This window comes from Desulfosoma sp., from assembly GCF_052743555.1.
Genome location: NZ_JBRAHS010000006.1, coordinates 74207 through 131877 on the forward strand (window position 1 = coordinate 74207; position 57671 = coordinate 131877).

The window sequence follows — 57671 nt, forward strand, 5'->3', positions numbered from 1 at the left end:
GGAGGTGAAGGATGAAAGGAAAGGCTAAGGATGAACGAGGTTTTACACTGGTAGAACTGGCCATCGTTTTGGTGATCATTGGCATCCTTTTGGGTGCTGTGCTCAAAGGCCAGGAACTCATCAACAATGCCAAAATCAAAAGGGCTTACAATCAGTATCGGGAAGTGCTGGCGGCCGTCTACGCCTATTACGACCGCTACGGCAAGTATCCGGGAGACGACCCCAATGCGGCGACCCGGTGGGCCGGCGCGAACCCTGTGCCGCAGTCCGGAAATAATGACGGCTTGATCAACGGGTTTACCTTCGGATGCACCACCCAGACGACGGAAACGTGTCAGGCCTGGTACCATATGCGATTGGCGAATCTCCTTGTCGGTTCGGGAGCCCAAGCGCCGTCCAACGCTTACGGAGGATCCATCGGTATCGGGTATGTGGCGGTTCAAGGTTTGACGACCCACTGGATTGGTTTTGACAATATGCCGGGGGATGTCTGCGCAAGTCTGGATCAGCAGTACGACGACGGGGTGTACAATACGGGAAGTATTCGCGGGTCAGGTGACTATGTGGCAAGTCCGAACGTCATCTACGATCTGTATTTCCGGCTGTAAGGCCCTATAGGAGGAACGGGTTTCTTTGCACCGGTTCCCTTTCCAATAGTCCGGGTCTTTTGCTTCGCTGAACCTTTGACCCCAGCTCACAATTCTCTCTGAAGGGGCGGAAGGGGGGGGACCCTTCCGCCCCAGCCACTTTCAAAAGAAAACTTAGGAAGAAGTCGAAAGGCCGAGTTCGAACAATCCCCAATGAGCGTTCGAATGTGGCGAAGAGCCCGGGGGTAACGGGTTTCATCAAAGGCTTGTTTCAAGAAGACGGCTTACACAAAAAGCCGACCAGGCTTTTGACCACTTGAGCCATGAACGGAAAGTCCAGTGTTTCCATGGTGTCCAGGACGGTATGGTAATACGGATTGCGATAAAAGGCGGAATCCGTGATCATGACGGCCTGGTAACCGGCGTCCCAAAACGGCGCGTGGTCGCTGAGGCGCACGGAGGGAATGGGCCAGCCGTTCAAGGGGACGGTCAAGGTAACCACGGGAAGCTGGGGATTGCGCCGAAACGATCTTTTCATGGCGCCAACCAGGTTACGAGAAGAAAAGTTGCCCACAATACCGATAAAATCCCCTGTGGACGGATAGTTCATGAAACCTAAGGGGAAAGGATAACTCTGACAGCCCGGTTGTCCACAGGTGTAGCCCACCATCTCTAAGCAGATCATCCCGTCAATACGCTCGTGAGCCTTTTTGGCATTTCGGGCACGGACGCGGCTTCCCATGTAACGCGTTCCATAAGCGGGAGGTTCTTCCAGCGCAAAGGCCGCGAACTGAATGGTGACCTGAGACATTGGTGCGCAGTGAAGGGCCTGCACCCATCGAGCCGTCTCCAAAAGAACGGCGACGCCACTGGCATTGTCGTCGGCTCCCACTGTTCCCGTCAAAGAATCGTAATGGGCTCCCACCACGTAACGGCGAAGAGGTTTTTCAACGGTGGTTTCCGCCAAGATGTTCGCCACTGTGTTTTTTTCGTAACGATAAGGCTCTTTCCACACGCGAAGCCCTGCCGACTGCAAGGTTTTCGCAATGTAGCGCGCAGCGCGTGCATGCCCCGAGAGTTTGTCCACGCTGCGTTCCCCGATCCCCACTGTGAGCACTTGCACATGGCACCGCAGAGCGTTTTCCACCGCGGCCAAGTCCAAATCATTTGAGCTCGTGAGCGGACCTGTCATGGCAGCACCTACAAAACGGATCATAACTCCTATTCCTGGACAATCTGCTGCAACGCCTTGCACCGTCAGTGTTCCGGGCAGGGGTGCCATGGCCCTTTACTCCTTGTCCTGAACGCGTTACACCAACGGCGCACCTTTCTGGCACGGGATGTGCTTTAGAATAAAAAAAACCCCGTGCTGGGAAAGGGGACTCCATGAACGTGATTTCCATAGAGCGTGCGCGTCGACGGCGTACGCAGGCGCGCGAACAGGCCTTGTATCAGGCCATCGAGCTGGAACAAGAACATGTTAACGCGACCTGGGAAAACCTGCAAAAACTGCCACCCCACCGCACTGTGCAGATCTTTTAAAAAAGTCTTCGATATGGTTTGTTCAAGCTTCAAAACTTGCATCAGCGCTTTGATTGACCTGGACACTGTCAGGCCTTCTGGGAGAAAAGTTTCTGCAAGATAACGTTGCCTCAAAGGAGCGGTTCACAAGGGGGAAGTATGGGCCACGAAGAGCGAAGACGGGAAAGGGATTCCCTGGGAGAAGTTCTTGTGCCGCGAGCGGCCTATTACGGTGCGCAGACCCAAAGGGCGGTGGAAAATTTTCCCATAAGCGGCCGCACCATGCCGAAAGCTTTTCTAAAAGCCTTGGCGCTGATCAAAGAAAAGGCGGCGGAAGTCCACGCGGCCCACGGCAGATTAGACCCGGTCCTGGCTGATGCCGTGTGTCGATCGGCTCGCGAGGTGCAGCAAGGACAACACTGGGACCAATTTCCTGTGGATGTGTTTCAGACCGGTTCGGGCACGTCCACGAACATGAACATGAATGAAGTGTTGGCCGGTCGGGCCAACGAAATCCTGACGGGACAACGGGGAGGAAAACATCCCGTCCATCCCAATGACCACGTGAACATGGCCCAGTCCAGCAACGACGTCATCCCGACAGCTCTGCACATAGCTGCCTGGCGCCTCATCAAGGAATCCACGCTGCCGGCCCTGGCCTTTTTGGAAAAGGCGCTTCGCGAAAAAGCCCAAGCCTTTGCCGATGTGTTGAAGATCGGCCGCACACACCTTCAGGACGCCCTACCGGTCACATTGGGTCAGGAATTTTCCGGCTACGCTCGACAGGTGGCTTTGGCTGCAGAGCGGCTGCGGTCCGTGGAGCCGCGGTTGTGCGAGGTGGCTTTAGGCGGAACGGCGGTGGGCACCGGCGTGGGAGTGCCGACGGGTTTTGTGACGGAAGTGCTGGATCGTATCAATAGGGAGACGGGCTGCACCTTCAGGGAAGCCGAAAACCACTTTGAAGCGCAAAGCGCTCAAGATGCCGTGGTGGAAACCGGAGGCGCCCTCAAGACCGCCGCCGTAAGCCTTTGGAAAATCGCCAATGACGTGCGTTGGCTGGCCTCCGGCCCGCGATGCGGTCTCGGTGAGCTGCAGCTTCCCGCCGTGCAGCCCGGATCCTCCATGATGCCCGGTAAAGTCAATCCCGTGATTCTGGAAGCCGTGCTTCAAGCCGCTGCCCGCGTCATAGGAAACGACACGACCCTCACCCTGGCCGGGCAGGCGGGTGTTTTTGAACTCCACATGATGCTGCCCCTTTTGGCGGATACTCTGCTGGAATCCATTGAGCTGATCACCCAAGGCGCCCGGGTTTTGGCTCAAAAGTGCATTCAAGGCATCGAGGCGCATCGGGAACATTGCGCCGCTTATGTGGAAAAAAGCCTGGCTCTGGCCACCTATTTGGTGCCGCTGGTGGGCTACGACAAAGCGGCGCAAGTGGCGCAAAAGGCCCACGGGGACGGAGTGACCGTGCGGGAGGCGGCTCTTGCCATGGGGATTGCCGACCCGGAAGCCATCGAAGCCGCCATGAAGCTTGGGGTGCCTCCTTCTCGCCCGTGACGGCCAAGGCGTCAAGACTCTGACAGCAAAGCCATTCGTGAACAAGCTCGAAAGGCCCTTGGAGATGGTTCGCCGACGAGAGGGGTGGTTTTCAAGGGAGAGGCATTTGTGGATTGCCGCGAAGGGAGTTGCCTTTGGGGTGCCGAGGGAAGGGCGGTCTTTTAGCCTTCCATCACGGCCTGGATTTTGCTACGTACGGCGGCAAGAAGAGGTTCTCGTGGAAAGATGCGGCGCCTTTGCGTCCACACAAGGTGGCGATGGAAAAACATGCCGTACAGGAGGAAAATCGGGTGGGTGTGTCCTTTATACGCAAGACGATTCCCAGTCCAAGTGCAGGCACCGCCGTATCGCCCGCTCACGCCGCCACTTTGGCTCGAGCCATGGGACAGCGGCTTTTTGAAAACGTGCTCCGTGGAGCCGAAGAAGGCTCGGGGTCTGTTCAGGGTGCAGGGGAAGAAATGGCTCTCATGAAAGAGCCGGTCCACGGGGAAGGCCTGCAACGTCTGCGGGCCCAAATGCAGATGGCGGATCCGGCAAGCTTGCAGGCTTTGATGACGGCAGCCTACCTCAAAGCCTCGGCCTTGGGGTCCGGATCAGCGGCATGGAAAGCCTTAAGACCCAACGGATTCAGTCTTTCCTCACAGGGGGCTTCGTCCGCGCAACCCGACGGCGCCCCTTCGGTCTTCTTGGACACGTCATCCCAGGAGAACCTCTCTTCTTCACCGGAGTCATCTCTCGGTGGTTTGTCGGCTCGCTTTGAATCCGGCGGGGCGGGGGTGGAGGCTGTGGGCTACGATCCCGCCGGAGGCACCTCCTACGGTGTGTACCAGATTGCGTCGCGGCCTGGCACCATGGCTCGCTTTCTGGATTTTTTGGCCCGTCATGAACCCCGCTGGGCTGAACGACTTCGAGCGGCGGGGCCCGCCAATACGGGGGGCACACAGGGGGCCATGCCCCGAGTGTGGAAGGCCATCGCCCGGGAAGACCCTCAGCGATTTGCCGCGCTGCAACAGGCTTTCATTCGGGAGACACATTATGAACCTGCGCGACAGGCCGTGCTGGTCGCGACGGGAGTAGACTTAAGTGGGGCGTCGCGGCCGGTGCAGGAGGTGCTGTGGAGCGCTGCCGTGCAGCATGGCCCGGCAATGGCTGCAGACATGTTTATTCGGGCCTTGAGCCGACAGGAAGGGCGTGTGGACGTCACGGATGAAACGGCGCTGATTCACGCCGTGTATCGGGATCGGAGCCGACTGAGCCGGTTTTCCTTAGGGTCCTTGCGGGACGCTCTTTTGCGGCGATATCAGGAAGAAAAAGCCATGGCTTTGGCCATGCTGCAAGGAAGTTCCGATTCCACAGCCTAGAAGCCGATTCGAACAGAGCTTTTCGGGGAATTTTTCGTTTCCTTCGGTATGAGCGGCGCACGCCGCGACGCCTGATCGCGTCTCGCGGCGCTCCTACAGTCGCAAGCCGAAAGGACGCAGCTCAACCCTTGGGGAATACGCTCTAAAGTCCGCGGCGGCGGCAAAAGTCCACCCATGGGGTCTGCATCAGCAGGCCAGATCCGGCAGGTTTCTGTAATATTCCAGGGCCTCGGGATTGGCTAAAGCGTCCTTGTTTTTCACTTCCTGATTGTGAATGACCTTGCGCACCGCCAGCTCCACCTTCTTGCCGCTGATGGTGTAGGGAATGTCCGGAACGGCGATGATCTTGGCCGGAACATGGCGGGGTGTGGTGTTGGTGCGAATGGCGGTTTTGATGCGGTTAACCAGGGCCTCATCCAAGGCGCAGCCGTCGCGGAGTTTGACAAAAAGAATCACGCGCACATCATTGTCCCAGTCCTGTCCCACCACGAGGCTGTCCAGAACTTCGGGAATGGTTTCCACCTGACGGTAGATTTCCGCCGTGCCGATGCGCACGCCGCCGGGATTAAGGGTCGCGTCGGAACGGCCGTAGATGATCACACCGCCGTGTTCCGTAATCTCAATGAAATCGCCGTGGTGCCACACCCCGGGAAAGACGGAAAAATAGGCATCCCGATATTTTTGACCGTCGGGGTCGTTCCAAAAGTAGATGGGCATGGAAGGCGCCGCGGCCGTGCAGACCAGTTCGCCCTTTTCGCCGACGACCGGTTTGCCGTCCTCATTCCAGGCTTCCACCTTCATGCCCAGGCCTCGACACTGGAGTTCTCCAGCGTAGACCGGGCCCATGGGGTTCCCCAGGGCAAAGCACGAAATGATGTCTGTGCCTCCGGAAATGGACGATAGACAAAGATCCGACTTGATGTCCCGGTACACGTATTCAAAACTTTCAATGGCCAAGGGTGATCCTGTGGACAGAACGGCCTTAAGGGCGCTCAGGTCATAGGATGCCTTGGGTTTGACGCCGGCTTTTTCCACCGCCGCCAAATACTTGGCGCTGGTGCCAAAGATGGAGATTTTTTCGTCCTGAGCCATCTGCCACATGGCGCCCGGGTCGGGATAAAAAGGCGAGCCGTCGTAAAGGAGCACGCGGGCGCCCAGCATGAGGGAGCTCACCAGCCAGTTCCACATCATCCACCCGCAGGTGGTGAAATAAAAAATCGTGTCGTCGCGGGTGACGTCCGTGTGGAGCTTCAGTTCCTTGAAATGTTGAATCAGGGTGCCCACGGTGCCGTGCACGATGCATTTGGGGATACCCGTGGTGCCCGAAGAGTACATGATGTAAAGGGGGTGATTGGCGGGAACTTGTTGAAAATCCACGCTGAGGCCCGATTCCTTGGCCATGAATTCGTCCAGCAGAACACCATTGCGCACGCGGCCGGGATCGGGGTTGGGTTGCGCATAGGGGATGACCACCACCTTTTCAATGGTTGGCAGTTCCTTGAGGATCTCGCTGATGCGTTCTAGGGAGTCAAAAGTCTTGCCGTTGTAGTGATATCCATCCGCGGTGAAGAGCACTCGAGGTTGAATTTGGCCGAACCGGTCCAGAACGCCCTTGATGCCGAAATCGGGGGAACAGGACGACCACACGGCACCCACACTGGTGGCGGCCAGCATGGCCACCACCGTCTCCGTCATGTTGGGCACAAAGCCGGCGATGCGATCCCCGGGCTGAATCCCCATGGCCCTCAGAGAAGCCGCCAGCCGGGCCACCCGGTCGTAAAGCTCCGCATAGGTGGTGTGCACCGTGGGACGCCCCTCGCCCTTAAAGCTGAGCGCAATGCGATCATCCCGGTAACGTAGGAGATTTTCGGCAAAGTTCAGCTGCGCTCCTTCAAACCAGCGGGCTCCAGGCATCTTGTGCACATCGTCCACCACCAGATCATAGCCGCGGCTGACCACAAAGCCCGCATAGTCCCACAGCGTCGCCCAAAAGGTGGGAATGTCCTCAATGGACCACCGATATAAATCATCGTAAGTGCGAAACGCTGTGCCGTGTTTGGCGTTCACATGCTGCAAAAATTGAAACATGTTCGTGCGGCGGATGCGCTCTTCGCTGGGTTGCCATAGCAGTCGACTCATGAAAGCCTCCATTTGCGATGAATGTGGTCCTTCCCCCAGATGCCCTGGCATGCCTTCCATCCGCATGCCAACCGCTGAAAAGGAAGAGCGAAGTGAGTTCCAGAGGCGTGGTCGCAAGAAGACGCGGTTCGGCGGCCACGAATAGAAGCACAGCCTAATGCTAGCAGGTTTTTTATGTGAACAAAAGTTAAAACTACGCAAACATGCGCTGGCCCTAAAGTTCCGCAGGACCTGCGGGAATGAGGCAAACAAAGCGCAGGGGCTTATCGGAGGTGTTCTTGATTTGGTGTTCTTCGTTGGGAGGAATAAATAGGGCGTCGCCTTGGGTGATGGGCACCCACCGGCCTTCCTTGTAGGCGGACCCGTGTCCTTCGTGGATGAAGATTTCGTGTTCCCAGTCGTGGGAGTGTCGAGGGGTGTGGCCGCCAGGATGGATTTCAAAGAAGCGCATGCAAAAGCGCTGAGCGCCATCCTGTGATCCGATAAACACGCGGCCTGTGACGCCTCGAGCGGCCTCATTGTCGAAAAAGATGCCGGGAATATCCTAGTAGGATTGAATCTTCATGGTTCACGCTCCTTGCCGTAAGATAAGGTTGAAAAGGAAAGGGCATTGAGGGTGCGGCACCTTAGATTTAAAACGTTTTTCGTGGGTCTGACAAGCAAAAGGAATGGCGAGCATGGGCCGGTTCTTCGGTGCGCAGGTGCCTCAAAGTCTTCGATGGGTGCATGTCAATATGCCCTGGGCCATGTTGCCCAAGTATCTCGATGTCATTCGTGAGGAACGGTTTCATCTGGAACTGGGTTTTACAGGCGACGATTTGGACTGTTTGGATTGGAAAGCCCTGGACGGCACCGTGGCTTTGTTGACATCGTGGGGATGTCGACTGACGCTTCATGGTCCTTTCTGGGAGCTGTGTGCGGGCAGCTGTGATGCCCTGGTCCGTCGGGTGAGCCTTCTGCGGTGGCATCAGATTTTTGACGTGGCGGCACGAGTGCAACCGACGCAGATTGTCTGCCACACGGGCTATGATCCTCGCCACCATCGTGAACAAAGGGCGGCGTGGTTGGAAAGGGCCCTGGCGTTGTGGGAGCCTCTGGTGCATCGCGCTCATCGGGACAAAGTGCGTCTGTGCCTGGAAAATGTGTGGGAAGAAGATCCGTCCCTGCACGAGGAAATCTTTTCGCGGCTGGATTCGCCGTTCTTTGGATTCTGTCTGGACGTGGGCCATCAGCACGCCTTTTCGCAAACGAGCCTTAAGGAATGGCTGGAGGCTTTAAGCGGGCGTCTGATGGAAGTGCACCTGCACGACAACGACGGGACTCGGGATACCCATCTGCCCGTGGGCATGGGGACCATCAACTTTGCGTATCTTTTTGAAACCTTGGTGCGCCAAGGACGAAAGCCGCTGTTGACGGTGGAACCTCACACCAGAGAGCATCTTGTGAAAACCCTGGTCAATCTGGACAAGGTTCTTCCCGACGCGTGGTTTAAGAAGCGTTGGGGGACGAGGCCTTAAGGACGTTGCGGGGTGCAGGCTCTGGAGACGGCCATGGCGCGATAACCTTTTGCGACGGGGCGGCGCTCGGATAGGCGAGATCATCCGATAACATGCATGTGAGGAGCGTGTCCGAGAACACCTTTTGTCGAGGCGGCGCAAGCCGCGAAACCTTGTCTCGGCTTGCAGCGCATTTGCAGCCTCAAGCCGAATGGACGCGACCAAACTATTCTCCGATGAGCTTCAGAGGGGGGCGGTATGGCCATTGTGGAAGTCAGTGTGGTGCCGTTGGGCACGGCGAGGACGAGCCTGAGCAATGAAGTGGCCCGGGCGGTGGCCGTTTTGCAGGCGAGCGGCCTTTCTTACGAATTGACAGCCATGGGAACCATCATCTATGGAGATTTGGACAAGATCCTGGAAACCGTTCGAGCGATGCACGAAAGCTGTTTTCAAAGTGGCGTGCAAAGGGTCCTGACGCAGATCAAGATCGACGATCGCCGTGATCAAGCGAGCACGCCGCAGGAGAAGGTGCGTTCTGTTTTGGAAAAAATGAAAGGTGCTGTGCCATGACCCATCGGGGTGGGGAAGACATGCGTGAACTTGTGTATTATCTTGCAAGATCTTTGGTGGATCACCCGGACAAGGTGGTCTTGGAAGAAAAAAGCAGTGGTGACACGGTGCTCTTTGAACTGTCTGTGGCTCCTGAGGATATGGGCAAAGTCATCGGAAGAAGCGGTAAGACCATCGAAGCCTTGAGAACGGTGGTGCAGGTTGTGGCGAGCAGTATGGGAAAGAAGTGCCGTTTGGAAATTCTCGGCTGAAGGCGGGCAGGGCGGTGCCGCAGCGAACCCTTTGTAAGGATGCGGAGGAGAGGGCATGACCACACATTTCAGAGAATTGGCGGCGGAGGAGCTTCGAGCGAGCGTGGACCCGAACGCTTTTCCCTTTGAGCACACGGGGGTTCTCACCCCGTTGGAAGAGGGTGTTGTGGGCCAGGAACGAGCCATCGACGCCATCAAGTTCGGTATGGGGATGAAGGAAAAGGGCTACAACATCTTCATTGCCGGTCCCGCCAAAGCAGGGCTTACCTACATCGCCCGTACCTTTTTGGAAGAACAGGCCAAAAAGGAACCGACGCCGCCTGATTGGTGCTACGTCTACAATTTCAAGCAACCCGACGAGCCCAAGAGCCTTTGCTTGTCGCCCGGCCGCGGCAAAGAACTCAAAAAGGACATGGAATCCTTTATTCAAACGCTGCAAGCCAAGATTCCCGAAGTGTTTGATAGCGACGACTACCGCGCCAAGGAAGCGGAGGTGCATCAGGGCTTTGAACGGCGTCGGCGCCAGATTATTGACGAATTGTCGGAGATGGCACGCGAAGAAGGCTTCATTTTGCAGTTTTCTCAAGTGGGCATGGTGATCATTCCGGCTAACAAGGAAGGCCAGCCCATGGGGCAGGAGGAGCTGAGCGAGCTGAGCGACGAGGAGAAGAAAGCCCTTCGGGAGAAGAGCGACGAGCTTCACGAAAAGATGAAGGCGGCCATCAAGCGCATTCGTCAGGCCGAAGCCGAATTCAAAGAAAAACACGCCAAGCTTGACAACGAAATTGCTATGTTCGTGGTGGGTCAACTTCTGGAACATTACCTGGAAAAATACGAAGACGAACCCGGTGTCCTGGAATACCTGAAGGCCGTTCAGCAAGACATTTTGGAAAACATCGATGAATTTAAGAAGAAACCGGAAGGCCAGCAGCAGGTGGGCCCTTTTCCCATGCCGCCTCGAGAAGCGGCCATGCGCCGCTACGATGTCAACGTGCTCATCGACAACTCCGAAACCCAGGGAGCTCCGGTTGTCATCGAATCCAATCCGGCCTACCCCAACCTTTTCGGAAGCATTGAGCGGCAGGCTTGGTTCGGTGCCTTATTTACGGATTTCACCATGATCAAGCCGGGAGCCCTGCACCGGGCCAACGGCGGCTACCTGGTCATGAAGGCTTTGGACCTTTTGAAATGGTACCTTTCCTGGGAAGCCATCAAGCGAGCGTTGCGCGACGGGGTGATTAAAATCGAGGATCTTGGGGAACTGTACGGCATTTTCAGCACGCGCACCATTCGCCCGGAACCCATTCCCATGGACGTCAAGATTGTGCTCACGGGCGATCCCTACCTCTACCACCTCATGTACATTTACGACGACCGATTCCAAAAGCTTTTCAAAGTCAAAGCCCACCTGGACGACCAGATGGATCGCACGGAAGACACGGTCCTTCAATGTGCCCGCATGATCAGCCGGTTTTGCGAGGAAAACAAGATTCGCCATCTGGACCGCACGGGTGTGGCCCGCGTGCTGGAATACAGCATGGAGGTGACGGGGGATTGGGACAAGCTGAGCCTGGAGCTGGGGGATATCAGCGATCTGCTGCGAGAGGCCAACTATTTCGCCGCCTTGGACAGGGCCGAGTTCATCGGCCGAGACCATGTGCATCAGGCGGTGCAAAAGCGCATCTACCGAGCCAACCTCATTGAGGAACGGGTCAAGGAACTGGTCAAGAAAGACATCTTTTGGGTGGAGACCACGGGAAGCAAAGTGGGCCAGGTCAACGGGCTTTCGGTCCTAATGACCGGCGACCACGAATTCGGCAAGCCCAACCGCATCACGGCCACGGTATCTGTGGGACGCGACGGCGTGGTGGCCATCGAACGGGAATCCAAACTCAGTGGGAACATCCATACCAAGGGTGTGATGATCCTGACGAGTTTTCTCAAGGAACGCTTCGCCCACAACAAACCCATTTCCCTGACGGCCACCCTGTGTTTTGAGCAGAGTTACGGTATGGTGGAAGGAGACAGTGCCTCCAGCACTGAACTTTACGCCATTTTGAGTGCTCTTTCCGGTGTGCCCATCAAGCAGGGCATTGCCGTGACGGGGTCGGTGAGCCAAAAGGGTGAAATTCAGCCCGTGGGCGGCGTGACGCCAAAAATCGAGGCCTTTTTTGATATTTGTGCGCACAAGGGCCTAACGGGCGACCAAGGCGTGATCATTCCCGAAAAGAATGTGCGGAACCTCATGCTCAAGCAAGCGGTGGTGGATGCGGTGCGGGAAGGCAAGTTCCACATTTGGCCCGTGAGCCGTATTGAGGAGGGCATCGAGATCCTGACGGGCGTGCCTGCCGGAGAACTCCAGCCCGACGGCACCTATTCGGAAGGGACCATCTTCCGCAGGGCCGACGACCGTCTGAAAGAAATTGCCGAAATCGTCAAAAAATTCGGAAAAGAGGAAAACGGCGCCAAGGGCGCCTCAGAGGAAGGGGGCGAGGCGGGATGCCCCTCCTGCGATCGGTAGATAAAGCGGCGTAGTGCTCTTTGCCCGAGAATGACACGCGGCAAGGGTGCACGCCGCTCGTGCATCCTGGACGTTTGCACTGCCCCGGGGCCGGCTGGCAAGCTTTCAAAGCTGCCAAGGCGCGGCCCCGGACGATCGTGCCACAACGCTTCACGGCGGGCCGGCGGGTATTTCCGCCGCCTCTGCTGGTTGCAATGCCCTTCAAGGCCAACCGTGCATCGGTCGTGCCCATTTCCAAAAGCTCTTTCGGCCGGCTGTGGTGTGCCCGTCTAATTTTGCTCAGCTCCCCCTGTATGAAAAGCTGCGTAGGCCGGGTACGGGTCTTCAGCCGGGTGCAGGGAATAGGCGGTCTGTGGGCCCCAGACGGGCTCGAGTTTGGGCGCACTGCAGCGCGTACAGATCGCCCAGAAGTTGATAAAAGACGTCGTCCGGGTCGCCTTCCGTGTGGCACACCAGATGGCTATGGGGAGGTAAAGGTTCAGTGATGGGTTCGGCTTCTTGAAGAAAATGTGGCAGGTGGTGGATTCGGGCGTCGGAAAGGCCTGGCTGTGAAGACCGTTTCGCCAGGCGCTGTGCCAGGGTGTTTTCAGAACATCGGCATTCCACCACGATGATATTGGCGTCTTGGTCCTGGGCCAATCGCAGGGCTTCTTCCCGCCACTTGCGCTCGCCGAACGTGGCATCCAGAATCACGGAGCGCCTCTCCTTAAGCTGTTCATGGGCTCGGTTCAAAAGACGGGCGTAGACCATGCGGCGCCGATCCTTGTGGTAGAGCCCAGCGCCGTAAGCCGTCTTTTCCGGTAAGCCTTCCTGAAATTCTCGAAACAACTCCCGCCGAATGGCATCCGTTGCCACCAAGGAGAGGCGAAATGCTTCGGCCAGCTTTTGTCCATGAAAGGATTTTCCGGAACCCGGCAACCCGCAGAACACGTACAGGGTGGGGCGGGTCATGGTGGCGGCGTAGGCGTAAGCGAGATCCAGAAACCGGGCCGCGAGGCGTCGGCCGGCCGCAGCTTCCGGGTCCTGAAAATTTCGACCTTCGTCTTCGGTCAGTTCCCGGTGCCTCAAACAGGACACCTTCACCCGTACCATGGCTCGATAACACGCATAGAAATCCAGCACCCGGTACAGGGAAGGGTCGTGAGCCCGGCGTGCATAAGCGTGAAGTACCAAGAGGCTCTGTGAAAAAGCGCCTCGATGATCCAGGTCCAGGTGGAGAAACGCAAGGTCGGCGGCGGCATCTCCAAAGCGAAATCGATCGTTGAATTCGATGGCATCGATGATTTGAATGGCATCGTCCACGAAATAGATGTGGTCCGTGCGTACATCGCCGTGGCCGTCGCAGATGCGGTCTTCTTTGAGCCGAGCCTCAAAAAGGTCGCTGTGGCTTTCCATAAAAGCCTGGTTCACGTTGTGAATAAGATGCCACTTTTCCGCATTCAAAAGCGTGCCGACAAAGGGTGCGGTCTGATCAAAATTTTCCATGACATTTTGAGAGATGACGGCGAGGGTGCCGAAACGTCGAATCTCATCGTTTCTTTCGGCCTGAACGTAAAGATCCGCCAGCCGCTCCCCCAGCTGTCGCCAATGCTCGGCTTTTAAGGCGCCCTGGGCCAGGAGCGCTTCAAGGCTTTGGTGCCAAGGAAGCTGCCGCATGACCACGGCGCATTCCACGAGGGATCCGGGTCCACCCAGGGACAGGGTTCCGGAAGGGGCTTGCCGAACCGTCGCCACCTTGTCATAGACGCCGCGGCTGAATCGCTGATTGAGGAGTACTTCGCGGCGGCAATAATGGCATCGGGATTCCAGGCGGCTAAAGTCGAGAAAACCGAAATTGACGGGTTTTTTCAGCTTGTAGACCCAGGGGCCTGTAAGGAAGACGGCCGAAATGTGGGTATCAATCCTTTGAATGGTGGTCACGGGGTGAGGGTAAAAAGAGGGATCGGTAAAAGCGCGGCACACCGTTTCAAAGGCGGCCATGGCGTTCTCCATGGGCATGGCCTCCTCATGAACTGAACGGCGCCTCACAAAGCGCGTTCGATAAACGCATAAGCGCTGTGGTTGTGAATGGATTCAAAATTTTCCACATCCACCTGAAACCATAGAATGTGGGGATTTTTTTTTAGCCGATAGGCCACATCCCGCACCACATCCTCCACGAACTTGGGATTTTCATAACCCTTTTCCGTGACGAATTTTTCGTCGGGCCGCTTGAGCAGGGAATACACTTCGCACGATGCGGCTTCTTCCACGATGCGGATGAGATCCTCGATCCAAATGAATTTTTTAAATCGTACGGCGAGCCGCGCCGTGCCCCTTTGGTTGTGAGCCCCGTGCTTGGAGATTTCACGCGAACACGGACACACGGTCGTGATGGGAACATTGACTTCCACCACAAGGTCAAAGTTGTTCTCCCCGCTCAGGGACCCGCTCACTCGACACAAGTATTCCATAAGTCCCGATGTGCCCGTGACAGGGGAGAATTTTTCGATAAAGTAAGGAAAGCTGATTTCCAAGTGGGCCGATTGGGCGTTCAGGCGGCTCTGCATGGCTTCCAGAATCTTGGAAAATTCTCGAATATCCAGATGTCCGTAAAACTCGTTGAGGATTTCCACAAAGCGACTCATGTGGGTGCCTTTGAATTCCCGTGGCAGATTGACATACATATTGATGCTGGCCACGGTGTGCTGCACCCCGTTTTTTTTGTCCATCACGGTGAGGGGATAGCGAATGTTTTTGACCCCCACCTTATCGACGTGAATATTTCGATGATCGAAAAGACTTTGAACGTCGATCATGGTCACAATGTTCTTATGCGGGCATGGTCTGTTGCCGGGTGAGGTTTTCAGCGATGGTTTCCAGGGCTTTTCGCGTGGAATCCTTGATGAGGTCGGCAAAAACCCCGGCGCAATCCGCCTCGATGAGGCTTTCATCATAGGGAATGAAGCCCAGAAACGCGAATCCGTTCAGGCTGCTTAGCAAAAAAGCCTGGTCTTTGTCGTTGCGAATCTTGTTGCCCACCACGTACACGTTGGCGATGCCGATGTCGGCCGCGAGCTGTTGGACTTTCAGGGCCGTTTCAATGCTGCGTCGTCCCGGTTCCACCACAATGATCAAGGCATGGACGGCTTTGGAGGTGCCGCGGCCCAGATGTTCGATGCCGGCCTCCATGTCCATGACGACCACTTCGTCCCGCCTGAGGATCAAGTGGTGCACAAGATTTTTCAGAAGCACGCTTTCCGGGCACACGCAGCCCGTGCCCCCTTTCTTGACACCGCCCATGACCATGAGTCGAAGACCCGGGCCGCACGGGACGGCGACTTTTTCAGGCAGGTCGTCTACTCTGGGGTTCATTTTAAAAAAGCCGCCAAAACTTCCGGGCACGGATTCGGTCCGCTCGGCAATCAAGGCTTTCATTTGAGACAGGGGCGTGATGGCCGCCGCATCGGCGATACCCAGGGCATAGCCCAAGTTGGCGTCGGGATCAGCATCGATGGCCAGGACCGATTTGCCGTGCTCGGCGAACCATCGCGCCAAAAAGGCCGAAAGTGTTGTCTTGCCCACACCACCTTTGCCGCTCACGGCAATCTTCACGGGTTGATCCTCCCTGCACCATGGAACGGAACAGCACATTGAGCGTCGCACAGCCCTTTTAATACGTCCCACCAGGCCTGACAACCCTTAATGGTGCTCAAGGCAGGCCCACAGGCCCAGCGGGGTGTGAGGCTTTGCATCTTTGGGTTGCGCAGCGTTTCAGCGGCTAAAACCATGGTCGAAGCTTTTCGCGAATTTTTGCTATAGGTTTTTTAAGTTCGGATCACTGCCGCCGGCCATCCTTTCCCATCAAGACGTTATCGCTCCGGTTTCCCAGAGACATGGGCGCCGGGGGGCCTTGAGGACCTCGTGAAAAGGGAGGGTACGCATGGTGGATTTGCTGATGCAGGCCCTCGATTACCTTAGAGATCCTTCGAAGGCTTTTGACCTTTGCGGATGGGGGCGCTCCCCAACGACGGACCCTAAAGGCGGACTGTTTTTCATCGTGGAGCATCTCGTGCCCGCCTTGAACGCCTTGAATGTACCGGTTTTCGTGGGATGTTTCCGAGGATTTTCAGGAAATTTCGGTGGGTGCAAAGCTGCTGGCGCACGCTGTGGCGGACTTGGCCGCAGAGGCCTTCCTCTTGAAAGGCGCCGCCCGCATCCATGTGGAAGGGCGGGTCGAAGGGGAAAGACACATCGCTTGTCCCACCGCCACGGCATCGGGACAGAAGGTGTGCTTGGTTCTCACTGCACCGGATCTGCGCCTGAGTCCCCTGGAATTGGATCGGATCTTTGAACCGTACGCCTTCAGGCATTTGGCTGTGGGAAAAGGATTGGGAGGGTCCACGGCGTATTTGGTGGTTCGCCGGCGTGGGGGTCATCTCGCTGCCGTCAGGGACGACGGTGCGGAAACCCAGCTGATCGTCTGCCTTCCCGCGGGGACGTTTCAGAAATCTTCAGGGGTTGATAGGGATGGGCCGACGAAAGAGCGTGGTGCATTCACGGCACGGCTGCTCATTATGGATGATGAACACATTGTTCGTGAAACCTTGAGGGAGATTTTACAGCTCAAGGGCTTTGAGGTGACGTTGGCGGCGGACGGGGATGAGGCCACGGCGCTGGATCAGGCGGCACTGGTTGAGGGAAAGCCGTTTGATGCGGTCATTTAGGATCTCACGGTGGTGCGCGGGCTGGTACGGCGCGATCTGTTGTGGCATTCGGTGCCCATCAGGCGTCGGTGGCGCGAGCGGCAACAGCCGGGCTTTCATGGTAAATCTTGTCCAGAACACCGTTGATGAAAGCGCTGGAGTCTTGTGATCCGAAGCGCTTGGCCAGTTCAATGGCTTCATTGATGGACACGCGCGGCGGAATGTCGTCCCGATACAGCATTTCGTAAAGGGCGATGCGCAATATGTTTCGGTCCACCGGCGACATGCGATCGACCCGCCAATGTTCGGAAGCGGCGGCCAGGTGTCGGTCGATGTCCGGTTGATGGGCGCTGACTCCATCCACCAGGAGCTTGGCAAAAGCCCTGGGTTCCCGAGGCAGCTCAAAGCATGCACAGGCCAGTTCAAAGGCGCGGTCCGGCGCCATGTGGTTGAGGTCCATCTGGTAGAGCACCTGAAGCGCCATTTCTCGGGCTTGACGACGTGTTCCCATAGTGGCTTTTAGATGCTTTTCAGGAGATTGGCCATTTCCACCGCGGCCATGGCCGCTTCAAAGCCCTTGTTGCCAGCTTTGGAACCTGCCCGTTCGATGGCCTGTTCCAGGGTGTCTGTGGTGAGGACACCAAAGGTGACCGGCACTGAGGTTTCCAGGCTCACGGTGGCAATGCCCTTAGCCACTTCATTGGCCACATAGTCGAAATGGGGTGTGGCGCCGCGAATGACGGCCCCTAAACAGATCACCGCATCAAAGCGGCCGCTGTCGGCCAGTTTTTTGGCCGCCAGCGGAATTTCATACGCTCCGGGCACGCGATAAACATCGATGCGGTCCTCGCTGGCTCCCGTCCTTCTCAAGGCATCCAGAGCCCCGCCGAGAAGCCGTTCGCAGATAAAGTCGTTGAAGCGGCTGACCACGATGCCGAACGAAAGACCTTCGGAGCGCAGCTGTCCTTCATGCACTTTCATTTTGGACCCCTTCCAACGTGAAGCACTGGAGCACATGTCCCATTTTTTTGCATTTGGTTTTCAGGTAATGGAGATTGCATTCGTTGGGTTCAATTTCGATGGGCACCCTGTCGGTGACCGTGATGCCGTAGCCCTGTAGGCCGACGATTTTTTTGGGGTTGTTGGTCATGAGGCGCATTTTGCGCACGCCCAAGTCCACCAGGATCTGTGCGCCGATACCGTAGTCACGAAGATCCGCCTTAAATCCCAAGGCTTCGTTGGCTTCCACGGTATCGTAGCCTTGTTCCTGAAGGGCGTAGGCCTTGATCTTGTTGATGAGCCCAATGCCCCGCCCCTCATGATTCCTCATGTACAGCAGCACGCCTCGACCCTCCCGATCGATTTGCTTCATGGCCGAGCGGAGCTGATCACCGCAGTCGCACCGCAAAGATCCAAACACATCGCCGGTCAGGCATTCCGAGTGGACGCGCACCAGCACCTCATCGTCGGGCCCAAAGGATCCTTTGACCAGAGCCAGATGCGTGAATTCGTCGATGGCATTGGTGTAGGCGATGACGCGAAAGTCATGGCCGTACTTGCTGGGCAACTGGGCTTCCGCGACGCGCTGCACGAAGCTTTCCGTGCGCATGCGGTATTCAATGAGGTCGGCGATGGTGACAATCTTGAGGTTATGTTCCGCGGCGAATTTTTCCAGGTCCGGCATGCGGGCCATCGTCCCGTCGTCTTTCATGATTTCGCAGATCACACCGGCCGGTTTCAAGCCGGCGAGTCGCGCCAAATCCACGGAACCTTCCGTCTGGCCCGTGCGCACGAGAACGCCACCCTTTTTCGCCCGCAGAGGGAACACATGGCCCGGGCTGACCAGATCTTCCGGGCGAGCGTCATCGGCCACGGCTGTCAGAATCGTGTGGGCTCGATCCGCTGCGCTGATCCCCGTGGTCACCCCGGTGCGGGCCTCGATGGAGACGGTAAAAGCGGTGCCAAAGGACGACTTGTTATGCTGGACCATCATGGGCAGTTGCAGTCGATCCACCCACTCCGGCGCGAGAGCGAGGCAGATGAGGCCTCGGCCGTATCTGGCCATGAAGTTGATCGCCTCCGGGGTCACCTTTTCGGCGGCGATACAAAGATCGCCCTCGTTTTCCCGGTCCTCATCGTCCACCAAAATGACCATTTTGCCCTGACGAATGTCCTCCAGAGCTTCAGGTATAGTTGCCAGCGGCATGAGAAAACTCCCTTCCCACAAGGAATAAAGGGGCTTAGGGGATTTTCTCGCCCCTCATAAAAGGCACCCGACCGCAGCGGATGCCGGAACGCGTGACCTATAACACGGTGGAAGGGGAGACTCAAGACGGCTTGTGTCAAAGAAAGCCATGCCGTTTGAGAAAATCCGCGTCGACGCCTGTAGGCCGCGCCCTTGAGGCGTCCGTGGGCGCCGCGTTCCACGCCTGCAGCATGTTATGAACGTATTTGGCGATGATGTCCGTTTCGATATTGACCGGATCGCCTGGAGAGAGCATGCCGAGCGTGGTGATCTCGGCCGTGTGCGGGATGACGTTCACATCGAAGCGGCCCGGCGTGCAACCGTTTACGGTGAGGCTCACACCGTTGACGGCGATGGATCCTTTGGCCACGATGAACGGAGAAAGTTCTTCCGGGACCGTGAAAGCAAAACGCCAGGAACGTCCTTCTATTCTCTTTTGGGTGAGCGTGCCCACGGCGTCCACATGGCCTTGCATGAGGTGCCCTCCCAGGCGATCTCCAAGCCGCAAGGCCCGCTCCAGATTGACCACAGCCCCGGAGTTCTTGCTTCCCAGAGTGGTTTTTGACAGGGTTTCGGCGGAGACATCCACGCAAAAGACCGGGCCTTCAAAAGAGACGACGGTCAGGCATGCGCCGTCCACGGCCACGCTTTCGCCGAGGCTCATGTCGGAAAACATCTTTTCGGATCGAAGGACCATGCGAGCGTCCACCCCGCGGCGCTCCAGGCGCAGCACGGTCCCTCGACACTCCACAAGACCTGTAAACATTCAGCTCACCTCAACCTGAGGAGCTTGTCTGAGAACACCGTTAGTCGAAGCGACGCAAGCCGCGACGGCTTATCGCGCCGTGCGGCGCTCCTATAGCCTCAAGCCAAAAGGATGCGGCCAGACCATTCTCTGAAACCTCTGTGAGGAGCCTGTCCGAGAACGCGTTTTCGCCTCATGGCGCTCTAGCAATCGAGCCTGTGCGCATCAACCAAGCTGCTAAAGTAATTCCGGCGAAAAACGTCCGTAGACCAGGATGTCCTGCCCCACTCGGCGCGTCTCGCACGCGTAAAGGGGGACCGCCTCGCCCAGGGCGAGCCGGGATCTCCCTTGAAACATGGGTACACCGGACGCGTCGCCAAGAATCTTTGGTGCGTAAAAGAAATAGCAGTCATCAGCCAGGCCGTGATCCAAAAACGCCCCCTGAATGCGTGATCCTCCCTCCACCAAGACACTAGTGATGGAGCGCCGACCCAGCTCATTCAAAAGGGCCTTTAGGTCCACGCCGAAAGGATCTTGGAAGGGCAACACAACCACCTGAACGCCTTGGGCGGTGAGCCGTTCACGAGCTGCCTTTGGGGCAATGTCGCTGCAGGCCACGAGCACAGGGTTTTGTTGCGCGGTTCGAACGAGCTGCGAAGCCAGGGGCAAGCGGGCCTGGGTGTCCAGGACGATGCGCACCGGCTGGCGGTAGGTTTTTGCACCCAAGCGTGCCGTGAGCAGCGGATCGTCGGCCAGAGCTGTCCCAATGCCCACCAGCACGGCGTCCATAGTGGCCCGCATTTTGTGGACGAGCCGACGAGAAGCTTCGCCGCTCACCCATCGAGAGTCGCCTGTACGCGTCGCCGTGCGTCCGTCAAGAGTGGCGGCGCATTTGAGCGTCACATGGGGACGGCCCTGCGTGACCCACTTGATGAAAGGTTGATTCAGGGCGCGGCATTCTTTTTCCAACACGCCCATGGTGACGGAAAGCCCGGCTTGGCGCAGACGCTCGGCCCCGCCCCCTGTCACTTTTGGATTGGGATCGCTCATGCCGATGACCACTCGAGCGATCCCCGCCAGCAGAATGGCTTCTGTACAGGGTGGCGTACGCCCATGATGGTTGCAGGGCTCCAGCGTCACGTAAAGCGTCGCTCCGTGCGCCGACCTTCCGGCGCGGCGCAGGGCATGGACTTCCGCGTGAGGCCCCCCCAACTGTTGATGAAAGCCCTCCCCCACGACGTGCCCATCCCGAACCACCACAGCTCCGACTATAGGGTTGGGGCTCGTGCGCCCGCGGCCTTTCACGGCCAAGCGGATGGCCCGCCGCATAAAGTGCTCGTCTTGTGGCATGAAGTCCGTCATGGCGTCATGGGTTTCCGTGCATGCTTACGGACGTGAGGGCCCCAAATCTTTTCACCATGGCGACAGCCTTATCACCTACAGACATGCACCGGCCTTGGGACACGCACCGGCCGCGGACGTGGAACTCCAGCCCCGAGTGTCATCGTCTACCCAGGCGTTCAAAGGAAACTGTTGGCAAAAGGCCGCCACATTCCTTTTCAGTTCGGCCAGGCGGCTCTCGTTGTCCACGGCATTCAAGGCCTGATGAATAAAATCGGCGATGAGCTGCATGTGCGACGGTTCCATGCCGCGCGTGGTGACCGCGGCCGTGCCGATGCGTATGCCGCTGGCGGTGTTGGGCTTCTGCGGATCAAAGGGAATGGAGTTCTTATTGACGGTGATGCCCGCACGATCTAGGGTTTGTTCGGCTACTTTTCCCGTGATGCCCTTGTTCCTGAGGTCCACGAGCATGAGGTGGTTGTCGGTGCCTCCGGAAACCAGGCGGTAACCCAGGTTGCACAGGGCCGAGGCCAAGGCTTGACAATTGGCAACAATGCGCTGCTGGTATGCTTTAAAGGCCGGCTGCAAAGCTTCGTGAAAGGCGACAGCCTTGGCGGCGATCACATGCATGAGCGGGCCGCCTTGAATGCCGGGAAAGATTTGGCTGTCCAGCTTCCTGCCCAGGTCCAGGTCGTCGGAGAGGATCAGACCCCCGCGAGGCCCCCGAAGCGTCTTGTGGGTGGTGGAAGTCACGGCATGGGCATAGGGGACCGGGTTCGGATGAAGGCCTGCGGCCACCAACCCGGCGATGTGGGCCATGTCCACCATCAAATAGGCCCCGATGTCGTCACACACGTGCCGAAATTTTTCGAAATCGATGAGGCGTGGATAGGCGCTGGCTCCGGCTACAATGAGTCTGGGCCGATGTTCCCGAGCCAACCGCATCATTTGGTCGAAGTCGATGGTTTCCGTGTCGGGATGCACTCCATAGGAGACCACGCGAAACAGCCTTCCGGAAAAGCTCACGGGACTGCCGTGGGTGAGGTGCCCTCCTTGGCGCAGGTCCATACCCATGATGGTGTCACCCGGTTCCAGCAACGCGAAATAGACGGCCATGTTGGCTTGGGATCCGGAGTGGGGTTGAACATTGGCGTAGCGGCACTGAAAGAGGGTCTTGGCCCTCTCTTGTGCCAGGGATTCGGCCACATCCACGTGTTCGCAGCCCCCGTAGTAACGCCGTCCCGGATACCCTTCGGCGTACTTGTTGGTCAGCACGGATCCTTGAGCGATCCGCACGGCATCGCTGACGAAGTTTTCTGAAGCAATCAGTTCCAGTTTGGTGCGCTGCCGTGTCTCTTCGTCACGAAGGACCTTGGCCATGGCCGGGTCCGTCCTCTCCAACGAGCTCATGTTCATTGAGGGTTTCTCCAGAAAGAAGGATTGTCCAGTAACTCCAAACGGCGACAGTGGCGGCCCCCTTCAAAGGGTTCGGCCAGCCACACGGTGACGATTTCCATCGCCAGATCCGGGCCGATGAAACGCCCGCCCAGGCACAGAACGTTGCTGTCGTTATGGCGCCGGCTCATCTTGGCGGCGTAAGGCTCTGAAGCCAGCACCGCCCGCACGCCGGGAATTCGATTGGCCGCCATGGACATGCCGATGCCGCTGCCGCACACAAGAATGCCGCGATCTACTGTGCCCTTGGCCACGGCGCGGGCCACTGAAAAAGCGTAGTCCGGATAATCCACCGAATCGAGGCTATGCGTGCCGATGTCTCGGACCTCGTGGCCGGCGCGGCGCAGGTGTTCCGCAATCTTTTCCTTGAGTTCGTAGCCGGCGTGATCGGCACCGAGCATAATTTTCATTGCCCCAAACCCCTCAAGCGCCCTTGCCCTATTGCGTCCATTTTCGAAAGACCACGGTTCCGTTGGTGCCGCCGAACCCAAAGGAGTTGGACATGGCCACGTGCACCTCGGTCTTGCGGGCCACATTGGGCACGTAGTCCAGGTCGCATTCGGGGTCGGGGGTTTCATAGTTGATGGTGGGCGGAATGGTGTCGTGATAGATGGTCAGCACCGTGTAGGCTCCTTCCACACCCCCGGCGGCACCCAATAAATGGCCGGTCATGGACTTGGTGGAACTGACGGCCAGTTTCTTGGCATGGTCCCCGAAAACCGTCTTGATGGCCAGGGTTTCCAGGCGGTCGTTGAGATCTGTGGAGGTGCCGTGGGCGTTGATGTAGTCTACTTCCTGAGGGGCGATGCCCGCATCGTTCAGAGCCGCCCGCATGCATAGGACGGCGCCCGAGCCGTCGGGGGGCGGCGCCGTCATGTGGTAGGCATCTCCCGAAGCGCCGAAACCGATCACCTCCGCGTAGATGCGAACGCCCCGTTTCTTGGCCCGTTCCGCTTCCTCCAGAATGAGCACCGCGCTGCCTTCTCCCAACACAAAGCCGTCCCGGTCTTTATCAAAGGGACGGGAGGCCTTCTCCGGTTCGTCATTGCGCGTGGACAGGGCTCGCATGGCGTTAAAGCCCCCCACACAAAGGGGAGTGATGGTGGATTCCACGCCGCCGGTGATCATGATGTCAGCGGCTCCATCTCGAATCCAGTGAAAGGCAAGGCCGATGGCATGGGTCCCCGCGGCGCAGGCGGTTTGGATGGACAGATTGGGCCCTTTGGCGCCGTGCTGAATGGAGATGAGTCCCGAAGCCATGTTGCCGATGAGCATAGGAATGAAAAAGGGGCTGATCTTGCGGGGTCCCGATTGCAAGAGTGTCTTATGAGATTCTTCAATGCTGGTCAGGCCTCCCAAGCCGCATCCCATGACCACGCCCGCTCGAGGAGCTTCCGCGGGATGGATGGTCAGTGAGGCGTCTTGAATGGCCAATTGGGCGGCGGCGATGGCGTAGGTGAGAAAGATATCCATCTTGCGCAAATCTTTTTTGGGGATGAATGCTTCCGGCTGAAACCCTTTGACCTCGCCGGCGATACGGGTGGCGAAACCTTCCGTATCAAAGCGGGTGATGGGACCGATGCCTGAGACGCCGTTGATCACATGAGTCCAGTTCTGTTCCACGCCGATCCCTAGAGGCGTGACCATTCCCAATCCTGTGACCACCACCCTTCGCTTTCGGTCTTCTGCCATGATGCCCTCGTCGTTGGTTGTCCTGAAAATGGTGCGAGTTGTTTCCCGTGCCTATCCCATGAACATGCCGCCATTGACATGCAAAACCTGGCCTGTGATGTAACCTGCGGCATCAGAAGCCAGGAAGCGCACGGCGGCGGCCACTTCCTCAGGTGTTCCCGTACGCCCTGCAGGAATCTGCGCCAAAAGAGCCTGTCGGGCGTCTTCTCCAAGAGCCTGGGTCATTTCCGTTTCAATGTAACCGGGAGCGACGGCGTTTACGGTGATGTTTCGGGAAATGACCTCGCGGGCCAGAGAGCGCGTCAGGCCCACGATGCCGGCCTTGGCTGCCGCATAATTGCACTGGCCGGCGTTGCCTGTAAAGCCCACAACGGAAGTGATGTTGATGATGCGTCCATGGCGCTGTTTGAGCATGGGACGCATGGCGGCCTGGCAGCACAAAAAGACGCCTTTGAGATTGACGTTAAGGACCTCGTCCCAATCGGATTCTTTGAGGCGAGGGAAAATGTTGTCCCGCGTGATGCCGGCATTGTTGACCAAGACGTCCAGGCGCCCCAGAGAGTCGGTGATCTCCTTGAAGGCCTTCTTGACGGCTTCGGAATCCGCCACATCAAAAGGGCTGAGGACCGCCTGCGCGCCTCGGTCCGCAATGGCGCGCCCGGTTTCTTCCGCAGCGTCACGCCCTGACCTGTAATTGACCACCACCGTGGTGCCGAGTTCAGCAAAAGCCACGGCCACCGCTCGGCCGATACCACGACTGGCGCCTGTGACCACAACCACTCTGGCCTGTGCCATGAGGACCTCCCTTCGCCATGCAACCTGCTGCGCGCGCCAGCCTCAAAGCGCCCGGCCTTGAACCTCGGCAACGCGCCCCTTTTTCCGAGATCCTGCCTAAAAACTCCTTTTCGCTCACCGGCAATCGAGCCATTGCGTCTGGTTATGGCCCATATGGGGGGCGAAAATAGGTATTTTCGGGAGAGTCTGCCAGGAGCCTGCTCGAGAACACCTTCTTTCGGAGCGGTGCAAGCCGCGACGCCTTATCGCGCCTTGCGGCGCTCCTACGGAAGGAAACGAAAACGGCCCCGAAAACCCATTTTCGCAGACACTCCTAGGTTTCGCCGCGTCGAACGCGGTCAATAAAGGCCGGCAGGAATTCAAAAAGATCGGCCACCACCCCGCAAGAGGCCACGTCAAAGATAGGGGCTTCCGGGTCCTTGTTGACGGCCACTATGATCTTGGATCCCTGCATGCCCACGATGTGCTGAATGGCCCCTGAGATGCCGATGGCTATGTAAAGTGTCGGGGAGACCGTCTGTCCCGTTTGGCCCACCTGATGGGAAACCGGCACCCAGCCTTCTTCCACGGCGCTGCGCGATGCGCCGACGGCTCCCTTGAAAAGCCGCGCCAGTTCTTCCACCATTCGAAAATTTTCCGCTTTCTGCAACCCGCGCCCTCCGGAAATGATCACCTCGGCTTCGGAAAGTTTCGCCGTGGTGTCTTCCTCGTCAATCTCCTTGAGCACTTGCACGCGGGTAAGAAAGACTTCTTCGGGCAGAATGACAGGTTCCAGGCGGCCGTTGCGCGGGTCCGGCACCGGCCGCATGACTCGAGGGCGCACCGTCGCCATTTGAGGGCGACCGTAGGGGCAGATAATGGTGGCCATAACATTGCCGCCGAAGGCGGGACGCGTCTGCAGGAGCAGACCCTCATCGCTGATGTCCAGATCAGTGCAGTCGGCGGTGAGGCCCGTTTGCAGCATGGCGGCGACGCGGGGAATGAAAGATCGGCCTATGGAGGTGGCCCCGGCAAGAAGGATTTCCGGCTTTCGGCGTCGCACCAATTCCACAAGGCACCGGCTGTAGGCTTCATCCGTAAAATGCTTTAAAGCGGGGTGATCCACCACATAGACCACATCGGCACCATAGCGCAGCAGTTCCTCCGCGCTGTCCCCTAGGTTTTCTCCCAGGAGCACGGCGGCGCACGGAACACCTTTTTTGTCCGCTAGGCGCCGAGCCGCGCTTAGGAGCTCATAACTTACGGGGTGCACCCTGCCGCGGCGCCATTCCGCAAAAGCCCATACGCCCTTATAGGTGGCTGCGTCGGCCGCGGCGCCGGAACCCACCTCCGGCAGCGTGATGGCCTGAAATTCACAGGTGTCCACGCACATTCCGCACAAGGTGCAATCGTCGGACACCTCGGCATGGGTTTCCAAAACCGTGATGGCCCCCACAGGGCACACATCCTGGCAAACACCGCAGGCCGTGCATTTCTGCAGATCAATCAGCGCTTTCATAGACCAGGAACCTTGGCTTCCTTCAAGTATTGGTAAAGTTTTTCCACTTGCTCGGCCACCGACCCTTCCAGCATCCATCGGTCCGAACGCTTCGGTGGACTAAAAACGCGCACCACTTGCGTAAAGGAACCTCGAAGCCCCACGCGATCTTCCGAAAGCCCCACATCCGCTAAGCCCCACACGGGAATGACGGCCTTTTTGGCACGCATCTTGTGCTTCAAGGATGGAAGCCTCGGATCGCCGACATCGCGAAGGACCGTCACCAAAGCGGGCAAAGGTAACAGCCATTCTTCAGTGCCTTCATCGGTTTTGCGCACCACTTGAAGGTGGCTGTCGCCTTGGAGTTCCAGGTGCTTGACGAATGTGGCGTAGGGAATGTCCAGGATCGTGGCCACTTCAGGTCCCACCTGCGCCGTATCCCCGTCGATGGCTTGTTTGCCGCAGAGGATCAGGGAGACGTCTTGCATTCTTCGAATGGCGGCCGACAAAACCGTGGCAGTCGCCCACGTGTCTGCCCCGGCAAAGGCCCGGTCACTCAACAGCACTGCATCATCCACGCCTCGAGACAGCACTTCCCGCAAAGCTTCTTCCGCCTGAGGGGGGCCCATGGTGAGGGCCGTGACATGGGCGCCATGCTGGTCTTTGAGGCGCAGGGCGGCTTCCACGGCAAAAAGATCAAAAGGGTTGATAATGGACTCCACCCCTTGGCGGACCAGGGTGTGGGTGTGGGGGTCGATGCGCACGTTCTTGGCATCGGGAACTTGCTTGATGCAGACGACGATTTTCATTGCTCTACCCCCCCCGGTAAAGGCCCTGAACAGCTGGTTCAAAAACACCCTTTATTACGAAGCGAAACGACCCGATCCGAAAAGTTTTTTGGAGGAACCGGCGCGCGCTGGTCCGCACATTTGCGGCCTGCCTTTTAAAAAAAGCTTTCCTTCATGCGACCGTATTCCTTGTTGAGTTCCTGGCCGATGATATTTCTTTGAATTTCATTGGTACCTTCGTAGATCTGAAGAATCTTGGCATCGCGAAACATCTTCTCCACGGGATAATCCCGCATGTATCCGTAGCCTCCAAGGATTTGGACGGCTTCCGTGGTTACTTCCATGGCCGTATCGCTGGCGAGAACCTTGCACATGGCGGCCACCTTGCTGGCATCGGGCGGGTCCGTGTCCAGATGGCGCGCAGCGCAATAGATCAAAGCGCGAGCGGCTTCCGTTTTAATGGCCATGTCCGCCAACTTGTGCTGAATTGCCTGAAAAGTGATGATGGGCTTGCCGAATTGAATCCGCTTTCGCGCATACTCCACGGCGATGTCCAGAGCGCCTTGGGCCAGCCCCACCCCTAAAGCTCCAATACCCGGTCGGGATTTGTCAAAGGTTTTCATGGCAATGATAAACCCCATCCCTTCGCGGCCGATAAGGCGGTCCTTGCGAATGCGACAGTCCTGAAACACCAGCTCCCGCGTGGCCGAAGCGCGAATGCCGAGTTTCTTTTCCTTCTTTCCGAAAGTGAACCCGGGATCCCCCTTTTCCACAATGAAAAAGCTGGCCCCTCGAGGCCCTTTGGTCTTGTCTGTGACCGCCAACACGCTGTAGATGTCCGCTTCTCCGCCGTTGGTGATCCATTGCTTGGTCCCGTTCAAAACGTAAAAATCGCCGTCCTTGACGGCGGTGGTGCGAATGGCCGTCACGTCGCTTCCGGCGCCCGATTCGGTGACGGCAAAGGCGGCTAGCCTTTTTCCAGAGGCAATGTCTGGAAGGTAGGCGGATTTTTGGGCTTCCGAGCCGTAGAGCAATATGGGGTACGCCCCCAGGCCACTGGCGGCAAAGGAAGTGGCCACACCAATGCAGGCTCGAGCCAGTTGTTCCACGGCCAGGCAATTCTCCAAAATGCCGCCGCCCAAACCGCCGTATTCTTCAGGAATATAAACACCGAACAAGTCCGATTGAGCCAAGATTTTTAAAATCTCCGTGGGGAACTCTTCGGCTTCATCCAACTGGGCTCGCACGGGTCGAATTTTTTCCCGTGCGATTTGTTCGGCCAATTCCTGAATCATCCTCTGCTCGTCGGTCAAAAAGTAATTCAAGGCTGTCCTCCTTTATCGGATTCCGGCTTTTTGGTGCTGAATCGCCATGGGCCTTTGAGTCCGGCAAGCATCCATCGTGTATAGTGGCTTCGAACCGCCGCCAAGTTTTCTAAGAGTTCCTCATCCTTGGCCATGCGCGGGGAGAGTTCCTGTCGAACGTAACTTTCGGCTTCCAGGATGGCGTTGGCGATTTCCCGGGCCCGAGAGCGACCGTGGGCGATGAGCACGGTTTTCCGCACACCCAGTAACGGAGCGGCTCCCAGTTCCTTAAAGGCCAGTCGGTGCAACCAGGGTTCGAGCGGAGAAGCCTCTCGGTTTGAAGAGGGCTCGAGAATGCCGTCCCCATAAGCTTCCATGCATTGGCGGGCGGCATCCGACACCCCTTCCAAAAGCTTCAGCAAGGCATTGCCTACGAAGCCATCACAGACCACGCCATCCACCGTGCCATGAAAAAGAGTGTGCGGTTCCACGTAACGCACGGCAGGGGCGGAAGTCTCGGCGAGAAGCTTCATGGCACCCTGAATGGTGCGAGGGCCCTTGGTTGGTTCATGCCCGATGTTGAGAATGCCGATGCTGGGATGGGGACGGCCGCAAGCATGCTTCAAAAAAGAAACTGCCAAAAAAACCGTCTGCGCCAAATGAATGCTGCCGGACTCACTATGAGCGCCAGCGTCCGCCAGAAGCAGGTCGGGCCCGAAGGATGGCAAGAGCACGCCTAAGGCCGGCCGCTTCAGTCCGGGAATGAGCCCCAGATGGTGCGATGCGGTGGCCACAATGGCCGCGCTGTTACCCGCACTCACCACCGCATCGGCGGCGCCGCGCTGCAATTGATCCATGGCCACGTAGAGTGAAGATAGTTTCTTTTTTCGAAGGGCCAAAGGACCGAGGTCCCCCATGTCCACAGTGTCCGGGGCATGGAGGACGTCAACCGCCGGTGAGTGTTTCTCGAAAGCCAGGCAGCGATGAAGGCGTTTTTCGTTGCCAACGAGAAGGATTCGCGCATTGGTGCGGGTTGAGGCCTGGAGCGCGCCCCGCACAACCGCATCGGGGGCCGCATCCCCCCCCATGGCATCGACGGCGATGACCATCGGCCCAGCCATTCAAAGGTCAACGCCCCCGTTCTAAACTTCTTCGGTGACCAAGACCGGCTTGCCCTTATAAGACCCGCACGAGGGACAGATGCGGTGCGGCATGACGGGTTCATGGCACTGAGGGCATGTGGACAAGGAAGGAGCCGTCAGATGCAGATGGCTCCGGCGTTTGTCTCGTCTTGATTTGGAAGTTCTTCTCTTCGGTACGGCCATGATATGCATCTCCTTGTTTGGCAGCGTCAGGGATTTCCAGGTTTGAGGCTTCTCAGCACCGCAAAGGCCGAGGAGGCCTGGGTTTTTTGACACGCACATGGTTCTCTGTTGAGGTTGGCCCCGCAGCCGGAACATAATCCTCGACAGGTTTCGGAACACAAGCATCGCATGGGAATTTCCAGGAACACCTCTTCGGCGATCATACGGTCCACGTCGATGATTTCACCATCAAAAAATTCGTATTCCAATTCATCCGGCTCCAGCTCCACCTCTTCCTCATGAGGCCCGTGTTCTTCATGGAAAAGAAGAACCCGCACGGTGCGCTTCAAGACCGCTGCATATTCGTCAAGGCACCGATCGCACCGTAAGGTCAGCTGTCCCGCAATGAGGCCCGTAACTTCAACGTGGTCGGGCTTCTTGTGAATTTCCAGATCAGCGTTCAGTGGGCGCGCCAAGGAAAACCCTTGAGGATCGTTGGGCGGCAGCATACGTTCCAAACGATCCTTCGTCCAATGGACATGAAGCAGGCGCCCTGATTCTGGAATTTCGTCCACACGGATTCTCATGCTCGCCTCTCTCGGTCACGCGTAAAGCGCTAAGTATAGGCATCGACGCGCCTCTGTCAAGCACACTTTATGCACTGAGTCAGGCTGTCCTTAAGGCGGGCAGACGGTTTTTTCCGGCGCCCTTTTGACCGCTCACCCACAATTTCCAGGAAGCTGTTCAGGAAGGCCTTCCTCTGACCTTTCTACCGACCCGTCTGTCTCAACAGATAGACGGCGTCCTTGTGGTCCTCAGATTTCCGGACGCACCGCGTTCCTTCAGGACCAGGGATTTGCTCACTCCATTGTGCTCAGAGGGACCGGCTTCTGCTGGTCCGCAAGTCCGCGGACGGCTGGGAGACCGTCCCTTCGAAAGCCAGGGCGCGCAAACCTTCGAGCCAGAAACCAGAAACCTCACCCGGCATGTTCGGCCAAGGTCCTAACGAAGGATGAAGACCTGCTCAAAAGAGCGGCGCATGCCTCGCGGCAGAAGCGCCGCGTCGGGGCGTTTCTTGCCGATGGCCACAAGCATGATCGGCACATATTTGGGATCCAAACCCATGAGGTTTCGAACACCCTCCACGTCAAACCCGTCCATGGGGTGAGTGTCCCAACCCTGATCCAGGGCCGCGAGCATGAGGTTCATGGCAAACAGACCGACGTTTCGTGAAGCATAGCCCAGAGCGCGATCTCCTCCGTAAAGGCGTTCCGCAGCGGCCATGGCCTGAGGCAACGCCTCGGCTTTCATGTAGCCCTTGGCGACCCAATCTTCAAACACATCTTGGCTTTCCAAAAATTGCTGGGTGTTGCCAGAAAGGACCAGAACCGCCGAGGCCTCTGTGACTTTGGGTTGATTCATGGCCACGGCGCGCAACTTCTCTTTTTCTTCCTTGGAAATGACGGCCACCACCTTCCAGGGCTGCAGGTTGAAGGAAGACGGAGCCAGTTTGGCCGCCTCGTAGATCTTTTCGAGATCCGAAGCCGTGATGGTCACTGAGGGGTCGAAAAAATTGACCGATCGTCGCCTCTCGTTCAGAGCCCTCCACTCCATGCTCTGCTCCTTCCCTCTTAAGGTTGCCTATCGGGTGAAACCGCGCGTCTTGAGATCCGCTCGGCTTTATGTTAAGCGATCACCTGTTTCAATGGCTATGACTTATGTATTCAATCCCCAAAAGCCTGCGCATTTCAAGAACAGTTCAGGAGAAGCCCCGCTCATGGAAACCGTCATCACGCGATTTGCTCCGAGCCCCACCGGTTACCTGCACATCGGAGGTGCTCGAACGGCTCTGTTCAACTGGCTTTTCGCCCGCCGTCACGGCGGCGTTTTCATTTTGCGCATCGAAGATACGGATCGCGAAAGATCCACGGACGAGTCCATTCGAGCTATTCTGGAAGCCATGGAATGGCTCGGCATGGATTGGGACCAAGGCCCCTATTACCAGACACAGCGCATGGCTTATTATCGAGAATACCTGCAAAAACTCTTGGAAACAGGTCATGCTTACTACTGCGAATGTTCCGCCGAAGAGGTGGAGCGGCGCCGACAGGAAGCCCTCAAGGCGGGAAAAAAACCCAAGTACGACGGTCGGTGCCGGGAAAAAGGTTTGGGACCCGCGCCAGGCCGTGTGGTGCGCTTCCGCTGTCCTCAAGCCGGCACGACCCTCCTCAACGACCTGATCAAGGGGCCCATCGAATTCGACAACGCAGAACTGGACGACCTGGTGCTCTTTCGAAGTGATGGCATGCCCACCTACAACTTCGCGGTGGTGGTGGACGATGTTTCTATGGGGATCACCTATGTCATTCGTGGCGATGACCATGTGAACAATACCCCGCGCCAGATTCTGCTCTACCAGGCGCTAGGCGCTCCATTGCCTCGATTTGCCCATGTCCCCATGATCCTCGGCCAGGATCGCACGCGCCTTTCCAAACGCCACGGCGCCACGTCCGTCATGGCTTACAAAGACATGGGATTTCTGCCGGACGCATTGGTCAATTACCTGGTGCGCCTCGGGTGGTCCTATGGGGATCAGGAAATTTTCAGCCGACAGGAACTCATCGAAAAATTCGACTTGGACCGTGTGGGATCTTCAGCAAGTGTCTTCGACATGGAAAAGCTTTTGTGGCTGAACGCCCATTACCTTCGAGAGAAAACCCCGCAAGAGCTTGGAGGCCTGGTGCTGCCGTTTCTTCGGCAGATGCAATTGCCTGAAAAGGAGGCCTCATTTCTGGAACGGGCCGTGTCAACCCTGCAGCCTCGATCGCGCACACTGAAGGAACTGGCAGAAGGGCTGCGCTTTTACCTGGTCGATCGGGTAAGCTATGACGACCAAGCGGCGCGAAAGTTTCTCACCCCGGACATGATTCGTCCTTTTCGGCTTTTGATGGAACGCCTACAGGCTCTGAATCGTTTTACCGAAGAGGCCGTGGAGAAGATTTTCAGGGAATTGGCCGAAGAGATGGGCCTCAAGCTGGGAAAAATTGCTCAGCCCGTTCGCGTGGCCCTGACGGGAGTGACGGCCAGCCCGGGGCTATTTGAGATTATGGATATATTAGGAAAAGAGGCGGTGATTGGACGGCTGGCTCAAGCGTGTGCGTACATGGAATCCGTGAAGGGCTCACAAGAGAGTGCCTGAGCTCATTCGAGGGCGTCGGCAGAAGGAAGACGAGGGGCCGTTGGCGCCCACAAGGGGTTGGCCCTGATGCCGATGCCGTGGCCAGGCGCCGAAAAGCATTGATCCAAAGAGGCTGACCCCAAAGGCTCTCCAAGTGTTTTTGTACGCGGATGGAGCTTCCGGCCGAGGCTTTCGGAAGGACGGCCTTCATGCCGTCCGCACATGTGGGGACACGCGGGAGCGCGTCCCCCTCGATGCAATGGGAACGCTCATGATAGGAGCAGCGTCCACCAGTCCATGGACATTGAGGTCACATCGGCATTTTTGGACGGGCTGCTTGAGTAGCCGAGTCCGGGAACTCCAACAGAGGATTTAGGGCTTTGAACCGCCTGAGAACCTTACCCCTGCGGTATCGTCTCATCGTGCCCTTTATCGTCCTCGCTTTTTTCGGGACCTGTTCATTGGTGTGGCTCGCCATTTTAAGCCAAAACACCCTCATTCAGCGCCAAGAACAACAACGGCTTGAAAGCATTTACAAGACTTTTCTGCACACGCTTGAACTGCGCGGTCAATGGGCTGTGTCATTGGCTTCGGGCTTTGCTCGAAACCCGGAAATCGCCAAAGCCTTGGCCGACCGGGACCGAATGCGGTTGCTGGAGTTGTGCTATCCCGCCTATGAATTCATGCGACGTCACTACGGCATTTACCAATTCCACTTTGAGATTCCTCCGGGGCGTTCGTTTCTGCGCCTGCACAGGCTTTATCAATTCGGCGATGAACTCTGGACCTATCGAAAACAAATTCAAGACGTTTTCAAGGAGGGCCGCAGCGTCTACGGGCTGGAATGGGGGGCGACGGGTTATGGTATTCGGGGTGTTGTGCCCGTGTACTGGCAAGAACAGTTGGTCGGGCTATTGGAAGTGGGGTTTTCTCTGGGAGAAAAGATCGTGGAGCCCATGCGCCTGCATGGGGATGCGGATGTGAGTATTTTGTCGGTGCACGAAGGGCCCCCTGAAGAGCTTCATGTGGTGGCGTCAACGCTGTCCGACGCCTTTGAACGACCGCAACGCACATACGGCGCTGTGTTTGCCTCCGGCATTCCACAATATGTCCACCTTAAAGTGGGGCATCGCCCTTATGCCTTTCTCCTTCATGCCGTGCCCGATTATCGCGGCGAACCAGCCGCGCTGGTGGAAGTGGGTGTGGATCGCTCCGACGCCGCTGCCCTCACGGTCCGCTACCGTCGCTGGATGCTTGGGCTGGGCTTCATTGGCATGGTCCTCTCGGTGGGGGCCATCTATATCATTGCGCTTTTCTTTACTCGCCCTATTGACCGCATGATTGCCTTTGCTCGAGAAATCGCCATGGGCCGCGCCGTTCGGCCCCTGGAAGTGCGCCCCTTGGGGGAGCTGGGCACCCTGGCCGATGCCTTGGACGAAATGTTGGGCACCCTGGAGATGTCTCGAGAGCAAATCAAACTGTATGCGGCCACGCTGGAGGAAAAGGTTCAGGCGCGGACGCGGGAACTTCGAGAGTCTGAAGAAAAGTACCGCACATTGGTGGAACGGGTTCCGCTGGTGGTGTACCGGTTGGATAAGGACGGCAACATGGTTTTCGTCAACCGCTTTGTGGAAGACCTTTTGGGCATGTCTCAGGCGGAAATTCTGGAGATGCCTCGGTTCTGGAAGGAAAAAGTCTGGTTCGAGGACCGTGACCGCATCTGGCCTCTCATGGACCAGTGCCTGCGGGAAGGTCGCGAGTTTCGAGAAGAATACCGTCTGCGCCATCGAAACGGTCAGCCCATCTATGTGCTGGACCATGCTTTGCCCGCTTTGGATGCGGAAGGCAAGGTCCAGATGGTGGACGGCTTTTTGGTGGATGTCACCGAACGCCACGCCCTGCAGCAGCAAATCATTCAAACGGAGGAATTGCGGATGCTCAGCGAGATTTCCGCGCGTCTGGCCCATGAAATCCGCAATCCCATCGCCGTGGCCGGAGGGTTTGCGCGCCGTCTTATGAGTCGCCTGCCCGAGGATGATCCGCATCGGCAAAAGGCGCAGATCATCTTGAAGGAAATGGCCCGTTTGGAAAACATTTTGGAAAGAATTCAGGAATATTTGAAGCCGGTGGTGATTGTTCCCGTGCGAAGCGATATCAATGTTCTGGTCACTCAGGTCCTTGAGGACCTTTCACCCAAATTCCAAGCCCAGTCTGTGCTGGTCGAAGCGCATCTGCAACCGGATCTGCCGCTTCTTATGCTGGACCAGAATCTGGTTAAAAAATCCTTGCACGTTCTCCTGGAGGCTCTTTTGAGCTATTGCCCTGAGGACGGGGGTACCCTCAAAATCTCATCCGCCTCCGGGCCGAACGTCGTGCTCTTTGAAGTGCAGGCCTGCGGTCTGCATGTTTCCGACGATGACATCGAACATTTCTTTTATCCCTTTACCAGCCGCATGGATGAGTCCCGTCTGCTGGATCTTCCACTGGCCAAAATGATCCTTCACCGTCACCGCAGCCTGGTGCGGCTGCAGCGCAAAGGCGAGAAGGAACTGCTCTTGAGCGTGTCTTTTCCCATGTGCTGAGCCAAGAATGTGCGGCGTTCTGCAGGAGCGATCCCTTTGATCCCAATCGGAGGAGCGAACCTTTGGTACCGAAGGAAGGCGCTCCTGCGCGTCCGGGGATTGACGGACCCCCAAGACGCGGTTCCTCCGATTTCAGTGCACGGGTGCGCCCGCCGCATTCGATGTCCAAGAGAGGCTAGGGGATAGGTCTGAGAGTGCCCTTTCGTGGCGTTCGGAAGGGGCCGAAGGTGCCAACAAAGGGCGTTCTTGGGGTCCGAAAGGCCGCGGACGGCCGGAAGGCCGTCCCTTTGAAAGCAAGGGCACGCAAATCCTTGATTCGGGCGGAGGAAACCTCGGACAGCGTTTCAGACAAGGTCTTGCAAGGAAGCCGGTCAGGGAACAGCTTCGGTAAGAGCGTCGCACACCGCGATGCTCCATCGCGCCTTGCAACGCTCTTACAGAATATTAAAGAAAACGGTTCCGAAAAGCCATTGTCAGACACGACCCTTTGGGCCTTTGGCCGTCGGTGCGCCGCACAGTTTTCCTTGAAAAAGGCCTTCACGGTCCATGTAGGCCAACAGGGTTTCAATGTTTTTTTGCTTTTCCAGGGTCCACAACGGCGCGACCAGCTCCTCGGGATGAGGGTCCCCCGTCACCCGCTGCACAATCACATGGGCAGGCAGATGCGCCAAGAAAGCCGCGCAGGCTCGCACATACTCCTCCCTCGTCAGACACCGATAGCGTCCCTGCCGATAAAGGCTTTCCAGCGCGGTGCCCCGCACCACATAAAGGACATGAATCTTGACGCCCTGAATGTCCAAACGGCTGAGAAAGGATGCGGTGGCGATCATGTGTTCCAAGGTCTCTTCGGGAAGTCCCAAGATGACGTGAACACAGACGGGAAGGTTTCGATGGCGGGTTCTTTGCACGGCGTCCACGAACTGCGCCACATCATGGCCCCGTCGAATGCGGCGTAGGGTTTCGTCATGGGCCGACTGCAGCCCGTATTCCAGCCAGATCATGTGGCTTTGGGCAAGGGATTGGAGATAGTCCAGGACAGGGTTCGGTACACAATCGGGCCGTGTGCCGATGCTGAGGCCCACCACATCGGGATCGCTCAACGCCTGCGCGTAGATGTGACGAAGCTTTTCCAGAGGGGCGTAAGTGTTGGTGAAGGATTGAAAATAGGCCAAAAATTTCTTGGCCTTGTATCGTGAGGCAAGATAAGATTTGGCGTCTCGAATCTGGTCCTGAATGGATAGGCCTCTGTGAAAAGCGCCGGTGCCTGAACCTCGAGGGTTGCAATAAATGCAGCCGGATGTTCCCAGGGTGCCGTCGCGATTGGGGCAGGTGAGTCCCGCGTCCAGGCTGATCTTGTGCACGCGGCATTGAAACACGCTGCGTAGGTACGTGTTGTAATCCCGATAGGGCTTGGCGCCGGCGACCATGGGCCGAAAAGGGTCCTCCATTTTTGGGCGAGGTAAGAAAAATTTTACAGGCTTTCGGAAGGAAAGACCACTATGAGTTTCATCTATGACGTGATCGTCGTCGGGGCCGGCCATGCGGGATGTGAAGCCGCCATCGCCGCCGCCCGCATGGGGTGCCGCACTCTTTTGCTCAGTCTCAATTTAGATACCGTGGCCCACATGCCCTGTTCGCCTTCCGTCGGGGGTATCGGCAAAGGGCATTTGGTCAAGGAAGTGGATGCCCTGGGCGGCGTCATGGCCAGGGTGACCGACGGCACGGCCATTCAGTTTCGGCGGCTGAACACCAAGAAAGGTCCCGCCGTTCGCGGCACACGAACGCAAAACGACAAGGTGCGTTATCGCACCGCCATGAAACACGAGATTGAAAAAACGCCCAACCTGGAACTCAAACAGAGCCTGGTGGAATCCCTTGTGGTGGAAGGGGAGCGCATCGTCGGGGTGGTCGATCAGTTGGGTGTCTTTTACGGCGCACGATCGGTGGTGTTGGCCACCGGGACCTTTCTTCACGGCCTCATCCACATCGGCACGGCGCACATCCCTGCCGGCCGGGCCTGGGAACTGCCTTCCATTGCTTTGGCCGACCAACTCAAGAACCTTGGATTCCAATTGGGTCGCATGAAGACCGGCACGCCGGCACGGCTGCATCGGCAATCCATCGATTTCAGCCGCTTTCGTGAACAGCCCGGCGACCCGGATCCGCGCCCCTTTTCGCTTTTCACCGACCGCATTGCTCTGCCGCAGGTGTCCTGCCATTTGGGCCGCACGCATCCTCGCACCCATGAGATCGTGCGCCGCCACATTCACCTTTCCCCCCTGTACAATGGGACGATCAAGGGGGTTTCCGCCCGCTACTGCCCGTCTCTGGAAGACAAGGTGATGAAATTTCCTCACAAGGAGGAACACCAGATCATTTTGGAGCCTGAAGGTTTGGAGACGGAAGAGATCTATGCCAGCGGCACGGGCAATTCCCTGCCCTATGAAATCCAGCTGTGTCTCATTCGAAGCATTCCCGGCCTGGAAGAAGCGCAAGTCATGAGGCCGGCCTACGCCATTGAATACGATTTCGTGCAGCCGACCCAGCTCAAACGCACCCTGGAAACAAAGAAGGTGGCCGGCCTTTTCATGGCCGGTCAAATCAACGGCACATCCGGCTACGAAGAAGCGGCGGCGCAGGGCCTGTGGGCGGGCATTAATGCGGCGCTCAAAGCCCAAGGGCGCCCTCCGTTTGTCCTGGACCGTTCCCAAGCCTATATGGGCGTTCTGGTGGATGACCTGGTGACGCGCGGAACCAATGAACCCTATCGTATCTTTACCTCACGGGCCGAATACCGGTTGTGGCTTCGAGAAGACAACGCCGATGTGCGGCTTCTGGAACTGGGATACCAGTTAGGCCTGCACAGCCGCGACACTTATAAGGAACTCGTGGAGCGAAAGCGGGCCATCGAAGCAGAATTGCAACGGCTGCGAAGCCATCGCATTTTTCCTTCAGCCGAAGTCAATGCCTACCTAGCCGCTAAGGGCAGCGCGCGCCTGGAAGAACCCTTGACCCTGGATCGGCTTCTCAAACGGCCGGAATTGACCTACGAGGATGTCGTCCACCTAGCGCCGCCTTTCGAACCCCTTCCGGAACGCGTTCGAGAACAAGTGGAAGTGGAATGCAAGTATGAAGGCTACCTGCAGCGGCAACAAAAGGAGATGCAAAAATTTCAAAATATGGAAAGGGTGCGCATTCCCGAAAATTTCTTCTTTGAAGGCATTCCGGGGCTTTCCCACGAAGTGCGTCAAAAACTCACGGCCGTGCGCCCCGAAAACCTCGGCCAGGCCTCGCGCATTCCCGGCATGACCCCGGCAGCCCTCTCCGTCCTGATGGTCTATCTCAAGCGCCATCAGGGAGTAGCAGCCGGCGCACATGAATGAATTATCATTCATTTTTTGTTGGCTTTTGGGCAACACTTCGTGTGAGGTGCTGGACGGCGGGACTTCAGGGGTGCCTTGGCCGCGAGGAAGGGGAATGTGCCGAAAAAAGACGGGCTCTTGGGGAAAAATGGCGATGCCCGATAAAAACGCACACTTTTCGAGGGAGGGCCCTCAGGCCGTCCGCCAATCTGCGGAACGGTAGGAAACGGTCGCTTCAAGGTGGATCGGCTGAGCAAAGCTCAAGGAGCTCTCTCGCAAATGGCTCTACGGCGCCGTTTTCGTTCCATTCTGTAGGGGCGCCGAAGGGCGTGATCTCCACATGGACCTTTAGGCTTACGGGACCCGCACCGGCGTGGGGTCGCGGCGAGCCCTGCTGCGACAGCATTAAACCCAAGGAGGTGGCCAAACCCTATCGGTCGCGCGCTAGGCAAAGGAGGGATGTATTCCCGTGCTTTTGGGAATGAGCGGACCGAGGAGACGCGGTCCCTTTGAAAGAATGGAAGGTGGCTGAAGAGGTCGAGCGGCGGGAGCCAGCCCCATCGTTGGGAGATGTGGGGCCGCAAGAAGGGACGACGCCTGGGCGTGCCGTCCAGCGGGTTTTCAGGGAGCGGTCAGAACTGAGCCACAAGGCTTGGTGGATAAGGTTTTTGTGGATGCTTGGCGTAGTGATGAGGGCATATTGCGTTTCGCTCGCACAGTAGGCGGGTGACGTCGTCAAGGGTGAAGCAGCTCGTGACATCGAAAAAGGAGGACAGGTCGTGAACATTGTGGTGCTTCTCAAGCAAACGCCGGACACAGAATCGGTCATTCGCATCGCGCCGGACGGGCAATCCATCGTGACGCAGGATCTCAAGTGGATCATCAACCCCTACGACGAATTTGCCGTGGAAGCGGCGCTTCGCCTTAAGGAAAAGCATGGCGGCACGGTGACCATCGTCAGCTGGGGGCCGCAGCGCGTGGTGGAAGCCATTCGAACGGCCTTGGCCATGGGCGCCGACAAAGGTGTTCTTTTGGACGACGAGGCTCTGGAGGGCAGCGACAGTCTGGGGGTTGCTCGGGCCCTGGCGGCCGTGGTGCAAGGGCTGCAGCCTGACATTGTTTTGTGCGGTTCCCGGGCCGTGGATTACGACCTGGCGCAAAGAGGGCCCATGGTGGCGGAGCTTCTGGGCTGGCCCCATGTGGGTCTGGCTGTTTCCTTGGAATCCGACGGTTCGAGCGTGACCATTGAACGGCCCCTCGAGGGTGGCAAGGTGATGTTGCAGGCCGACCTCCCCGCCGTGGTCACCATGGGTGGGTCCCATGCCGTGTGGAACCCCCGCTATGCGTCTCTTCCCGGCATCATGAAGGCCAAAAAGAAACCGTTGGAAATGAAAAAGCTTGCCGATCTTGGGCTCAGTGTCGAGGAATGCGGCGCGCCAGCAGCCAAGATTCGCATGGTTTCTCTGGAAATGCCTCCAGAGCGCAAACCCGGTCGAATCATCGATGACGGACTGGACACGGAAGGCAAAGCGGCCGCTTTGATCAAGGCGCTGCATGAAGAGGCCAAGGTGATCTAAAGCTTGGATTCAGAGACACGATCAACGCCACAGGAGCGTAAGGAGATAAGAAATGGCCGACTGTGTGGTATCGATTGCCGAGTTTCGTGCGGGGAATTTTCGCCGAGTATCGTTTGAAGTGGCCAGTGAAGCGCGGAAGCTGGCCGACGCGTTGAATGTGCCCCTCTACGGCATCGCCGTGGGATCCGGCGTGGCCGACAAGGCGGTGGAATTGGGCTACTACGGTGTGGACAAAGTGTTTGTGGCGGAGGACGCCGCGCTGGAAAACTATGTCCCGGAACTTTACGTGCCCGTCGTGGCGGCTCTCATCGAGCCATTGCAGCCTGCGGCGGTGCTGTTGCCGGCTTCGGTGGACGGCAAGGACCTCAGTGCCCGGTTGGCGGCGCGGCTGCAGACCGGATTGGCCCAGGATTGCATTCAGGTGGAGTGTGATGGTGGCGTCATCAAAGCCAAGCGTCCCATCTTTGCTGGCAAATGCCTTGCCTGGTGCGAATGGGCCGAGGGCGCTCTGCCCATGATTTCCTGCCGACCCAACGTCATGGATTGCAAGGCCGCCGACGCCACGCGGCAGGCTCAGGTGGAAAAGGTGGCCGTAGAACTTCCGGATGCCCGGTCGCGCGCCTTGGGTGTGGAACTGGATACCACGGGCAAGGTGGAATTGACGGAAGCGGAAATCATCGTTTCCGGTGGCCGGGGCATGAAGGCTGCGGAAAACTTCGCTATTTTAGAACAACTGGCCAAGGAACTGGGCGCCGCGGTGGGGGCGTCTCGAGCGGCGGTGGATGCGGGCTGGCGGCCCCATTCCGATCAGGTGGGCCAAACGGGCAAGGTGGTCAACCCGAATCTGTACATCGCCGTGGGCATTTCCGGGGCGATTCAGCACCTGGCGGGCATGGGCTCTTCCAAATACATTGTGGCGGTGAACAAGGATCCGGAAGCCCCCATTTTCACTAAGGCCGATTACGGTATTGTGGAAGACCTGTTCAAGTTTATTCCGGCTTTTACGGAAGAAGTGCGCAAGTTGAAGAGCACGTGCTAGGGGAACTAAGGCTCGATGCGTGAGCGTGGCTGGCACCGCGCTCACGCTCCAGTCGAAAACGCTGGAGGGCTGAGCGCTGAGCGTTCAGGACGTGCCGCTGCCCGGCGAGGGGGCGCCCCAAATGCCTGTGACGTCGGGGCAAGGGGAAGTGAGCATTGAAGGCCTCTGGGCGGTGCCCAGCATGGCAGGGGATAGGGAGGAGGACGTGCATGGATCGCCCGTGGCTGAAACATTATAACAGCAAGGTACCTCAGGAGATCGATTTTCCCAATTGGCCGCTTCCGGTCCTGGTGTCGCGGACGGCGGAAAAGTATGCTGCAAACACGGCGACGGAGTTTTTCGGCGCCAAGGTGAGTTACAGGCAGTTTTGGGATCAGGTGCTACGGCTTGCCGCGGCGCTCAAGGACATGGGCGTTGGCCAGGGGACACGGGTGGCCATCATGCTTCCCAACTGTCCTCAGACCATGATCGCCTACTATGCCACCCTGTGGTTGGGCGGCGTGGGGGTCATGACCAATCCCATGTATGTGGAACGGGAAATGGAGCACCAGTGGAACGATTCAGGAGCCGAGGTGCTCTTTGTTTTGGACCACCTGTTTCCCAAGGTGGAAAAGGTCCTGGCGTCCACCAAGATTCGTACAGTGTTGGTCACCAGTCTACGAGAATATTTGCCCTTTTTGTTTAAGGTTCTCTATCCCATCAAGGCCAAGAAACAGAACCTGTTCATGGCCGTCCCCTATGACGGACGCCGCGTGGTGAATTTTTCTCAGCTCCTTGCCAAACATTCGCCGCTCAAGGACGCTTGCGCCGCCTCTCTGAACGACCTGGCCCTGTTGCAGTACACCGGTGGAACCACGGGAGTGTCCAAGGGCGTCATGTTGAGCCACCGTAACATCTTGGCCAATGTGCTGCAAGTGGCCGCATGGTTTCCTGATTTTCGTTGGGGTCGGGAAAGGCTGGTGGCCATTTTGCCCTTCTTTCACGTCTTCGGCATGACGGTGTGCATGAACTTTTCCCTGTACGGCGGATGCACGACCATTGTGGTTCCCCGGTTTGACGCCGATGAATTCATCAAACTTTTGCACAAGAGCCGACCGACCTTGTTTCCTGGTGTTCCCACCATCTACGTGGCTTTGATCAATCATCCCAAGGTCAAAGACTACGATTTGTCCTCCATTCGGTTCTGTATCACGGGTTCCGCACCGATGCCGGTGGAGGTGCTGAGGAAATTCGAAGAAATGACCGGCTGCATTATCGTGGAAGGCTACGGGCTTTCCGAAGCCAGTCCCGTGACCCATGTCAACCCCATCAGTGGCATGCGAAAACCCGGGTCCATCGGCATTCCCGTTTCCAGCACCGATGCACGGATCATCAGCCTGGAAGACGGGGTGAGCGAGGCGCCCCTGGGCCAACCCGGCGAGCTGGTGGTCAAAGGTCCTCAAGTCATGCTCGGCTATTGGAACATGCCGGAGGAGACGGCGTCGACCCTGCGCGATGGTTGGCTGTACACCGGCGACGTCGCCACGATGGACGAGGACGGTTACTTTTTCATCGTGGATCGTAAAAAAGACATGATTATCGCCGGAGGCTACAACATTTATCCGAGGGAGATCGACGAAGTTCTTTACACGCATCCCAAGGTTTTGGATGCGGTGACGGTGGGTGTGCCCGACCCGTACCGAGGCGAAACGGTCAAAGCCTTTATTGTTCCGAAACCCGGTGAAACATTGACGGAAGAAGAAATCATTGCGTTTTGCAAATCCAAGCTGGCCGCCTACAAGGTGCCAAAGGCTGTGGAATTTCGAGAGGCTTTACCTAAGACCATGGTAGGCAAGATTTTGCGAAAGGAATTGCGAGCGGAAGAACTGCGCAAAGCGCAAGAGAAAGCCGGTTCGAAAAACTAGGAGCGTCCTCGAGACCGCCTTCCCTTGGCTTTTTTGTTCCGAAGGGACCGGCTCCTGCTGGTCCGCAGATTTTCGGACGCACAGGAGCGCATCCGTCCGATACCGAGGACTTGCCCCACCGATGTTCCTCAAAGGGCCCGCGTGCTCACTCGGATGTGGGGACTGCCGGAAAGGACCCCCTTGACATCTTAAACCGTTTCACAATTCTTTATATTTCGCCCGGTTTCTCGCTATAATGCGTTAAAATTTGACAGTAAAAACCGTTAGGGCGTGGAACATTTCCACGGACACCATGTCGGCGAGTGGGCGGAGGTCTTACAGCCCGTGGCGGACAAAGACTACTATGGCATTCTTGGCGTTTCCAAAGACGCTTCAAGGGATGAGATTCGGCGGGCTTATCGGACTCTGGTTCGAAAGCATCATCCCGACCGAAACCAGGGCGACGCGGCCGGCGAAGAAAGACTCAAGGAAATCAACGAAGCTTACGGGGTTTTGGGGGATCCGGAAAAGAAAAAGGCCTACGATGCGCGCCGGAAAGCTTCATGCCCTTGGTCCTCGACGCCTTATCCGGCCTACGGCGTGCGTGAATCCTTGGCCGCTCTAAGACACGGCCGATCTAGGGCAAGTTTTTTCAGGTGGATTCACGAAGATTCTTTTATGGACGATCTCTCCTTCGTGGAAAAGTGCCTGGACCCTTGGTGCTGCTTCATGGAACGCGCTCCAATGTCTTCGAAAAAAAGGGCGGGCATCAAAGGGCCATCCATTGAAGTGCACATCGAAGTGGCCTCATCGCGCCTGGCCCAGGGCGAGGCGGTATGGGTTAGCTATCGCGTCGAAGGCCGCGTGGAAGAGGTCTTGGTTCGAATTCCACCCCATGTGGGTGACGGAGCCCGCCTGAGAATGGCCGGCCGCGGGGCCCCATCCCCTCACGGAGGCCCGCCCGGCGACCTGTACGTCGTTGTTCACGTGGTTGCCGACGCGTGATCTTTTTCCTTGGCAGGACCTGGACTATGGCGCGGCCATCGCCAGCCGCTTCCGATGAGCCAATTTACCAAGCCGCCCGGGATTTTCTTTGGTTGCAGGACCGAGGTTACCCGCGCGAGGCGGCTTTGCATTGGGTGGGGAATCGCTTTGCTTTGGTGCGCAGCGAGCGAGATCTCCTTCGCCGTGGCGTGTTTTCTCAAAGAAGCGCCGCTCAGCGGCTCGCCAAAAGAGTGCGCGGCGCCTTGTGGCGTCACCGGCCTTTATGGGTGGACGGTCATAATGTGCACATCACGGTGGAAAGCCTTCTTCTCAAAAGGCCTATGGTTTTAGCCAACGACGGCGCTTTGCGCGATGTGGCGGCGCTTTCGGGAAGCTACCACATGTCGGAGGTGACCGAGCCGGCCATAAAAGCGATTTTTTCATTTCTTGAGGCGTTTCCTTCCGTGGAAGTCTATTTTCTTTTTGATGCTCCCATGAGTCGAAGCGGTGAACTGGCCGCCCAATACAGAAAAAGCCTTCAAAAACACGGTCTTTTGGGTGAAGCATGGGCTGTGCCGGTGCCGGAAAAACATTTTCCGACATCTAAGGCGGTGATTGCTTCCAGCGACCACGCCGTGGTGGAATCCTCCACGCACTGGCTGGATCTGGCCCGCGGGGTGATGGATTTCATGAGCCTACCGTTTTGCGGCTACGATTTTCGTGGGCTGGCCGCCATTTAAAAGCGCATTCAAAGACGCTTTCCGTGGGTTCGTGCGCGCGGATCGAGGATTTCTGCGCACATGCTTTCGGAGAGACGCGCTTTTGCACGTTCGTCATGATATTCCCAACACGCAAGCCGCCTCAGGGTTTGGCAACTTTCGGACCGCGAGGACGCGGTCCCTCCGAGAGAAACCCGTGAGCGGTCCCTCCGAAAGAAACCCAGGTGCGGTGCGCCCGAAAGAAACCCGTATGCGGGACCTTCCAAAGAAACCGGCGCCAAGGGGAGATGCAGACCCCGAGGAAAGAAGGCCTTCGAGAAAAAGGTGGGGTGAACCCCTGGTGTTGAAGGGACGCGCTCCCGGGAGCTTGTTCCTCAGGTGTTGAGCGCCGTCCTGTCCACTTGAGGCTGTAGGAGCGCGGCAAGGCGCGATAAAGAATCGCGGCTTGCGCGGCTCCGACTGAAGGCCTTCTCAGGCAGGCTCCTCAGGGCGTGCAGGCCTTTCTTGCTTAGGAAGCGCTCGTGTGATACGGAGGCGCTGTGAATGCTTCCGTGCGCAATAACAGCGCTTCACCGGAGGCGCACCAAGAACCTCTTTGAAGAAAGGCGATCCATTCATGGCTGTTGTCGCTCCTTTTCGCGCGCTTCGTTACAACCCCGACCTCGTGGGCGACCTGGGTCGCGTGATCGCACCCCCGTACGACATCATCAGTCCAGCGGAACAAGACGCCTTTTATGCCATGCATCCTTACCACATGGTTCGCTTGGAACTGGGAAAGACGACGGATCAGGACACACCCGGAAACAACGCTCACACGCGGGCGAGCCGATATCTTCAGCAGTGGCGCCGTGAAGGCATCCTTATGCGAGAATCTGAGCCAGCCTTTTTTCCCTACGAGCTCGAATACCCCTTTGCAGGCGATTGCAAGATGCGCCATGGCTTCTTTGGGTTGCTTCGGCTGGAGGAATTCGGCAAAGGATGCGTTCGGCCCCACGAGCGCACCTTTCAAAAGGTCAAGGACGAACGGCTGGCGCTTTTGGTGCAATGTCGGGTGCATTTCAGCCCTATTTTTGTCCTGTTCAGTGATGCGGATGGGCGGGTGCGCGATCTGATGCAAGCTCACCTCAGCAAGAAACCGTTGGTGGAGTGCCGCGATTTTCGTGGATGTGTGCACCGCCTTCATCGCATGAGTCGGCCCGAAGAGGTGCGGCATCTCAGGAATCTTATGGCGGATAATGACATTTATATCGCCGACGGCCATCATCGCTATGAAACAGCGCTCAATTATCGACGCCTCATGATGGAAAAGCATCCGAACGCTTCCTTCGAAGCCCCTTTTCATTACGTGCTCACGTATTTTTGCCCTATGGAAGACGACGGCCTTGTGGTGCTGCCCACCCATAGGTTGTTGCCTCGGCTGGATGCGCACAGGGCCTTGCGGGTTATCGACAAAGGTGAGGCGTTTTTCCGGCTGCTGTCCTTTTCCATGCATGACGCAGGACGGGCGGCATGGCAGGAGCGTTTGGCTTCTTTTCGTGCCCAAAAGGAGATTGCCATCGGCTTCGTACACCATGGCGGCGACGCTTATTGGGTCCTGCACGTGAACAGAAGCGCCGCCCGTTCTTATCTTGCGAATAAAGGCTTTCCCGAAGTCTTGCAGGACCTGGATGTGGTGGTGGTGGATCACCTCGTGCTGCGAGGCCTTCTGGGCTTGGATGACGTGTATTTGTCCGACGCGGAAAACATTCGCTTCAGCCATGACCTGAACGAAGCTCTGGCCGCCGTGGCGTCGGGAGAAGCGACCGTGGGCTTTTTCGTCAATCCCACGCGGGTGGACCAAGTGCGCGATGTGGCCCAAGCCGGCTTAATTATGCCGCACAAGGCTACCTATTTTTACCCCAAAGTGTTCAGCGGCCTTGTCATGCATCCCATGGATTCGACGGAGACGGTCGAGTTGCCTTGATGAACCGATGAGATGGGTCGCTCTCCCTTGGCATCTTCATTCATGACGGCCCGCGCACATGATGGGTGTGAGATCGTGACCATGCCCGCCTCGTTATCACGAGACCGCGAAGAGCTGATCCCTGAGGGATGCGTGAGCGAGGAGGCAGACGTTAGCTGTGACCGCCTCTTTCAGGGAGCTTTGTCCCTTTACCAGGACCGGCGGGGCTATCGGTTTTCTATTGATGCCGTGCTTTTGGCGGGGCTGACCCGCGTCAAGGCCACGGATCGCATCATGGAATTGGGGACAGGCTGCGGCGTCGTGCTGCTGGCTTTGGCGGTGCGACGGGCGGGCGGGCAATGGGTGGGCGTGGAAATTCAGTGGCGCTTGGCGGCTTTGGCCATGAAAAATGCCGAAGTCAACGGATTATCCGAGCGCGTACGCATTCATTGCATGGACTGGAGGGACGTGAACAAGGTTTTTGCACCGGAAGGATTCGACCTGGTGGTGTCCAATCCACCCTATCGGCGGCTTCGCTCGGGAAGAAGGAATCCGAATCTGCAAAAGGCGGTGGCTCGGCACGAACTCTACGGCACGGTGCAGGATATGTTTGAGGCCGCATCGTACCTTTTGAAGGAAGGGGGGCGCTCGGCGGTCATTTACCCGGCGTCTCGGTTGGACGATCTCGTGACGGCCGCCGTGAAAGCTGGCCTGCGCCCCAAGCGGCTGACCCTTATCCATTCTCAACGCGACGCGCCGGCTAAGCTTGTGCACATGGAATGCGTTAAGGGCAGTGGTCAGGAGCTTCAAGTGACGCCGCCTTTTATCATTTACGAGGAAACCGGCTGCTACAGCCCGGCCATGCTTCGGTTGCATGCGGGGTGTTGGTGAGCCTGACGCAGCAGAGATGAACACGCAAAGGAGGGCTTATGGATCTTGGGCTGAAGGGTAAGGTGGCTTTCGTGGCCGGAGCCAGTCAGGGGCTGGGCAAGGCCGTGGCCATGGAATTGTGTCGGGAAGGGGCCAAGGTGGCCATTTGCGGGTTGGACGACCCTGAACTGCCCAAAGCCGTGGAAGAGATCGCAGCGGCAACAGGCGGGCAAGTCATCGGCATTCCGGCCGATGTGACCGTTTCCGAACAGGCGCGCGACTTCATTCGCAAGGGCCTTGACCATTTCGGCACTGTGGACATCTTGGTCAATAATGCCGGAGGCCCGCCGGCCAAGACCTTTCTCGAAATCGACGAGGATTTGTGGCATTTCGGATTTCGCTTAAACCTGCTGAGCACCATCGTCATGACGCGGGAGGCGGTGCCGGTCATGATGGCCAAGCGCTGGGGCCGAATCATCAACATGACGTCGGTGTCAGTCAAACAACCCATTGACGGCTTGATTCTCTCCAACACCATTCGATCCGGCGTGGTGGGTCTGGCCAAGACCTTATCCAACGAACTGGCCCCCTACAACATTACGGTGAACAATGTGTGTCCCGGCTATACGCTCACCGAGCGGGTCCGTAGTCTCGCCGTGATGACGGCGCAAAAGGAAGGAACCACGCCGGAAGCGGTCATCGATCGATGGCGGGCGAGCATTCCCATGGGGCGCCTGGGCACTCCCGAAGAATTTGCCGCTCTGGTGACCTTTCTCGCCTCGGAACAAGCCGGGTACATCACGGGGGCATCCATCCATATTGACGGGGGATACTACAAAGGCGTGATGTGAAAGGATAAGCTATGAGCCGACGAAGGGTGCGGATTCGTTCCGTGGGACGTTATCTTCCGGAACGGAAACTGACCAACGAAGATTTGGAAAAAATGGTGGACACCACCAATGAATGGATCCTGACGCGAACGGGCATCCGGGAACGGCGGATTCTGGAACCGGGCCTGGGGTGTTCCTTCATGGCCGCTCGCGCCGCCCAAGAATGCCTGGATCGTGCCGGGGTTTCGGCCGCTGAAGTGGATGCCATCATCGTGGGCACCGTCACGCCCGACATGTTCTTTCCCTCCACGGCCTGTTTGGTGCAACGGGCCATCGGGGCCGATAAGGCGTGGGGGTTTGACCTTTCCGCCGGTTGTTCGGGTTTTATCTTTTCCATGACCACCGGAGTGCAGATGATCGAATCGGGCCGGTACGACAAAGTGTTGGTCATCGGCGCCGATGTCATGAGCAGTATCATCGATTATACGGATCGCAACACCTGCGTCTTGTTCGGTGACGCCGCCGGCGCGGTGCTTTTGGAACCCTGCGATGAAGATGGCTACGGTGTTCTGGACTTTATTCAAAGGATCGATGGGGCCGGCGAACCATATCTGCACATGAAGGCCGGGGGCAGCCGACGCCCGGCCTCCGAAGAAACCGTCAGGGCTCGAGAGCACTACGTGTATCAGGAAGGCAAGAAGGTCTTTAAGTTCGCCGTGACGGAAATGGCCGATGTGTCCGTAAAAATCCTGGAACGCAACGGCCTTTCCGGAAAAGATGTCAGGGTGTTCATTCCGCATCAGGCCAATTTGCGCATTATCGAAGCCTGCGCCAACCGCATGGGGTTGGACATGGACCGGGTCATCATCAATATCGATCGGTACGCCAACACCACCGGCGCCACCGTTCCGCTGTGCCTCTACGAAGCGACGGTGGAAAGAAACCTTCTGGACACAGGCGATTACCTGGTCATGTCCGCCTTTGGGGCCGGATTTACCTGGGGAAGCATCCTCATGCGCTGGATTTAAGAAAAGACGCGCGTGCGGGAAGGCTCGAAGCGGCAAGAGACTGTCCCTACGGAGTGCATCGCGCATCGAGCGAATCCTTGACACCGGAAAGACGCGAGATGCGCGTTCCGACGATACCAGGAAGTTACCCCTCCTTTCGCCCTGAGCCGAGCCGACAATGGTTTGGCCGCGTCCCTTCGGCTTAAGTTGTAAGAGCGGCGCCAGCCGCGATGCCTGGTCGCGCTTGCGGCGCTCCTACAGATCGGTACGATGACGGCCGGGAAAAGCCAATTTCGGACGGGGTTCTATATTCCGGCGCGGGCGAGCAAACTTCCCCACCGCGCGTCCACCTCTCTTTGAAACGCTTCCATTTGTTCGGGCGTCATTTTCTTAAAGCGCGCTTGGGTCTTGAGGTAGTCCGCCACGGGTCGCTTGCGTTGGGTCTTGGCCAGATTGAGGCTTTTTCCCGTAAGGCGAAACACGCCGTTTTCCACTTCGTAGAGGACAATCACGCCGGTTTCCACGGCCAAGCGGCCGATCTTGACGGTTTCTCGCGTGGGAAAGCCCCAGCCCGCGGGGCAGGGGGTGGTCAAATGGATGAAACGGGTTCCTTGAATCAGGCGTGCTTTGGAAAATTTGTCGTAAAGGTCCATGGGGTAGGATGAACAGGTGGTGGCCAGATACGCCGGGTGATGGGCTTCCATGATCTGAATGAAGTCTTTTTTGGGCTGTTCCTTGGGAAACACCGGTGTTGTCGTGGTGATGGCTCCGGACGGCGTGGCGCTGGAACGCTGCACACCCGTGTTCATGTAGGCTTCATTGTCGTAACAAACGTAGATGAAGTTGGTTTGCCTTTCGGCAGCGCCGCTCAGCGCCTGAATGCCCATATCGAACGTGCCGCCGTCCCCGGCCATGGCCAGGACCACATAATCGTCTTTACCCAGAACCTTGAGTCCCGCGGCCAATCCGGACGCCGAAGCGGCGGTGCCGCCAAAGACGTTGTTGACGGCATTCACGAGCACCGGTGTTTTGGGGTACATGCCGTGCAAAATGGTGAGGCAACAGGCCGGAAGGGTCACGATGGTCTTGGGCCCCAGGGCCTTAAGAATGTGCCGGTAGGCGATGGGCAGGCCGCAACCCGCGCAGGTTCGCGTGCCAGGGAGAATGTATTCTTTTTCGGGAAGATCCATCAAAGCGGTCGCCATAGGGTGTCCTTGTTCGTCAGACTTCGTTGGAAAACCAAACGGAATGGCACGGCACCTCCTCTTGCGTGCCGAATGTCATGGCCTGCTTGGCAATGTCGCACAAGTCCGAGGGTTTGACGTCTTTTCCTCCAAGACCGACAATGTAACCAGCCACGATCGGTTGCCGTCCGTTCAAGCCGTAAAGGGCCGACTTGATTTCTGTGGCCAAAGCGCCTTCCAGACCGTAACTGATGGCTTTTTCCACCACCGCCAGACGAGGCGCGTGACCAAGGCGGTTTCGCACCGCTTGTTTGGGAAACGGGCGAAAGACCCGAAGACTCGTCACGCCCGCCTTGATGCCTTGTTCTCGAAGCATGTCACAGGCCTCGGAAGCTTCGCCGCCCAAAGAACCCATCGTCACGAAGACAATCTCCGCATCTTCCGTGCGGTATGCCGGAAGGGGATCTTCATAACTTCGGCCAAAGTGTTTTTCAAAGGCTCGGCCCTCTTCGGCAAGAACGCTCACGGCCGATTCCAAGGTTTCTTGAAGGCGTCGGCGAATGCCCATGTACCCCGGGCACAGACGGCCATCGGGCCCCGCGATGGGATCCGTCATCACCACCGCGTTGATATTGACAGGCCGTTGCCAATCCAGCTCATACGCCGGTGTAAACGGCGGCAAAAAAGCGTCCACGGCTTCCTGGTTGGGCACATCCACGGGCATCATGGTGTGGGAGAGGCGAAAGCCGTCAAAGCAGACCATGACAGGCACCAGCAGGCGTTCCGCCACTTTGTAGCCGAGGATGATGAGGTCGAGAACTTCTTGATTGTTCATGCAGTAAAACTGCATCCAGCCCGTGTCTCTTTGAGCGATGCTGTCCTGCATGTCGTTCAATATGGTCCAAGGGGCGCCCAATCCTCGGTTCGTCACCGGCATGACAATGGGCACGCGCGCTCCCGCCGCCCAATGCAGCTGCTCATGCATGTAAGCGAGCCCGTTGGCGGCGGTTGCCGTAAAAGCGCGGGCGCCCACAAGGGAAGCGGAAATACAGACCCCCATGGCCGAATGTTCGCTTTCCACGCGAACGAATTCCGCCTGCAACTCGCCCCTTTCGACATACTCGGAAAGCACTTCAGGAATCTTCGACTGGGGCGTGATGGGATAGGCGGCGATGACCTGCACGCGGCAGAGCTTTGCCGCCAAAGCCGCTGTTTGATTTCCCGTGAGAATTTTTGGTGCCACGATGTCGCAAACCTTTCCTTGCTCTCTGCGCTCAAGGCTCGAACGCCTAAAAGTCCCTCTGAAAATGCCTTTCCTTCATGTTCACACGCCCGCGCATGGGCCGACGGAAGGGGTGCGCTCTTCGCGGTCGGCGCATTTGCGGAGGCGCAGGACGCGTCCCTCCAATCGCAGGGGCTCGCTCACCCGATTCGACTCGGAAGGACCATAATCTCACGGTCCCCAATGTTCGGAAGGACCGCACCCTCGCGGTCCGGCGTCGCGGATGGTCTTTGAGTCCATAAAACACCGCTGAGCCGGCCCCATCAGACGCTGCCGCGAGAGCATTTCACATAACGACACGGAAGAATCAAGTCAATGGCAATCATTTGACAAAGGCCCAGAGGGGGGCATGGTCGGTTTTTTCAGAAAGAAGGGAGAAAGACAAAAAAGAGAGCCGAAACTCAGCCGTCGTGAGCTGGAGGGCGGCTCTCCTTGTCAGCCCGGGGAATGGTGCGGTTTACTTGGCCTTGGACGCCCGCTTGGAAGCCTTCAGGGGATTGATCTTCACCTGCTGTGAAGTCACAGGCGCTTTGACATGGGTTGCAAAATTGCAGTGCCCCGTCTTCCATTTGATGCTGGGATTGGGATAACTGGCACAGAAACGCCCCGCCGGGACCTCAACGATCCGCTGGCATCCTTCGCACTGCTCCACCACCTGATGGCAAGAGCCCCCATTGTACCCGCAGCCGGCTTTGGTCATGAAGAAGCAGTCCACACCCGCCTTCACCGTTTGACAAATCATGGCGATCACCTCCGTGTTTTCTGATGGTCTGCCCCGAAAATCGGCGACATAGTACTCACGAAATCGCAGCTGTCAAGCCCATGAAACGGTTTTTTTTTTAACAAAGTAACAAAAAATTTTTTCAGCCCGTCAAACTAGGCAACTCTTTCCAGGTCTCCTTGAAAATGTTGTTCGAGCGGCATTGGGCCACGATCGAGCTTTTCTGAGCCCTTGTTGTGGAAAAGAGGGCCTTCCGGCCCTCCGATGATCTTCGGACCGCGAGGACGTGGTCCCTTCGACAGAGGGTGTTAGCCCTTCCGTCGGCGCAGGAAGGCATTGTCGAGGGTCTTCCTTGTGTTCGATATTTTGTTTGATGGATGACGGGTTTTTTGAACAGGCGGACAAAATTGGGTTAAAGTTTTGGACAAAAAAGGCGATTTTCTGAGAGAGGCTTGTGGATGACGAACAGCTGAGGGAGCGGGTGCCCGAGCACGTATGACGACGGCGACGAGTGCACAGGACAAAGGTCCCGGTGGGGCTTCTGTCAAAAGAAACAAAATCGGCCAGCTGTTGCTGCAGGCCGGCCTCATCGGCCCAAAGGACCTGGAGCGTGCTTTACAAGAGCAAAGCCGAAACGGGGACCGATTGGGAAGCATTCTCATTCGGCTGGGTGTCATTGACGAGAGAATCCTGACCGAGTTTCTGGCCAAGCAGTTTCGCGTCCCCTTGGTGAATCCGGCCCGCCTGACCGCTTCCAAAGAGGCTTTAAAGCTCGTCTCTCCGCAGGTCATGCAGAAGTACCATGTTTTTCCCCTGGGAGTCATGGGGGCGACGCTGCATGTGGCCATATCCGACCCCGGCAATCTTTTCGCCATCGACGACCTTCGCTTCATCACCCAAAAGAACATTCGTATCCATGTGGCTTCGGAAAGCCTCATCAAAAAGGCTTTTGAATCGGTGCATGCGGCCGACACTGATGAAGGTTTGGAAGCCGTTATGGGCATGATCCGCGACGAAGCGGACGCGGAAGTGGTGGAAGGTTCCCAGGAAATCGACCTGCTGTATTTGGAAAATGCGGCGGGCGAAGCGCCGGTGGTCAAGCTCGTCAATCTTATTCTTCTCGATGCCATTCGCAAAAAGGCGAGCGATATTCACGTGGAATGTTACGAAAAGGGCATGCGAGTGCGTTACCGCATCGACGGGCTTCTCTACGAAGTCATGCGCCCCCCATACCAGCTTCGAAACGCCATCATTTCACGGCTCAAGATCATGAGCCGCCTGGACATCGCGGAACGCCGGCTGCCTCAAGACGGCCGCATCAAGCTCAAAAGCAAAAGCGGCGAGATGGAATTTCGCGTCTCCGTGCTGCCGACCCTTTTTGGGGAAAAAGTGGTGCTGCGTCTTCTGGACAAGAGCAATTTGCAGTTGGACATGACCAAGCTGGGTTTTGAGCCCAAGCAGTTGGATCTCTTTCGAGAAGCGATCTACCGGCCCTATGGCATGGTCCTGGTGACCGGGCCGACGGGAAGCGGAAAAACCACCACGCTCTACAGCGCCCTTTCCGAGTTGAATAAGGTCAGCCATAACATCTCCACGGCGGAAGACCCGGTGGAATTCAGTCTGCCTGGCATCAATCAGGTGCAGGTCCATGAGGCCATTGGGCTGACCTTTGCTGCGGCGCTGCGTTCCTTTTTGCGCCAAGACCCGGACATCATCATGGTGGGCGAAATTCGGGATTTCGAAACGGCTGAAACCGCCATCAAGGCGGCTCTGACGGGCCATCTGGTGCTGAGCACGCTGCACACCAATGATGCGCCCAGCACCGTGAACCGTCTGCTCAACATGGGCATTGAACCCTTTCTGGTGGCCTCCGCCGTGAATCTGGTTCTGGCCCAGCGGCTGGCTCGGCGCGTTTGCCCCGAATGCCGCATTCCGGAAGACATTCCACCGGAAGCCCTCATCGATCTTGGGGTTCGAGAAGAGGAAGTGGGCACGTTCACGTGCTATCGCGGTCGAGGGTGCCCGGCCTGTTCCAACACGGGGTATCGGGGCCGCATCGCCCTCTATGAAGTCATGGCCATGACCGACGAGATTCGGGATTTGGTTCTGGTGGGAGCCTCCGCTTCGGAAATTAAACGGGAAGCCATTCGGTTGGGCATGCTCACGCTGCGCCGGAGTGCCATCAACAAGCTCAAGGAAGGCATCACCTCGGTGGAAGAAGTGCTTCGAGCCACGGTGAGGGATTAAGGACATGATCAATTTTCTTGTGGGGGACGTTGAGACGCAGTTTCTTTTCGGGCTGCGCGGAATTCCTCCACAACTGAGCCGGAAATGACGTTATCGAGTCCTTTTCGGTCAGGTCGACACGGAGTCCGCCATGCCGGAATTCATCTATAAAGGGGTCAATCGCAAAGGGCAAAAGGTTCAGGGAGAGATCGAGGCCGACAATCTCACCATTGCGCGCCAACTACTGGAGCGTCAAGGCTTTTCACTGAAAACACTCAAACCCAAACCCAAGGATCTTCTGGAATACATTCCCGCACTTCAAGAAAAGGTTAAAGAAAAGGATCTGGTGCTCTTTACGCGCCAGTTTTCCACAATGATCGACGCCGGATTGCCCATCATTCAGTGTTTGGAAATCATCAGGGACCAGACGGAAAACAAGGCTTTTCGCAAAGTGCTTCGCGCGCTCAAAAAGGACGTCGAAGAAGGAGCCGCCTTTTCCGAAGCCCTGCGAAAGCACCCCAAAGTGTTTGACCAGCTTTTCGTGAACCTGGTGGCGGCGGGGGAAGCGGGCGGCATTCTGGATGTGACCCTGACACGTCTGGCCGCCTACTTGGAAAAGGTTGCTTCATTGAAAAAGAAAGTGCGAGGCGCCATGACGTACCCGGCCATTGTGGTGGCCATCGCCGTCATCGTCATCGCCGTCATTCTGATCTATGTCATTCCCGTCTTTGCCGGCCTCTTTCGAGATGCCGGTGTTGCTTTGCCCACCTTGACCCTGGTGGTCATGAATCTGAGCGATTTCGTCAAGAATTATATTCACTGGATGATCTTGGGCGTTGTGATGCTTGGCTTTTTGTTCCAAAGGTTTCGAAAGACACCCCGCGGGCGCGACCTCACCGACCGCATTTTCCTCAAGGCGCCTGTGTTCGGTATGCTTATCAAAAAGGTCGCCTTAGCCCGCGTGACCCGCACCTTGGGAACCATGCTGGGCAGCGGCGTGCCCATTCTGGAAAGTATGGAACTGGTGGCGGCGACCTCGGGCAATGCCGTCATTGAAAAGGCCGTTCGTCAAGCGCAGCAGGCTGTGTCTCAAGGAAAGACCTTGTCGGAGCCACTTTCGGAAAGCGGCATTTTCCCGCCCATGGTCATCCATATGGTTTCCGTAGGGGAAGCCACGGGAGCTCTGGACAACATGCTGGCCAAAGTGGCCGACTTTTACGATGAAGAGGTGGACGCCACCGTGGAAGCCTTGACGTCTCTTCTGGAACCCATGCTTATTGTCTTTTTGGGCGTCACCATCGGCGGGCTTTTGGTGGCCATGTACATGCCCATTTTTCAATTGGCGGACGTGGTTTCTCGAGGCTCATGAGCCACAGGTGAAAAGAGGCGGGCCATGACCAAGGCCTCGCGTGCCCCTTGGATTGCCGAAGCAAATACCGCCTTTCAACGCACGGTGCACACGCATCTGGTGCTGCGGTTGTTGGCCGCGGTCTTTATTCTGGCCGTGACCTTTCTTTTTCAGTTGCGCTTGTCTCGGGACGTTTCGGAACCGGTCCTGACACCCCTTTACATCTACGCGGCCGTCCTCTTTTCCGTGACCCTTTTGAGCGCCTGTGTGCTCCCCATAGTGCACCGCCACGGGCTTTTCGCGGCGGGCCAGTTCGCCTTTGATGTTTTGGCCGTGACCTTTCTCATTTATCTCACCGGAGGTGTGACCAGCCCTTTTCCGTTTCTCTACATGGCTTTGATCATGGCGGCGGCGGTTTTGTTTCAGCGTCGAGGAAGCCTCTGGGCCGCCGCAGTGTCCACCATCGCCTATGGAGTTCTTCTCGACTTACAGCTCTATGGATGGGTGCATCCTTTGCCGTTTATGGGCAGAGCCGTGTCGGCGGTTTCGAGCGGAGTCTACCTTTACAATTTGGCGGTCACCACTTCGGCGTTTTTTCTCGTGGCTTTCATCAGCGGATATCTGGCGATGGAACTGCAAAAATGGGCCAGACTTTCGGCTGAAAAAAGCCGAGACATCGAACGGCTGGAATCCTTTTACCGTCGGCTGGTGGAAAGTCTGGGGGCCGGGCTGCTCACCACCGACGCCCATGGCCTCATCACCTATGCCAACCGCGCGGCCCAAAAACTTCTTCAGGTGGACGCTTCCGCATTGGAGGGGCAGCCTCTGGAGCGCGTTTTCCCCGAACTACAACACCACAATCCGGTAACGAACGCCGAAAAGCCGTTCTCAAAGAGCCTGCCTGAGGCGTCCGAACCGGCTGACCACAGGTTTTCGTGCACGGGTTTTGGCACGGAAGGCGACGTCCGAGAGAAGGCTCAGGAAAGTCCGAGTTCTTGCCGAGTTCTGGAAATTGTGCGGGAGACGCCCTCGGGTGAACAAAGATCCTTTGTGGTGACGGTGTCGCCCTTGAAGACGGCCCGGCCAAGTCAGGACCGAGTGAT

General features: G+C 57.4%; 51 protein-coding genes (1 of these 51 cut by a window edge). 25 read left to right on the forward strand and 26 right to left on the reverse strand.

The features are described from left to right. Window positions 1-11: 11 nt before the first annotated feature. Window positions 12-608, forward strand: coding sequence for a type II secretion system protein (locus ACUVSA_RS05305; protein ID WP_445894050.1), 597 nt, complete (start codon window positions 12-14; stop codon window positions 606-608). A gap of 250 nt (window positions 609-858) precedes the next feature. Here ACUVSA_RS05305 and ACUVSA_RS05310 read toward each other — a convergent pair whose 3' ends face one another. Next, window positions 859-1779 carry a M28 family peptidase gene (locus ACUVSA_RS05310; protein ID WP_445892503.1) on the reverse strand — a complete coding sequence of 307 codons (921 nt, stop codon included), beginning with the start codon at window positions 1777-1779 and terminating at the stop codon, window positions 859-861. Between the two features lie 194 nt (window positions 1780-1973). Between ACUVSA_RS05310 and ACUVSA_RS05315 the strand changes: the two genes are divergently transcribed. The 3 genes from ACUVSA_RS05315 to ACUVSA_RS05325 all read left to right on the forward strand — a co-directional run bounded on the left by ACUVSA_RS05315 (window position 1974) and on the right by ACUVSA_RS05325 (window position 5026). Next, complete coding sequence (locus tag ACUVSA_RS05315; RefSeq protein WP_445892504.1) at window positions 1974-2129, forward strand: hypothetical protein; 156 nt, start codon at window positions 1974-1976, stop codon at window positions 2127-2129. A 138-nt stretch (window positions 2130-2267) separates the two neighbouring features. Next, window positions 2268-3665: a class II fumarate hydratase gene (locus ACUVSA_RS05320; protein ID WP_445892505.1), complete on the forward strand. Its 1398-nt coding sequence runs from the start codon at window positions 2268-2270 to the stop codon at window positions 3663-3665. Between the two features lie 257 nt (window positions 3666-3922). After that, window positions 3923-5026, forward strand: coding sequence for a VgrG-related protein (locus ACUVSA_RS05325; RefSeq protein ID WP_445894051.1), 1104 nt, complete (start codon window positions 3923-3925; stop codon window positions 5024-5026). 186 nt (window positions 5027-5212) lie between these two features. On the opposite strand, the gene ACUVSA_RS05330 is transcribed toward ACUVSA_RS05325, so the two are convergent. Together ACUVSA_RS05330 and ACUVSA_RS05335 are read right to left on the reverse strand one after the other, a co-directional pair. Next, the gene (locus tag ACUVSA_RS05330) at window positions 5213-7165 is read right to left on the reverse strand and encodes an acetoacetate--CoA ligase (protein ID WP_445892507.1); all 1953 of its coding nucleotides are present in this window, start codon (window positions 7163-7165) and stop codon (window positions 5213-5215) included. A gap of 214 nt (window positions 7166-7379) precedes the next feature. After that, entirely contained in the window at window positions 7380-7655 is a 276-nt protein-coding gene (locus tag ACUVSA_RS05335) for a cupin domain-containing protein (RefSeq protein ID WP_445894052.1), read from the reverse strand. A 187-nt stretch (window positions 7656-7842) separates the two neighbouring features. Between ACUVSA_RS05335 and ACUVSA_RS05340 the strand changes: the two genes are divergently transcribed. From ACUVSA_RS05340 to ACUVSA_RS05355, 4 genes are all read left to right on the forward strand, one after another. Beyond that, window positions 7843-8682, forward strand: a complete 840-nt coding sequence (locus ACUVSA_RS05340; protein ID WP_445892509.1) for a sugar phosphate isomerase/epimerase family protein — start codon at window positions 7843-7845, stop codon at window positions 8680-8682. A gap of 237 nt (window positions 8683-8919) precedes the next feature. After that, window positions 8920-9231, forward strand: coding sequence for an MTH1187 family thiamine-binding protein (locus ACUVSA_RS05345; protein WP_445892510.1), 312 nt, complete (start codon window positions 8920-8922; stop codon window positions 9229-9231). Next, the gene (locus ACUVSA_RS05350; protein WP_445894053.1) at window positions 9228-9482 is read left to right on the forward strand and encodes a KH domain-containing protein; all 255 of its coding nucleotides are present in this window, start codon (window positions 9228-9230) and stop codon (window positions 9480-9482) included. The genes ACUVSA_RS05345 and ACUVSA_RS05350 overlap by 4 nt, the downstream gene beginning before the upstream one ends. Before the next feature lie 55 nt (window positions 9483-9537). Further along, the gene (locus ACUVSA_RS05355; RefSeq protein ID WP_445894054.1) at window positions 9538-12003 is read left to right on the forward strand and encodes a Lon protease family protein; all 2466 of its coding nucleotides are present in this window, start codon (window positions 9538-9540) and stop codon (window positions 12001-12003) included. Between the two features lie 324 nt (window positions 12004-12327). On the opposite strand, the gene ACUVSA_RS05360 is transcribed toward ACUVSA_RS05355, so the two are convergent. The 3 genes from ACUVSA_RS05360 to ACUVSA_RS05370 are packed head-to-tail and all read right to left on the reverse strand — an operon-like array spanning window position 12328 to window position 15597. Then, window positions 12328-13995, reverse strand: a complete 1668-nt coding sequence (locus ACUVSA_RS05360) for a bifunctional aminoglycoside phosphotransferase/ATP-binding protein (protein ID WP_445892513.1) — start codon at window positions 13993-13995, stop codon at window positions 12328-12330. A gap of 32 nt (window positions 13996-14027) precedes the next feature. Next, window positions 14028-14801 (reverse strand): GTP cyclohydrolase FolE2, encoded by a 774-nt coding sequence (gene folE2, locus ACUVSA_RS05365; RefSeq protein WP_445894055.1) that lies wholly within the window; start codon window positions 14799-14801, stop codon window positions 14028-14030. A gap of 13 nt (window positions 14802-14814) precedes the next feature. Further along, window positions 14815-15597 (reverse strand): ATP-binding protein, encoded by a 783-nt coding sequence (locus ACUVSA_RS05370; protein WP_445892515.1) that lies wholly within the window; start codon window positions 15595-15597, stop codon window positions 14815-14817. 527 nt (window positions 15598-16124) lie between these two features. Here ACUVSA_RS05370 and ACUVSA_RS05375 point away from each other — a divergent pair. Beyond that, window positions 16125-16709: a hypothetical protein gene (locus ACUVSA_RS05375; RefSeq protein WP_445894056.1), complete on the forward strand. Its 585-nt coding sequence runs from the start codon at window positions 16125-16127 to the stop codon at window positions 16707-16709. Window positions 16710-16767: 58 nt separating this feature from the next. Here ACUVSA_RS05375 and nusB read toward each other — a convergent pair whose 3' ends face one another. The 16 genes from nusB to ACUVSA_RS05455 form a co-directional block, all read right to left on the reverse strand. Further along, a complete protein-coding gene (gene nusB / locus ACUVSA_RS05380; protein WP_445892517.1) occupies window positions 16768-17199 on the reverse strand; it encodes a transcription antitermination factor NusB in 432 nt (143 codons plus the stop codon). An 8-nt stretch (window positions 17200-17207) separates the two neighbouring features. Beyond that, window positions 17208-17669, reverse strand: coding sequence for a 6,7-dimethyl-8-ribityllumazine synthase (gene ribH, locus ACUVSA_RS05385; protein ID WP_445892518.1), 462 nt, complete (start codon window positions 17667-17669; stop codon window positions 17208-17210). Beyond that, complete coding sequence (locus tag ACUVSA_RS05390; RefSeq protein ID WP_445894057.1) at window positions 17656-18894, reverse strand: bifunctional 3,4-dihydroxy-2-butanone-4-phosphate synthase/GTP cyclohydrolase II; 1239 nt, start codon at window positions 18892-18894, stop codon at window positions 17656-17658. Before ACUVSA_RS05390 ends, ribH begins: the two co-directional genes overlap by 14 nt. A gap of 136 nt (window positions 18895-19030) precedes the next feature. Further along, complete coding sequence (locus ACUVSA_RS05395; RefSeq protein ID WP_445892520.1) at window positions 19031-19699, reverse strand: riboflavin synthase; 669 nt, start codon at window positions 19697-19699, stop codon at window positions 19031-19033. A gap of 216 nt (window positions 19700-19915) precedes the next feature. Continuing rightward, window positions 19916-21040 (reverse strand): bifunctional diaminohydroxyphosphoribosylaminopyrimidine deaminase/5-amino-6-(5-phosphoribosylamino)uracil reductase RibD, encoded by a 1125-nt coding sequence (gene ribD / locus ACUVSA_RS05400; protein ID WP_445894058.1) that lies wholly within the window; start codon window positions 21038-21040, stop codon window positions 19916-19918. Window positions 21041-21115: 75 nt separating this feature from the next. Beyond that, window positions 21116-22429, reverse strand: coding sequence for a serine hydroxymethyltransferase (glyA, locus tag ACUVSA_RS05405; protein WP_445892523.1), 1314 nt, complete (start codon window positions 22427-22429; stop codon window positions 21116-21118). Between the two features lie 2 nt (window positions 22430-22431). Then, the gene (gene rpiB, locus ACUVSA_RS05410; protein WP_445892522.1) at window positions 22432-22884 is read right to left on the reverse strand and encodes a ribose 5-phosphate isomerase B; all 453 of its coding nucleotides are present in this window, start codon (window positions 22882-22884) and stop codon (window positions 22432-22434) included. 28 nt (window positions 22885-22912) lie between these two features. After that, entirely contained in the window at window positions 22913-24166 is a 1254-nt protein-coding gene (fabF, locus tag ACUVSA_RS05415; RefSeq protein WP_445894059.1) for a beta-ketoacyl-ACP synthase II, read from the reverse strand. A 51-nt stretch (window positions 24167-24217) separates the two neighbouring features. After that, window positions 24218-24961: a 3-oxoacyl-[acyl-carrier-protein] reductase gene (gene fabG / locus ACUVSA_RS05420; protein WP_445894060.1), complete on the reverse strand. Its 744-nt coding sequence runs from the start codon at window positions 24959-24961 to the stop codon at window positions 24218-24220. A 313-nt stretch (window positions 24962-25274) separates the two neighbouring features. Beyond that, entirely contained in the window at window positions 25275-26459 is a 1185-nt protein-coding gene (locus ACUVSA_RS05425; RefSeq protein WP_445894061.1) for an FAD-binding protein, read from the reverse strand. Further along, window positions 26456-27247, reverse strand: a complete 792-nt coding sequence (locus ACUVSA_RS05430; RefSeq protein ID WP_445892807.1) for an electron transfer flavoprotein subunit beta/FixA family protein — start codon at window positions 27245-27247, stop codon at window positions 26456-26458. The genes ACUVSA_RS05425 and ACUVSA_RS05430 overlap by 4 nt, the downstream gene beginning before the upstream one ends. Window positions 27248-27381: 134 nt before the next feature. Beyond that, a complete protein-coding gene (locus ACUVSA_RS05435; protein ID WP_445892806.1) occupies window positions 27382-28551 on the reverse strand; it encodes an acyl-CoA dehydrogenase family protein in 1170 nt (389 codons plus the stop codon). Continuing rightward, window positions 28548-29651, reverse strand: coding sequence for a phosphate acyltransferase (locus ACUVSA_RS05440; RefSeq protein ID WP_445894062.1), 1104 nt, complete (start codon window positions 29649-29651; stop codon window positions 28548-28550). Before ACUVSA_RS05440 ends, ACUVSA_RS05435 begins: the two co-directional genes overlap by 4 nt. A gap of 21 nt (window positions 29652-29672) precedes the next feature. Further along, window positions 29673-29855, reverse strand: a complete 183-nt coding sequence (rpmF, locus tag ACUVSA_RS05445; RefSeq protein ID WP_445892804.1) for a 50S ribosomal protein L32 — start codon at window positions 29853-29855, stop codon at window positions 29673-29675. Between the two features lie 26 nt (window positions 29856-29881). Continuing rightward, window positions 29882-30421, reverse strand: a complete 540-nt coding sequence (locus tag ACUVSA_RS05450; RefSeq protein WP_445894063.1) for a YceD family protein — start codon at window positions 30419-30421, stop codon at window positions 29882-29884. 415 nt (window positions 30422-30836) lie between these two features. Then, window positions 30837-31448 (reverse strand): nitroreductase family protein, encoded by a 612-nt coding sequence (locus tag ACUVSA_RS05455; RefSeq protein WP_445894064.1) that lies wholly within the window; start codon window positions 31446-31448, stop codon window positions 30837-30839. A gap of 163 nt (window positions 31449-31611) precedes the next feature. On the opposite strand from ACUVSA_RS05455, the gene gltX reads away from it, so the two are divergent. Continuing rightward, complete coding sequence (gene gltX, locus ACUVSA_RS05460) at window positions 31612-33033, forward strand: glutamate--tRNA ligase (RefSeq protein WP_445894065.1); 1422 nt, start codon at window positions 31612-31614, stop codon at window positions 33031-33033. A 359-nt stretch (window positions 33034-33392) separates the two neighbouring features. Further along, window positions 33393-35594, forward strand: a complete 2202-nt coding sequence (locus tag ACUVSA_RS05465) for a cache domain-containing protein (RefSeq protein ID WP_445894066.1) — start codon at window positions 33393-33395, stop codon at window positions 35592-35594. A 473-nt stretch (window positions 35595-36067) separates the two neighbouring features. Here ACUVSA_RS05465 and ACUVSA_RS05470 read toward each other — a convergent pair whose 3' ends face one another. After that, a complete protein-coding gene (locus ACUVSA_RS05470) occupies window positions 36068-37042 on the reverse strand; it encodes a TIGR01212 family radical SAM protein (RefSeq protein ID WP_445894067.1) in 975 nt (324 codons plus the stop codon). A 51-nt stretch (window positions 37043-37093) separates the two neighbouring features. On the opposite strand from ACUVSA_RS05470, the gene mnmG reads away from it, so the two are divergent. The 11 genes from mnmG to ACUVSA_RS05525 all read left to right on the forward strand — a co-directional run bounded on the left by mnmG (window position 37094) and on the right by ACUVSA_RS05525 (window position 49828). Continuing rightward, the gene (gene mnmG / locus ACUVSA_RS05475; RefSeq protein WP_445894068.1) at window positions 37094-38977 is read left to right on the forward strand and encodes a tRNA uridine-5-carboxymethylaminomethyl(34) synthesis enzyme MnmG; all 1884 of its coding nucleotides are present in this window, start codon (window positions 37094-37096) and stop codon (window positions 38975-38977) included. Between the two features lie 758 nt (window positions 38978-39735). Next, window positions 39736-40533, forward strand: coding sequence for an electron transfer flavoprotein subunit beta/FixA family protein (locus tag ACUVSA_RS05480; RefSeq protein ID WP_445894069.1), 798 nt, complete (start codon window positions 39736-39738; stop codon window positions 40531-40533). Window positions 40534-40585: 52 nt separating this feature from the next. Continuing rightward, window positions 40586-41572 (forward strand): electron transfer flavoprotein subunit alpha/FixB family protein, encoded by a 987-nt coding sequence (locus ACUVSA_RS05485; RefSeq protein ID WP_445894070.1) that lies wholly within the window; start codon window positions 40586-40588, stop codon window positions 41570-41572. Window positions 41573-41663: 91 nt separating this feature from the next. Then, window positions 41664-41810, forward strand: a complete 147-nt coding sequence (locus ACUVSA_RS05490; protein ID WP_445894071.1) for a hypothetical protein — start codon at window positions 41664-41666, stop codon at window positions 41808-41810. Next, window positions 41782-43476, forward strand: a complete 1695-nt coding sequence (locus ACUVSA_RS05495) for a long-chain-fatty-acid--CoA ligase (RefSeq protein ID WP_445894072.1) — start codon at window positions 41782-41784, stop codon at window positions 43474-43476. Before ACUVSA_RS05490 ends, ACUVSA_RS05495 begins: the two co-directional genes overlap by 29 nt. Window positions 43477-43746: 270 nt before the next feature. Then, entirely contained in the window at window positions 43747-44460 is a 714-nt protein-coding gene (locus ACUVSA_RS05500) for a DnaJ domain-containing protein (RefSeq protein ID WP_445894073.1), read from the forward strand. Window positions 44461-44486: 26 nt separating this feature from the next. Next, a complete protein-coding gene (locus ACUVSA_RS05505; protein ID WP_445894074.1) occupies window positions 44487-45179 on the forward strand; it encodes a DUF434 domain-containing protein in 693 nt (230 codons plus the stop codon). A 595-nt stretch (window positions 45180-45774) separates the two neighbouring features. Further along, on the forward strand, window positions 45775-47121 hold the full coding sequence (locus ACUVSA_RS05510; protein WP_445892792.1) for a DUF1015 domain-containing protein: 1347 nt from the start codon (window positions 45775-45777) through the stop codon (window positions 47119-47121). 132 nt (window positions 47122-47253) lie between these two features. Beyond that, window positions 47254-47991, forward strand: coding sequence for a tRNA1(Val) (adenine(37)-N6)-methyltransferase (locus ACUVSA_RS05515; protein ID WP_445892791.1), 738 nt, complete (start codon window positions 47254-47256; stop codon window positions 47989-47991). Between the two features lie 38 nt (window positions 47992-48029). Further along, window positions 48030-48821 carry an SDR family oxidoreductase gene (locus ACUVSA_RS05520; protein ID WP_445894075.1) on the forward strand — a complete coding sequence of 264 codons (792 nt, stop codon included), beginning with the start codon at window positions 48030-48032 and terminating at the stop codon, window positions 48819-48821. 11 nt (window positions 48822-48832) lie between these two features. Then, the gene (locus ACUVSA_RS05525; RefSeq protein WP_445894076.1) at window positions 48833-49828 is read left to right on the forward strand and encodes a beta-ketoacyl-ACP synthase III; all 996 of its coding nucleotides are present in this window, start codon (window positions 48833-48835) and stop codon (window positions 49826-49828) included. 284 nt (window positions 49829-50112) lie between these two features. Here the strand turns inward: ACUVSA_RS05525 and ACUVSA_RS05530 are convergent, their stop codons facing one another. The 3 genes from ACUVSA_RS05530 to ACUVSA_RS05540 all read right to left on the reverse strand — a co-directional run bounded on the left by ACUVSA_RS05530 (window position 50113) and on the right by ACUVSA_RS05540 (window position 53015). Next, window positions 50113-51012, reverse strand: a complete 900-nt coding sequence (locus tag ACUVSA_RS05530) for a thiamine pyrophosphate-dependent enzyme (RefSeq protein ID WP_445894077.1) — start codon at window positions 51010-51012, stop codon at window positions 50113-50115. Between the two features lie 16 nt (window positions 51013-51028). Then, window positions 51029-52234 (reverse strand): transketolase C-terminal domain-containing protein, encoded by a 1206-nt coding sequence (locus tag ACUVSA_RS05535; protein ID WP_445894078.1) that lies wholly within the window; start codon window positions 52232-52234, stop codon window positions 51029-51031. Between the two features lie 496 nt (window positions 52235-52730). Next, window positions 52731-53015, reverse strand: a complete 285-nt coding sequence (locus tag ACUVSA_RS05540) for a PxxKW family cysteine-rich protein (protein WP_445894079.1) — start codon at window positions 53013-53015, stop codon at window positions 52731-52733. Window positions 53016-53489: 474 nt separating this feature from the next. Here ACUVSA_RS05540 and pilB point away from each other — a divergent pair, with 474 nt between their 5' ends. The 3 genes from pilB to ACUVSA_RS05555 form a co-directional block, all read left to right on the forward strand. Then, on the forward strand, window positions 53490-55241 hold the full coding sequence (gene pilB, locus ACUVSA_RS05545) for a type IV-A pilus assembly ATPase PilB (protein WP_445894080.1): 1752 nt from the start codon (window positions 53490-53492) through the stop codon (window positions 55239-55241). A 130-nt stretch (window positions 55242-55371) separates the two neighbouring features. Next, complete coding sequence (locus tag ACUVSA_RS05550; protein ID WP_445894081.1) at window positions 55372-56589, forward strand: type II secretion system F family protein; 1218 nt, start codon at window positions 55372-55374, stop codon at window positions 56587-56589. A gap of 24 nt (window positions 56590-56613) precedes the next feature. Continuing rightward, window positions 56614-57671, forward strand: partial view of a two-component system sensor histidine kinase NtrB gene (locus ACUVSA_RS05555; RefSeq protein ID WP_445894082.1) — the 5' portion only. Its footprint extends 736 nt past the window's final position; 1058 of the gene's 1794 nt are visible here — the first part of the coding sequence; the start codon lies at window positions 56614-56616; its stop codon lies off the right edge, out of view.

Excerpts from the sequence above, each read along its gene's own strand:
- ACUVSA_RS05430 (WP_445892807.1), bottom strand. The coding sequence starts at position 27,247 with ATGAAAATCGTCGTCTGCATCAAGCAAGTTCCCGATGCCAAGAACGTG.
- ACUVSA_RS05315 (WP_445892504.1), top strand. The coding sequence starts at position 1,974 with ATGAACGTGATTTCCATAGAGCGTGCGCGTCGACGGCGTACGCAGGCG.
- ACUVSA_RS05510 (WP_445892792.1), top strand. The coding sequence starts at position 45,775 with ATGGCTGTTGTCGCTCCTTTTCGCGCGCTTCGTTACAACCCCGACCTC.
- ACUVSA_RS05440 (WP_445894062.1), bottom strand. The coding sequence starts at position 29,651 with ATGGCTGGGCCGATGGTCATCGCCGTCGATGCCATGGGGGGGGATGCG.
- fabF (WP_445894059.1), bottom strand. The coding sequence starts at position 24,166 with ATGGCAGAAGACCGAAAGCGAAGGGTGGTGGTCACAGGATTGGGAATG.
- ACUVSA_RS05390 (WP_445894057.1), bottom strand. The coding sequence starts at position 18,894 with ATGCCGCTGGCAACTATACCTGAAGCTCTGGAGGACATTCGTCAGGGC.
- ACUVSA_RS05470 (WP_445894067.1), bottom strand. The coding sequence starts at position 37,042 with ATGGAGGACCCTTTTCGGCCCATGGTCGCCGGCGCCAAGCCCTATCGG.
- ACUVSA_RS05425 (WP_445894061.1), bottom strand. The coding sequence starts at position 26,459 with ATGAAAGCGCTGATTGATCTGCAGAAATGCACGGCCTGCGGTGTTTGC.
- rpmF (WP_445892804.1), bottom strand. The coding sequence starts at position 29,855 with ATGGCCGTACCGAAGAGAAGAACTTCCAAATCAAGACGAGACAAACGC.
- ACUVSA_RS05330 (WP_445892507.1), bottom strand. The coding sequence starts at position 7,165 with ATGAGTCGACTGCTATGGCAACCCAGCGAAGAGCGCATCCGCCGCACG.
- ACUVSA_RS05550 (WP_445894081.1), top strand. The coding sequence starts at position 55,372 with ATGCCGGAATTCATCTATAAAGGGGTCAATCGCAAAGGGCAAAAGGTT.
- nusB (WP_445892517.1), bottom strand. The coding sequence starts at position 17,199 with ATGGGAACACGTCGTCAAGCCCGAGAAATGGCGCTTCAGGTGCTCTAC.
- gltX (WP_445894065.1), top strand. The coding sequence starts at position 31,612 with ATGGAAACCGTCATCACGCGATTTGCTCCGAGCCCCACCGGTTACCTG.
- ACUVSA_RS05530 (WP_445894077.1), bottom strand. The coding sequence starts at position 51,012 with ATGGCGACCGCTTTGATGGATCTTCCCGAAAAAGAATACATTCTCCCT.
- ACUVSA_RS05395 (WP_445892520.1), bottom strand. The coding sequence starts at position 19,699 with ATGTTTACAGGTCTTGTGGAGTGTCGAGGGACCGTGCTGCGCCTGGAG.
- ACUVSA_RS05360 (WP_445892513.1), bottom strand. The coding sequence starts at position 13,995 with ATGGAGAACGCCATGGCCGCCTTTGAAACGGTGTGCCGCGCTTTTACC.
- ACUVSA_RS05305 (WP_445894050.1), top strand. The coding sequence starts at position 12 with ATGAAAGGAAAGGCTAAGGATGAACGAGGTTTTACACTGGTAGAACTG.
- ACUVSA_RS05355 (WP_445894054.1), top strand. The coding sequence starts at position 9,538 with ATGACCACACATTTCAGAGAATTGGCGGCGGAGGAGCTTCGAGCGAGC.
- ribH (WP_445892518.1), bottom strand. The coding sequence starts at position 17,669 with ATGAAAGTGCATGAAGGACAGCTGCGCTCCGAAGGTCTTTCGTTCGGC.
- ACUVSA_RS05325 (WP_445894051.1), top strand. The coding sequence starts at position 3,923 with ATGGAAAAACATGCCGTACAGGAGGAAAATCGGGTGGGTGTGTCCTTT.
- ACUVSA_RS05345 (WP_445892510.1), top strand. The coding sequence starts at position 8,920 with ATGGCCATTGTGGAAGTCAGTGTGGTGCCGTTGGGCACGGCGAGGACG.
- ACUVSA_RS05540 (WP_445894079.1), bottom strand. The coding sequence starts at position 53,015 with ATGATTTGTCAAACGGTGAAGGCGGGTGTGGACTGCTTCTTCATGACC.
- fabG (WP_445894060.1), bottom strand. The coding sequence starts at position 24,961 with ATGGCACAGGCCAGAGTGGTTGTGGTCACAGGCGCCAGTCGTGGTATC.
- ACUVSA_RS05450 (WP_445894063.1), bottom strand. The coding sequence starts at position 30,421 with ATGAGAATCCGTGTGGACGAAATTCCAGAATCAGGGCGCCTGCTTCAT.
- ACUVSA_RS05495 (WP_445894072.1), top strand. The coding sequence starts at position 41,782 with ATGGATCGCCCGTGGCTGAAACATTATAACAGCAAGGTACCTCAGGAG.
- mnmG (WP_445894068.1), top strand. The coding sequence starts at position 37,094 with ATGAGTTTCATCTATGACGTGATCGTCGTCGGGGCCGGCCATGCGGGA.
- ACUVSA_RS05455 (WP_445894064.1), bottom strand. The coding sequence starts at position 31,448 with ATGGAGTGGAGGGCTCTGAACGAGAGGCGACGATCGGTCAATTTTTTC.
- pilB (WP_445894080.1), top strand. The coding sequence starts at position 53,490 with ATGACGACGGCGACGAGTGCACAGGACAAAGGTCCCGGTGGGGCTTCT.
- ACUVSA_RS05525 (WP_445894076.1), top strand. The coding sequence starts at position 48,833 with ATGAGCCGACGAAGGGTGCGGATTCGTTCCGTGGGACGTTATCTTCCG.
- ACUVSA_RS05350 (WP_445894053.1), top strand. The coding sequence starts at position 9,228 with ATGACCCATCGGGGTGGGGAAGACATGCGTGAACTTGTGTATTATCTT.
- ACUVSA_RS05320 (WP_445892505.1), top strand. The coding sequence starts at position 2,268 with ATGGGCCACGAAGAGCGAAGACGGGAAAGGGATTCCCTGGGAGAAGTT.
- ACUVSA_RS05485 (WP_445894070.1), top strand. The coding sequence starts at position 40,586 with ATGGCCGACTGTGTGGTATCGATTGCCGAGTTTCGTGCGGGGAATTTT.
- glyA (WP_445892523.1), bottom strand. The coding sequence starts at position 22,429 with ATGAGCTCGTTGGAGAGGACGGACCCGGCCATGGCCAAGGTCCTTCGT.
- folE2 (WP_445894055.1), bottom strand. The coding sequence starts at position 14,801 with ATGATCGACGTTCAAAGTCTTTTCGATCATCGAAATATTCACGTCGAT.
- ACUVSA_RS05310 (WP_445892503.1), bottom strand. The coding sequence starts at position 1,779 with ATGACAGGTCCGCTCACGAGCTCAAATGATTTGGACTTGGCCGCGGTG.
- ACUVSA_RS05340 (WP_445892509.1), top strand. The coding sequence starts at position 7,843 with ATGGGCCGGTTCTTCGGTGCGCAGGTGCCTCAAAGTCTTCGATGGGTG.
- ACUVSA_RS05520 (WP_445894075.1), top strand. The coding sequence starts at position 48,030 with ATGGATCTTGGGCTGAAGGGTAAGGTGGCTTTCGTGGCCGGAGCCAGT.
- ribD (WP_445894058.1), bottom strand. The coding sequence starts at position 21,040 with ATGACGGACTTCATGCCACAAGACGAGCACTTTATGCGGCGGGCCATC.
- ACUVSA_RS05505 (WP_445894074.1), top strand. The coding sequence starts at position 44,487 with ATGGCGCGGCCATCGCCAGCCGCTTCCGATGAGCCAATTTACCAAGCC.
- rpiB (WP_445892522.1), bottom strand. The coding sequence starts at position 22,884 with ATGAAAATTATGCTCGGTGCCGATCACGCCGGCTACGAACTCAAGGAA.